The organism is Brevundimonas sp. MEB006b, from assembly GCF_030209705.1.
Classification (GTDB): Bacteria; Pseudomonadota; Alphaproteobacteria; order Caulobacterales; family Caulobacteraceae; genus Brevundimonas.
This window is the reverse complement of sequence record NZ_JARVRL010000002.1, coordinates 500,900-555,842: the sequence shown is the minus strand read 5'-3', so window position 1 is coordinate 555,842 and position 54,943 is coordinate 500,900. Positions and strand designations below refer to the sequence as shown.

Here is a 54,943-nt window from a genome sequence, read left to right as displayed (position 1 = left end):
TCAGCCTTTTCGGCCAGCGCCTCTCGCATCGGCCGGTCTGGCGACAGCCGCGAAAGCAGTTCGTCCTCCATCCGACGCAGGCGCGTGCGCTCGCGGTAAAGGTCGGCGTCGGTCCTGGACTTCAGCTGTCGCGCCAGATTACGCGCCAGGGCCGTGCAGCCCACGCGCAGCTCATAGGGCAGCAGTTTAGGCGAGGCGTTGTGGCAGGCCACCAGCCCCCACAGGGCGTCATCGACGATGATCGAAACGGACGCCGAGGCCCGAACGTCCATGTTGCGCAGATATTGCAGGTGGATGGGGGACACCGAGCGCAGGCCGCTGTCGCTCATGTCCAGCGGCGCCTCGCCAGGCGCGATAGGGCGCAGAGGCTGGGGCGTATAGCGGCTGTCGGGAATGACCCGCACGGGGTTGCGCAGATAAAGGGCGCGCGCCTGCTGCGGGATGTCTGTGGCGGGGAAATGATGGTTGAGGAAGGAGCCGGACCCATCGGCGCGGCTTTCGGCCACGACCTGACCCGCCTCGTCGTCCTGGAAGCGATAGATCATCACCCGGTCGAAACCGGTCAGGCGACGGAAGGCGTCCGCCGCCCGCTCGCACACCGTCTGGATCGTCACCGCCCGTTCCAGCGCGGCGCCGGCGGCGTCCAGGTTGGCGATCAGATCGACGCCGAGCCGGGCCTGCTGCGAGCTCTGCTCGACCTCGATGATCATCAGATCATTGATCGTGCCGGAAGTCGTCCCCGGCGCACGATGCACCACAACGTCGTATTCCAGACGATTGGTCGCGCGCCAGCGACAGGCGAAGCCAGCCTCCTGATGCGCGGCCATGGCGCGCACGGCCCGGTCGGCGACATCGCCCAACACGTCGGCGACGGTGCGGTCGATCCAAACCTTACGGCCCGTCAGCTCCTCGATCGCGCCCGCCCCCTGGCGGATGGTCAGGGATTGCAGATCCAGCACCAGCATGAAGCCGTGCGGTTGGATCGATTGAGGAATGTGGATCGGCTCGCGATCGCACTCGTTCAGCGCGGCGTCGGCCAGGTCGAGCGTCTCAGTCATGCCGCGGCCTCCTGCGGCTGGGGTTGCAAGGTGCGGTGGGCGAAGGCGAAGCCGTCGACGCCGCCCTTCACCACCTGATCGATCGTGACAAGGCCGCTAACGCAGGCCCGGTCCAGCAAATCCATGAAGGCTCGCCAGCGTGCGCCGGTTTCTTCACCATAGGGATCCAGAAAGCCGAGGCCGTCCAGATCGCGACCCTCGGCGGCCAGCCGGCGTCGAATGATCCGACCGCCCAGCATCGACCCTTCGGCCACATAGACCCAGCCCAGGGCTTCGCCGGCCGAGGCGGGCGCAGCCGGACGCGCGGGCGGAGAAATGCGCTGACCCAGTATCGTCAGGTCCTGGGCGATCCCGTTCGCACGTGATCGCGGTTCGAAGCTCGTGCCCAGTTCGGCGTTCAACGCCGCCGCCAGCGGATGGCTGAGCGGCTCCAGTCCGGCATGGAAGCGGTAAAAGGCCGCGACGGTCTCCGCCCGCGTGGCGGGGTCCGAAAGACGCGGCTCGATCCGGGCCTGGACTTCCAGGGTTTCGTGGGCTGAGGCGGTGGCTTCCCGAAGAGCGAGAAGGGCAGGGGAAGCAATCATGGGGCTCAGATTAACACACTGTCTTGTCTTGTCGATTTGCACAGGCCAGAAGGCGCGGACCACCACGGAACGGCCCAGACCGCGTGGCGTTCACCAGCAACCTTCTCATCTCCCTTTGATCGGCAGATTTTCATGAAACTGCGCGTCCGCGCCGAACTCGTCTATCGTTTCGATCCGCCGACGGACGCCATCTACAAGATCCAGGTCGCGCACTGGCCGGGCCAAGACATTCTGGACGAAACCCTGACCTTCGACCCGCCGGTCGATTTTCACGAAGACGAGGACGTCGACTTCGGCGCCCGCACCCTGCGTTGCCACGTCGGGGGCGAGGTCAAGCTAACCTATGAGGCGGTGGTCGAGAACGGCGTGTTGAAGGGCCTGCCGCCCAGCGTATCCCAGCATGACTGGGGCGAGCTGCCCGCCGAGGTCCTGCCCTATCTCCAGCCCAGCCGCTATTGCCCGTCGGATCAGTTCGGCCGCTTCGTGACGCGCGAGTTCGGCGACACGGCGGGCGGCGCGCGTGTGCTGGCGATCCTGAACTGGATCACCGAGAACGTCGATTACGAGCACGGCGTGTCGGACACCGAAACCACGGCGGCGCGCACCTTCATCGACCGGGCCGGCGTGTGCCGCGACTTCACCCACCTGGGCATGACGCTGTGTCGGGCGTCGGGCATTCCTGCGCGCGCGGTCAGCGCTTTCGCCCACCAACTCAGTCCGCCCGACTTCCACGCCCTCTTCGAGGTCTGGCTCGACAACGGCTGGTGGCTGGTCGATCCGACGGGCCTGGCGCCGGTCGAGGGTCTGGTGCGGATCGCCTGCGGGCGCGATGCGGCGGACATCGCCTTCCTGACGACGCAGGAGCGCTGTCAGATGGTGCGCCAGTCGGTGACGGTGGCCGAGGCCTGACCGGCCGCTACTTCGGCTTCTGCGCCGCCTTATAGGCCTGAAGCTCGTCGATCACGTCCATCTGGCGCAGCACCTTGTTCTGCGGATCGATCAGGACATGGGCGCCGGCCGGAACCGCGATCTGGCCCCGCCCGCCGGTCATGGCCACGGTTTGAACGCGCCCGTCGATCTCGATCTCCAGCGGCATGGGGAAGATACCGCCGTCGCCCGTCGTCCACTCCAGCTTCAGCACATTGCCGTCGCGGGTCTGGGTCAGCATCGGCAGGGCGGCGTTGTAGAGATAGCCGCGGAAGAACCAGCCGTAGTCCCGGCCCGTAAAGTCGTTGATGATCGCGAGGAAGTCTCCAGTCGAACGATAAAGCGGCGCGAAGTTGCCTGGTCTGGGGTCGGCTCGCCCATAGACCAGACGCGTGACCGCATCGTGGAAGGCGGCGTCGCCGATCAACATCCGCAGCGAATGACTGATCAGCGATCCCTTGGAATAGATGTCATTGCCCGGCCCAACGTCGCCTTTGTAGACCTCGTCTTCGGTCTTGGGCGTACCTGAAACGACGGGATATTTGTTGATCAAACCCTCGCGCTGATTGGCCAGTTCGCGCTGCATGTAGCGGTCGCCGAGCAGCCAGCGGGCGTAGAGCGGCTGCATATAGCTGCCCAACCCTTCGTGCAGCCACATGTCGTCGGCGTTCTGATTGGTCAGCTGGTTGCCGAACCATTCGTGGGCGAACTCGTGCTGCAACAGCCAGTCATAGCCTCGCCCGTCGATCTTGTAGCTGTTGCCGTAGGCGTTGATCGTCTGGTGCTCCATGCCCAGGTGCGGGGTCTCGACCACGCCCATCTTCTCGTCGCCGAAGGGGAAGGGGCCGACGGTGGCTTCGAAGAAGTCCAGCATCTTTGGAAACTGGGCGAACAGGGCCTGGACCTGTTCGGGGGTGTCCGATTTCAGATGCCAATATCGCATCGGGATCGTGTTGCCGAACCGGCTGGCGTAGTCGCCCGACACCTCTTCGTATGGCCCCACGTTCAAGGCGATGGCGTAGGTGTTGGGCGATTTCGCCGACCAGTTCCAGGTGGTCCAGCCGTCGCCGTGATCGACCTTGCCCAGGAAGCGGCCATTGGACGGCGCCGACAGGGCCGACGGGACGGTGATGTGCAGATCGACCCGGCCCGGTTCGCCGTGCGGGCTGTCGATGCAAGGCCAGAAGATGTCGCAGCCCTCGCCCTGAACCGCCGTGGCGATCCATGGCTCGCCCGACGGCGCGGTGGACCAGACGAAGCCGCCGTCCCAAGGCGCACGGGGCGCCACGCGCGGCTGGCCGACGTAGGCGACGCGCAGGGCTACCGACCGGCCCGTAGCCAGGGTCTCGGGCAGCTGCACCGTCAGCCGGCCTTCGGGGTTGGACCAGCGATCGACGGCGACCTCGACCCCGTCGATCTGGACCGAGGAGATGGTCAGCAGGGTGTCCAGTTCGACGACCAGAGCGGTCAGGGGCGCCTTGGCGGTGAAGTCCAGCACGGCGACCGCGTCGATGGCCTTGTCTTCGGGCAGGACCTTGATCGACAAATCGGCCTTGTCGAACTGCATCGCCTGCTGTTCCGGCGTCAGCGGCTGATCGGTGGCAAGAGTGAAGGCGGTCGATTCACGTGGCGTCGGCGTCGGCGCCGGCTGGGCGGCGGTGGCGCAGGCCGACAGCGTCAGGGCGCTGGCTGCCGCCAAAAGCAAAATCTTGATGCGCATGAAGCCGTCCCTCTCTGAGGTGACAGGCTAGCGCGAGCGGGCAATGGCGCAAAGAAAAAGGCCGGTGCTTCCACCGGCCTCTTCCAGAACTCTATGTCGCGGTCGCCGATCAGGCGGCGGCTTGTTCGGCCAGCTTGGCGCGAATCTGGCGCTTTATGCGCTGAGCGGCGATCGACAACTGCTCGTCGCGGGCCTTGACGATGAAGACGTCCAGGCCGCCCTTGTAGTCTAGGGTGCGCAGCGCGGCGTTCGAGATGCGCAGGCTGAACGTCTGGCCCAGAGCTTCCGACGTGACCTTGACCGTCTTCAGCGACGGCAGGAAGCGGCGCTTGGTCTTGATGTTCGAGTGGCTCACGTTGTGGCCGACCATGGGGCCGATACCGGTGAGTTCGCAACGACGCGACATCGTCAGATCCTTAAGGTGCGGCGTCCAGCCCGAGCGTGGGAGAGGACGCATGAAACAGTTGCGCGCGGGAACCAGCCCGCGCGAGAGGGGGCCGTATAAGGGAAGAGGCGGTTCGGCGTCAAGCCGAGTCTGGACGCATCGTCCCCACGCCTCGTTCAGCCGTCATTCAAATGCCGCCCTGTATGGCCCATATGATGAAGACCTCAAAAGAGACCCAAGCAGAACAGAAGGCTTTCATGTCCCGTCCGTCCTTGATCGACCGCCTGCCCAAGCGCGCGCTCGCCGTCCTGGCCCCGGTGATGGCCGGCGGCTTCATGCTGGCCTCGCCCGCCATCGCTCCGGCCCAGACCGCAGCTCAGTCCGAAGTCCTGCCCGGCTATTGGGAATACACCACCAGCGCGGTGGGCCAGCGCGACACCGAGCAGAAGTGTGTGCGGCCCAGCGAGATCAACCGATTCTTCGGCGGCCTGTCGACCAACAAGTGGCGCTGCACCTATCCGACCCGCGTGGTCGGCAACGGCAATGCCCGCTTCGAGGGAACCTGCCAGGACCGCAAGGGCCGTCGCATCGCCGTTCGCCTGAATGGGACCTACACGGAAACCAGCTTCAGCTTCCGTGGCGGCGCCCAGATCGTGCGCGGCACCCCCTATATCCCCGCCAGCATCACCGCGCGCCGCATCAGCGCCCAGTGCCCGGCCAACGCCGAATACTTCTGACCCCGGCTCTGCGACGCATCAAAAAAGGCCCCGGGTCGCTCCGGGGCCTTTTCTTTAGTCGGAGACTCGAAGCTTAGGCGGCTTCGGCGGTCGGGATCGGCTTTTTGGCGCTGAGCGACTTGGCGAGCAGCTCGACGGCGGCGTCCTTGTCGATCTTGTTGGCGGCGGCGACTTCGCGCGCCATGCGGTCCAGGGCCGATTCATAGAGCTGGCGCTCCGAATAGGACTGTTCCGGCTGGGTGTCGGCGCGGTGCAGATCGCGAACCACTTCGGCGATGGAGATCAGGTCGCCCGAGTTGATCTTGGCTTCGTATTCCTGGGCGCGACGTGACCACATGGTGCGCTTGATGCGCGCGCGGCCCTTCAGGGTGGTCAGGGCCTTGGTCACGACGTCGTCGGCGGCCAGCGAACGCAGGCCGGCCGTGACGGCCTTCTTGGTCGGGACGCGCAGGGTCATCTTCTCGTGGTCGAAGGTCACGACATAGACCTCCAGCGACATGCCCGCGACTTCTTGGGTCTCGATCGCCGCCACCTTGCCGACGCCGTGCGCCGGATAGACGACCGCGTCGCCAACCTTGAACTCCAGACCAGTCTTGCTCGTCATAATCGTCCTTTCCCGGTCAGGGCCGGGCGAAACGAAGGCGCAGGAAACGCAAACAGGATCTCATCCGCCGGATCGCTCCGTCGGAGGGGATGATGTTGGGCGTCAAAAGCGGAAACGGATCACCAAACCTCTGGCCGATCCCGTCTAGGGCGGGATTCTGTCGCAAACACGGGCGGCGCGAAGATTTCGCGGACCGCCCGATCCAATGAAACAGAACCTATCACAAATCTGCGGAATTTCAAAACGTCCACAGGGCGGACGTGCAAATGCGGCAAGGCTTGAGCGCCGCCAGTCCTTGAATCAGGAACCCTTGCCCGGCTTGGGGCTGAAGTATTTCTCGTATTTGCCGGTTTCGCGCTCGTACTGCTCGCGGTCGGCGGGGGGCGTGCCCTTGACGGTGATGTTCGGCCAGACCTTGGCGTATTCGGCGTTGACCTGAAGCCATTTGCCGTCGGGCTCGTCCTCGGTGTCCGGCACGATGGCGTCGACCGGGCATTCCGGTTCGCACACGCCGCAGTCGATGCATTCGTCCGGCGCGATCACCAGAAAGTTCTCGCCCTCGTAAAAGCAGTCCACCGGACACACCTCGACGCAGTCCATGAACTTACATTTCACACAGGCGTCGGTGACGATGTAGGTCATTGGGCGAAAAACGGGTGTCGGTCTGTGGGCGGGAGGCCTGCGACATGGCGGCCACGCAACCAACTGTCAACAGCGCGGCTTAAGGCGAGAGCCATTCGCAGCGCCTTGACAGAACCGCGCCCAATCGCAACTGTATTGATTGCATATCCGCCCCATCGACAGGAACTCCCCATGCGCACCTCCTTCACGAAATACGCCGTCGCCGGCGCCGCCGCCCTCAGCCTGATCGCCGGCGGCGCGGTCGTGGCTCAGGCCGCCCTGACCAAGAACCCCGCTGAAGTCACCGCCGGGAACTACGATCTGGATTCCGGCCACGGCAAGATCACCTGGTCGGTCAATCACTTCGGCCTGTCGACCTATACGGGCCAGTTCGTGAACGTGAAGGCGGAGCTGAAGCTGGACCCGGCCAACCCGTCGGCCTCGACCCTCACCGCGACCATCCCGCTGACCGACGTGGCGCCCAACGACGACCGTCTGAAGGCCCACTTGCAGACCGCCGACTTCTTCGACACCGCCCAATACCCGACCGCGACCTTCGTCTCGCGCTCGGTCACGGTCGACGCCGATGACGCCAGCGAAGCGACCGTGGTCGGCGATCTGACCCTGAAGGGCGTGACCAAGCCCGTCACCATCGAGGTCGAGTTCAACGGCGCCGGAACCGTCATGGGCGCCTATAAGGCGGGCTTCGACGGCGAAGCCACCATCAAACGCTCGGACTTCGGCATCAACTACGCCCTGCCGGCCGTCTCTGACGAGGTGAAGCTGCACATCGAAGGCGAGTTCGTCATTCAGAAGTAGGGCTTGCCGCGCTGCGCGCGACTTGAGGCCGTTCTTTTGGGCCTACCGCGCGTCGCGCTGCGTGAGCCCATTTAGACCGTAAGCGAATACAGGGCGCGGGCCTCTTCGGCAGGCCCGCGCCTTTCGCCCAGCCCCTCGACCTTCAGGCTGGTGACGCGTCCGTTCTGGGCGAAGGTCAGTAAGTCGCCGACGTGAACGCATCGGCTGGGCTTGTCGAGCCGCGTCTCGCGCCCCTGATGCGTCAGCCGCACCGCCCCCCGCTCCACCAGATCGGCCGCCAGGCCGCGCGTCTTCACGAACCGCGCGCGCCACAACCAGATATCGATGCGACAGGCGTTCTCGTTCAAGCCTTCGCCTTTCGACGCGGACGACGACGCTTGGGCCGCGCCGGCGGCGCCTCCGTCAGGGCGGCGAGGGCGGCGAGGGCGGCGAAGGGCGAGTCCTTGACGATTTTCGGCGCTGCGCCCGGCTTGTCGGGCAGGCGGGCGCGTTCGACCTTCAGGGCGGCGATGATCTGTTTCGCTTGATCGGCGCGCCAGCCCAGATCGGTCAGGGCCTCGTCGGACAGCCGGCCGTGATTGGCGGCCCGCAGCTCGGCCATCTTCTCCAGCGTCTCGACCGGCGTCAGCCACCGTCCCGCCAATCGCAATCCGTGCGCGGACAACAGCCGCGCCGACGGCGTCCCCACCGGGGCGGCGATCAGATCGGGCGTCGCCGGGATCAACGGCGCGGCGACGAAGGCCTGGGCGAAATTGCGCGCGCGCGGCTTCTGAAGACCGGGCAGCCACACCGAATGCACCCCGATGCGGATGGCGAAACTGCGCAGCGTGCGGCGCTCGACCTGACTGAGCGCGGCCAGATCGCGTTCGACCTCGCGCCGGTCGATCACGCCGCCGGCCTCAATCAGACGAAAGGCGATGCCCCTCGGCAGACCTTTCAGCGCGCCGCTCTCGACCGCCTGACGCAGCCGTCGCAGATCGCGCAGCGCACGGCCCGCTTCCGCCGCCAGCCACGCCTCGATCCGGCGCTGGGCGCGCTCGCGGGCGGGCGTCGGTCCCAGATCGCCCAACAGACGCACGGAGGGCGTAAACGGATCGACCCCCTGCGGCGTCGCATTGATCTGCGCCGTCAGCACGCCGCGCCACAGCACCGCCCCGTCCGGCGTGACCGAAAACCCGTCGTCGGTCTCGGCCGCCAGACGCCCCAGCCGTCGATTGATCTCGGGCGTCACCGCACGCACAGCCGCCTGGCGCAGGGTGCGGTCTTCCAGGGCCGAAGAGCCCTTCTCCATCTGAAAGCGCACGCCCTCCAGCTGGCCGACGACCTGGCCCTCGACCGTAACCTCGCCGTCTTCTGCGACGCCTGCAAACGTGTCTTCGCGCACGTTCAGCGCTCGCATCAGGGCGGTCGTTCGGCGATCCACAAACCGGGCGGTCAGCCGCTCGTGCAACACGTCGGACAGCCGATCTTCCAGCGCGCGGGTCTTGTCGCGCCAGCCTTGCGCGTCGTGGACCCAGTCCGGCCGGTTGGCGATGTAGGACAGGGTACGCACCGCCGACAGCCGCGCCGACAGCTGGTCGATCTGACCGTCGTCACGATCCACGAAGGCGAAGCGCGGCGCCATCCAGTCGTCGGTCAGCCGACCCCGCTTGCCGGTCAGGGCGTGGAAGACGTCCTTGGCCAGCCGGGCGTGTTCATCCAGCGTCGTCTTTTGGAAGTCGGGCAACTGGCATGCTTCCCACAGACGCATGACCGCCCCGCGCGAGCGCCCCACGCGCGCGATTTCCTCGTCCTTGATCAGGCGACGCAGCAGGGTCTCGTCCAGCGCCTCCGCCGTCAGGCTCAGCCCCGATCGTTGGGGCGTCACCGTCAGCGAGCGCAGCAGGTCGGGCAGGGTGTCGAAATCCAGCCGGGCGTTACGCCACTCCGCCGCCTCGATCGGATCGAATCGATGCTCGACCACCTGTTCGACCAAGTCGGGGTCCAGATCCTCAGCCTCGGCCGTGACGCCGAAGGTGCCGTCGCGCAGATGCCGGCCGGCCCGCCCGGCGATCTGGCCGATTTCATGGGCGTAAAGCCAGCGGGTGCGCCGCCCGTCGAACTTTCTCAGGCCCGCGAAGGCGACATGGTCCACATCCATGTTCAGCCCCATGCCGATGGCGTCGGTGGCGACCAGGAAATCGACCTCGCCCGACTGATACAGGGCCACCTGAGCGTTGCGGGTGCGGGGGGACAGGCTGCCCATCACCACGGCCGCGCCGCCGCGTTGACGCCGGATCAGTTCAGCGATGGCGTAGACCCGGTCGGTCGAGAAGGCGACGATGGCGCTGCGGCGGGGCAGGCGTGTCAGTTTCTTGGAGCCCGCATAGGACAGGGTGGACAGCCGGTCGCGCGTCACGATCTCCACGTCCGGGACCAGGCGGCGGATCAGCGGCTCCATGGCGCCGGCGCCCAGGAACATCGTCTCGAACCGGCCGCGCGCGTGCAGAAGCCGCTGGGTGAAGACGTGACCCCGCTCGGGGTCGGCGACCAACTGGATTTCGTCGATGGTCAGAAACTCGACCGATCGCTCCAGCGGCATGGCCTCGACGGTGCAGACGAAATAGTGCGGGCGCGGCGGGACGATCTTTTCCTCGCCGGTGATCAGGGCGACGGCCGCCGCGCCGCGCTGTTTGACGATCCGCTCGTAGATCTCGCGCGCCAGCAGGCGCAGCGGCAGGCCGATCATGCCCGAGGCGTGACCCAGCATCCGCTCGACCGCCAGATGGGTCTTGCCGGTGTTGGTGGGCCCCAGGACCGCAGTCACGCGGGACGGGGCGAGGCCTGCGGACCGGTCGCTCATGTCGCGACTAAGGTGGCGACGAATCTCGTCCGGCTCAAGCGTCGCCGGCGCGCATTCCGATCCGAACCAGGGTGGACAGGTTCGCGGCGTGCATTTTCGTCATCACCTTGGCGCGAAAGATTTCCACCGTGCGCGGGCTGATCTCCAGCCGTTGGGCGATCTCCTTGTTGGAACAGCCGTCGATCAGGGCGTCGAACACCTGCCGCTCGCGCGGGGTCAGGGTGTCCAGTCGGGCCTTGGCGTCCTCGCGCGCGATCCGCTCGGCCTCAAGACTGGTCAGGGAGGCCAGACAGCTGGAAACCGCGTCCAGCATTCGCTGCGGATCGAACGGCTTTTCGACGAAATCCACGACGCCCGCCTTCATCAACTGAACCGCCAGCGTCACCTCGCCATGACCCGTGATGACGATCACCGGCCAGGTGTCGCCGCGCAGGCTTTTCAAACGCCCGACCAGTTCGGAACCCTGAAGCCCCGGCATCCGCACATCGGTGATGACGCAGGCGCTGCGGTCTTCGGGCAGATTGCTCAGGAAGTCGTCGGCGCTGAGGAAACTGCGCGCCCGATACCCAGCCCCGCGCAGCATCAGCACCAGGGCGTCGCGCATGGCGGGGTCGTCGTCGATTATGAAAACGGAGTGCGGGCTCATCAGATTTCGGACTCCGTTGGACGCGGCAGACGAAACGAAAAGGTCGCTCCACCCTGAGAATTCCGGCTGACGACCAAGGTCGCGCCATGGCTCTCGACGATTGAACGCGTGACCGACAGCCCCAGGCCCATGCCGCCGGCCTTGGTCGTCGCCATCGGGTGAAAGATGCTGTCGATTCTGTCTTCGGCGATGCCGTCGCCATTGTCGCACACCGCGATCTCATAGCCGTCCGCGCCCAGCGTCCGGCCGGTCACCGTCACCCGCGCGCCCTCGCGTCCGATGACCGCGTCCACGGCGTTGCGCACCAGATTGGCCAGCGCCTGCTGAATTTGAATGCGGTCGGCCAGAACCTGATCGTCGTCTTCTTCCACATCCAGAGCGATCGTCGTGTCGGTGTCCTGTCCCGTCAGGGCGAAGACCGGCGCCAGGTCCAGGACAATCAGCGAGGCGCGCTCTTCGGTGAAGGACCGCGAACCTGTCGCGACCTGTTCGCGCATGCGCCGGATGATGTCGCCCGCGCGCAGCAACTGGGTCTTGGCCAGGTCGATGGTCTTGGCCGGCCCCTCCGCCACCGTCCCCAGCCGGGTCAGTTCGGCTTGGCCGGCGTGTAGATAAACGGTGGCGGCGGTCAGCGGCTGGTTCAGTTCGTGGGCCAGGGTTGCGGCCATTTCGCCCATCGAGTTCAAACGCCAGACGCTGCTGAGCTTGTCGTTCAGGTCGCGCTCGCCCTTGCGGATCGTCTCGGCCTGGCTTTGATCGCCCAGCGTCAGAACGATGTGTTCGGGAGCGATGTCATCGGGCAGGACGTTGGCGTGAAGCGTCAGCGGCGGCCCGGGCGTGTCTAAAGTCCCGCTCGTCCAGGGGCCGGAGGATGGGCTCAGCACCTCGCCGCCTTGGCGAGCCTTCGCCAGGGCCGCGTCGTCGAAGCCGGGCAGCAACGATCCGAAAGGCTGCGCCATCGCCGCCTCTCGATCCACACGCAGCAGATCGGCGGCGGCCGGGGTCACGCGGCGCGTGCGTCCTTCACGGTCCAGGGTCACGATCGGCGTCGTGGCCACGATGGTGTCGAGCAGCATCTCGCGCAGCGCCAGATCGCGCGTCAGGGCGCGGGCCTGTTCCAAGGCGTCGATCAGCCGACGACAGACCTCCGCGATGACCCAGGCGATGACCGCAAAAAGCGCGGCGTTGGTCGCCGCATCCAGCACGCTTTCGCGATGCACCAGCCACAGATTGGCCCCGATGGCCAACAGGATCGCCAGCGCAACCGCCCCTCTTTGCGCCAGCAGAGCCGTAACAATCACCGCCGGGACCAGCGGCAGATAATAGAAGTTTCCAAACGATTCGAGCGCGCTACGAACCAGCGTCGCCACAAGGACAGCCAGGCACGCGATCAAGACCCCGCTCCACCATGTCCTGGACCTGAAGATCATGCCTTCGTGCTGTTCCTGGGCCGCTGGATATATTTCACCGGAGTATGAATGGGAATGCGAAAACTCGCCAAACCTTGGGCTGACGGGCTTCGCCGCTTTTCTGACAACTTTCGTATAGGCCCGTTTCGATTACGTGAACATACGTATTCGCTCAAAATCGGTTTGGAGTGACCAGCACCCCTGCCGATGACGCAGCTCGGACGCTGGGCGACACACCTCATGGGTTACGCAATCCTACATACGGTCCGGTTCAGATTTAATATTAATCATCGCCTCATCCTTGGGCTTCAGAATGCAGAAGCTTCAGGGATCACCATGTTTCGTTCGTCAGCTTTCTTTGTAGTCGCGGCAGTAGGCCTCGCAGCACCGATCACGTCCCAGGCCCAATCGTTCGGCCTCGATGTCGGTGTCGCCAGCCAGTATGTCGGCAAAGGGCTGGGCAAGAGCAATCAGGACGTTGCGCCTTTCGCCAAGGCGGAAGCCAGCTTCGGAGAAGGCTACGCCAGCGTCTTCGTCTCTGACGCCGCCGGATCTCAAGGCTACGACCTGGAAATCGTCAGCATGGTCGGTTGGCGACCCAAGGCGGGCGGTTTCACCTTCGATCTGGGGGTCATGAACCGCGACCTGCCAGGGTCGCGCGCCGGCGTCGACAAAAACTACTGGGAATATCAGGCGGACGCTTCACGCAAGCTGGGCTCCGTGGCGACGCGCCTGCGCGTCAACTATTCGCCCGACGGCTTCGCGGCGACGAAAGAGGCCTGGTGGCTGGAGCTTCAAGGCACGGTCTCCGTCGCCGCCAAGACAAAGATTTCGGCCGCCGTCGCCAACCGCATGGCCGACGGCGGTGTCGACTACAACGCCTGGAACGTCGGCGCCAAACAGAAGCTGACCGACGCCTTGGCCGTCGATCTGCGCTGGTATGACACCGACCGCCACAGCGCAGGCGAGCCCTATGAGGGTCGCCTCGTCGCCGCCGCCACCTATTCGTTCTGAGTTACCGATCCACCGGGGGATGCTGAGTTGAACTTGATTGAAAATATGCCCGTCGGCCGCAAGCTGTTCGCGGCCTTTGGTCTCGTTTTGGCGGCGATCGCCGTCATGGGCGTCGTCGTCGTCACGAGCCTGCTCCAGCTGGAGAAGGCCGGCGAAGTGCGCACGGTGGAAAACCAGGTCAATCGCACCACGGCGACGGCCGAGTTCTACATGGCGCGCCAGGAGAACGCCTTCCGCGGCTACCTTCTGTCTCAGGATCCCTACTATATCGAACGCGTCGATGCGCACCGCGCCAAGTTCCTGGCGGCCATGGACGAGCTGCGCGGCGAACTGCCCGCCGACCGCGCCGCCTTGGTTGACAAGGCGGTGGAAAGCAATTCGACTTGGTACAAGAATGTCGTGGAAGCCGGTTCTGCGATGGTCCGCGACGGTCGCGCGGCCCAGGCCGTTCAGATGGTCGGCCGCAACGGAACGGCCGACAACTACGTCGCGCCGGTCGAAGACACGATCGACCAGATCAAGAGCGCCAATGATGTGGCGCGCAAGGCCTCGACCGAGGCTCAGGCCGCCGCCAGCAGCACCGCGCTGATCGCCACGATCGTGGGCCTGATCTCGGCCCTGGTGATCGCCCTCATCGCGGGCTTCGTCGCGACGCGCTCCATCGTGCGCCCGATCTTCACGATGATCGGCTATATGCAAAAGCTGATGGCCGGCGACACCGACATCAAGGTCGCCAGCGCCGAGCGCAAGGATGAGTTCGGCAAGATGGGTCAGGCCATCGTGGCCTTCCGCGACGCCGCGATCGAAAAGGTCCGCGTCGAACAGGACGCCTTGGCGCAGCGCTCGATGTCCGAGCAGGAACGCGCCGAACGCGAGGCCGACAAGGCGCGCGAAGCCGCCGAGGACGCTCAGGCCATCGGCGCTCTTGGCGAAGGTCTTTCGGCCATGGCGAACGGAGATTTGACCTACCGGATCGACATCGAGTTCAGCGCCAAGGCCGCGCAGCTGAAGACGGATTTCAACGCCGCGATCTCCCAGCTGCAGCAGGCCGTCTCGGTCGTGGTCAACAACGTCTCGGGCATTCGTTCGGGCGCCGGCGAAATCTCGCAGGCCGCCGACGACCTGTCGCGCCGCACTGAACAGCAGGCCGCCTCGCTGGAGGAAACCGCCGCCGCCCTGGATGAAATTACCGCCACGGTGAACAAGACCGCCTCGGGCGCCCGCCAGGCTTCGGATGTTGTTCAGGCCGCGCGCGGCGACGCCGAGAAGAGCGGCGTGATCGTGCGCGACGCCGTCCAAGCCATGACCGCCATAGAAAGCTCGTCCACCCAGATCAATCAGATCATCGGCGTCATCGATGAGATCGCATTCCAGACCAACCTTCTGGCCCTGAACGCCGGCGTCGAGGCCGCTCGTGCGGGCGAGGCCGGCCGCGGGTTTGCGGTGGTCGCGTCCGAAGTTCGCGCCCTGGCCCAGCGTTCGGCCGAAGCCGCCAAGGAGATCAAGACCCTGATCTCGGCCTCGACGGGTCAGGTCGGCTCGGGCGTCAAACTGGTCGGCGAGACCGGCGAGGCCCTGCAACGGATCGTGGACCGCGTCGCCGAGATCGACAGCCTGGTCACAGAAATCGCGGCCTCGGCCCAGGAACAGGCCGTCGGTCTGGCCCAGGTCAACACCGCCGTGAACCAGATGGACCAGGTCACCCAGCAGAACGCGGCCATGGTCGAGCAGTCCACCGCCGCCAGCCATTCGCTGGCCCAGGAGGCGGAAAGCCTGCAAGCCTCGGTCGCCCAGTTCCGCGTCGGGGCCTCGTCGCCGCGCGCCGCTGCGCCCGCGCCGGTTCGCACGCCTGCGCCCGTCGCCAAGCCCGCGGCTCGCTCCAGTCACATGGTCGCCGCCCTGAAGACCATCGGCCGTGGCGGCGCCGCGCCCAGGCCTCAAGTCACCGCCGCCGAAGACGGTTGGGAGGAATTCTGATGACCGAAAACCTGATCCTTTCCGACGTGCTGGACCTGAATGCGGCCGAGCCTCTGAAGGCCGAACTGCTGGCCCTGCGCGGTCATCCGGTGGTCCTGGACGCCTCTGCGGTTCAGCGCCTGGGCGGCCTGTGCCTTCAGATCCTGCTGTCGGCGCGAAAGACGTGGGCGGCCGATGGCGTCAACCTAAGTTTAGGGTCTGTGTCCCAATATTGGACGGAACAATGGGCGGCCTACGGCGCGCCGGACTTCAACACCGAGGGGGCGTTGGCATGACCAAGACCGTTCTGACGATCGACGATTCACGCACCATGCGCGACATGCTGCTGATGGCGCTGGAAGATGCGGGCTATACCGTGATCCAGGCAGTGGACGGCGTGGACGGTCTGGAGACCCTGGCGTCCAAGGGCGCCGATGTCATCATCACCGACATCAACATGCCGCGCATGGACGGCTTCGGCGTCATCGAGGGCGTCCGCGCCGATCCGAACCACCGCACGACCCCGGTGCTGGTGCTGACGACCGAGAGCGACGTCGAGAAAAAGGCCCGCGCCCGCGCCGCCGGCGCCACCGGCTGGATCGTCAAGCCGTTCGACCCCGCAAAGCTGGTGGACGCCGTCCGCCGCGTCGCCGCCTGATCGCCTGAAGCCCGCCGGACCCCGACCTAATGGACGCCTTCGAAGCCATCAAAGCCACCTTCTTCCAGGAATGCGACGAACTGCTCGCGGACCTGGAAGCCAAGCTGATGCTGCTTGAACAGGGTCAGACCGACCTGGAGACGATCAACGCCGTCTTCCGCGCCGTCCATTCGGTCAAGGGCGGGGCAGGGGCCTTCGGCCTGGAGGCTCTGGTCCGGTTCGCCCACGTCTTCGAGACCCTGATGGACGAACTGCGCGCGGGCCGTAAGCCGTGCGACGCCATCACCATCAAGACCCTGCTGCGCGCCTCCGACGTGCTGGCCGATCATATCCAGGCCGCCCAGGGTCTGATCCCGCCGGTGGACGAGGCGCGGTCCGCCGCCCTGGTCGCCGAAATGCAGGTCCTGACCCACGGCGGCGAGGCGCCGGTCGAGGTCGAGGAAGACGAAGATGACTTCGGCTTCACCCCCATGGCCTTCGACATGGCGCTGGACGAGCCTGCGCCCCTGCCCATCGCCGATCTGGGCGCGGACGCGCCGTCGGTCGGCTGGCGCATCGTGTTCAAGCCGATGGGCCGGATGTACGTGAACGCCAACGAGACCAGCCTGCTGCTGCGCGAACTGGGCCGCCTCGGCCCGGTCACGGTCGTCGTGGACGACAGCGAGACGCCGACGCTGGACGCGCTGTCGATCGAGGACGGCTGCCTGACCTGGACCGTCGATCTGGCCGCCGCCGTCGATGAGGCGGCCGTGCGCGAGGTCTTCGACTTCGTCGAAAGCGACTGCGACCTGACCGTCACGTCCCTGGGCGCCGGCGGCGCAACCGACATCGGCGCGTTCGACGACGAACCGGCCGCCGTCCTGCCCGCCAGCGACGATCTGGATATCGCCGCCCTGCTGGCCAAGGCTTCCGGCGCCGCCGAGCCGGCGGCCGAAGTGGTGCCCTCCGCCGCCTTGGAGCCCGAGCCGGCCCCGGCGCCGATCATCGCTACGCCCGTCGTTGAGCCCGTCGCCGCACCCGTGGCGGCGACCCCCGCGCCGGCTTCCGCTCCTGTCGCGCCCGCGCCGGTGACGATCCGTGTCGATCTTGATCGGGTGGATCGCCTGATCAATGTCGTCGGCGAACTGGTCATCCAGCAGGCCATGCTGTCGCAGCGCGTCCTGGAAAGCGGCCTGGCCCGCTCGTCGGGCATCGCGCTCGGCCTCGAAGACCTGGAACTGCTGACCCGCGAGATCCAGGACAGCGTCATGGCCATCCGCGCCCAGCCGGTGAAGTCGGTGTTCCAGCGTATGCCGCGCCTGGTCCGCGAAGTCGCCGACATGGTCTCCAAACAGGTCCGTCTGGTCACGGCCGGCGAGGACACCGAGGTCGACAAGACCGTGGTCGAACGCTTGGCCGAGCCCATAACCCATATGCTGCGCAACGCCATCGACCACGGGCTGGAAACGCCCGAGGAGCGCGTCGCCGCCGGCAAGCCCGCCGAGGGCACGGTGCGTCTCGCGGCTCTGCACCGCTCGGGTCGGATCGTCATCGAAATCTCCGACGACGGCCGCGGCATCAATCGCGAACGCGTCAAGAAGATCGCCGTCGACAAGGGTCTGATCGCCGCCGACGCCCCCCTGACCGACGAACAGATCGACAATCTGATCTTCGCGCCGGGCTTCTCCACCGCCGCCGTCGTGTCCGACATCTCGGGCCGGGGCGTGGGCATGGACGTGGTCAAACGGTCGATCCAGGCCTTGGGCGGTCGCATCTCCATCAGCTCGGTTCCGGGCAAGGGCTCGACCTTCACCCTCAGCCTGCCGCTGACGCTGGCGGTGCTGGACGGCATGGTCGTCGCCGCCGCTGAACAGACGCTGATCGCGCCGCTGCCGGCCATCGTCGAGAGCCTGACCCCGCAGGCCGTCGACCTGCACTTCGTCGGCGGCGTGGATCCCGTCATCCGCTTCCGCGATCGCTTCCTGCCGCTGATCGACGTGGCCCTGATCATGGGCTTCCGCGAACAGCCGATGAACCCGACCGAAGGCGTCGCCGTGGTCGTCGAAACCGAAGGCGGTCAGCAGGCGGCCCTGCTGTTCGACGCCATCCAGGGCCAGCGCCAAGTGGTCATCAAGAGCCTGGAAACCAACTACCAGCAGGTCGAGGGCGTCGCCGCCGCCACCATCCTGGGCGACGGGCGCGTGGCCCTGATCCTGGATATCGACGTGCTGGTCACCGACATGCGCCGCAAATCCGTCCGTCCCGACTTCAAGCTCGCGAGCTGAACCATGACCGAAGCCAAAGATCTCCAGCGTGAACTGATCGCCTTCCGCATCGGCAGTCAGGAATTCTGCGTCGACATCATGTCGGTGCGCGAAATCCGCGGCTGGACGCCGGCGACGCCTCTGCCCCGTTCGCCGGGATACATGAAGGGCGTCATCAACCTGCGCGGCACGGTCCTGCCGATCATCGATCTGGGCGCGCGCTTCGGCCTGACGACCTCGGAACCGACGGCGCGCCACGTCATCATGGTGGCCCACATTGGCGGCCGCATGGTCGGCCTGCTGGTCGACGCCGTGTCCGACATCCTGCAGATGAGCGAGGCCTCGGTCCAGCCGACGCCCGACGTCGCCAGCGATCAGGTCAAGACCTTCGTCAAGGGCATCTTCTCGATCGACGGCCGCATGATCAGCCTGATCGAACTGGATTACATCCTGCCGCAAGTCGAGGCCGAAGCCGCATGACCGCCGCCGCCGGCCGGGGATCCATCGTCGAGGGCGAGTTCGTCTTCACCGCCGAGGATTTCCGCCACATCGCCCAGATGCTGCACGCCCACGCGGGCATCGCCCTGAATGAGGGCAAGGCCGCGCTGGTCTATTCGCGCCTGGCCAAGCGGTTGCGCACCCTGGGTCTGACCAGCTTCCGCGACTACTGCGCCCTGGTCGAGGGCGTGGACGGCGTGGACGAGCGTCAGAAGATGACGGCGGCCCTGACCACCAACGTCACCCGCTTCTATCGCGAGCCGCATCATTTCGACGACCTGCGCGACCGGGTCATGCCCGAACTGGCGGCGCGCGCCCGCGCCGGCGGCCGGGTCCGCCTGTGGTCGGCCGCCTGTTCGAACGGGCAGGAGCCCTATTCGATGGCCCTGACCGTGCTTCAGGCCCTGCCCGAGGCGGCCGAGCTGGATGTGCGTATCCTGGCCACCGACATCGATCCCAACATGGTCGCCCAGGGCCATGATGGCGTCTATTCCGAAGAGGCTCTGGAGCCCGCGCCCGTCACCCTGTGGCGCAAATATTTCGACCGCGCCGATCGCGGCCAGTGGGTCGCCGGTCCGCAGCTGAAGCGTCTGGTCAGCTTCAAGGAGCTGAACCTGATCGGCGACTGGCCGATGAAGGGCAAGTTCGACGTCATCTTCTGTCGCAACGTCGTCATCTACTTCGACGACGCGACCCAGGAGCGGGTGTGGAAGCGGTTCACCCCGCTGATGAACCCCGGCGCGACCCTCTACATCGGTCACTCCGAACGCGTCTCCGGCCCGGCGACCAGCCAGCTTCAGACCGCCGGCCTGACCACCTATCGCTTGGGGTCTGCATGAGCCCCGTCCGCGTCCTCGTCGTCGACGATAGCCTGACCATGCGCGGGCTGATCTCGGCCGCCCTGAAGTCGGACCCTGAGATCGAGGTCGTCGGCACCGCCGCCGATCCCATCGAGGCGCGCGCCGCGATCAAGGCCCTGAATCCCGATGTCCTCACCCTGGACGTCGAGATGCCCAATATGAACGGGCTGGAGTTCCTGGAAAAGATCATGCGGCTGCGGCCGATGCCGGTGGTCATGGTCTCGACCCTGACGGCGGCGGGTACGGACGTGACCCTGGCCGCGCTGGAAATCGGGGCCGTGGATGCGGTGGCCAAACCGGCGGTCGCCAGCGTCGACGCCTTCCACGACCTGATCGGCAAGGTGAAGACCGCCGCCCGTTCGCGCGTCCGCGCCCGCGGCGACACGCCCGCCGCCGCCGAGGCGCCGCGCGCCTATCATGCCGATCCCAATCAGATTCTCGCCATCGGTTCGTCCACCGGGGGGGTCGAGGCTCTGCTGACCGTGCTCAGCGGCTTTCCGCTGGATTGCCCGGCGACCGTCATCACCCAGCATATGCCGGCGACCTTCACCTCCAGCTTCGCCGCCCGTCTGGACCGCGTCTGCGCCCCGACCGTGACCGAGGCCGTGGACGGCGCCCCGCTGAAGCCGGGCCACATCTATCTGGCCCCCGGCGGCGCAACCCATCTTGAGGTGTCCGGCGGCCTGACGCCCCGTTGCCGCCTGATCGCCAGCGATCCCGTCAACGGCCACCGTCCGTCGGTCGATGTGATGTTCGACTCCGTCGCCCGGCTGAAGCGTCCGATGACCGGCGTGATCCTGACCGGCATGGGCCGCGACGGCGCCAAGGGCCTGCTGGCCATGCGCCAGGCCGGCGGCCGCACCCTGGGCCAGGACGAGGCGACCTGCGTCGTCTACGGCATGCCCAAGGCCGCCCATGAAATCGGCGCCGTGGAGCGGCAGTTGCCGCTGCACCGCCTGTCCCCCGCCATTCTCGAACTGTGCGCCGATCCGGCCGCGCGGTCTGTCGCCTAATCGGGAGCGTAACCTATGCCCGCCGCCGCCTCACTTCACTGCCTGGTCGTCGATGATCAGATGACGATGCGTTCGCTGGTCCGCACCAGCTTGCAACAGCTCGGCGTGCGCGAGATCCGCGAGGCCGCCGACGGCGAGATCGCCCTGCGCGAGATCGTGTCCAAGCCCGCGCACCTGATCATCTCCGACTACAATATGCCGAACCTGGACGGTCTGGGCCTGCTGCGCGCCGTGCGCGCCCATCCCCCCACCTCCAAGACCGCCTTTATCATGCTGACGGGCCGCGCTGACCGCGAGCTGGTCCAGCGCGCGGTGCAGTTCGGGGTCAACAACTACTTGGTCAAGCCTTTCACCGTCGCCCAGCTGAAGGGCAAGCTGGAAGCCGTTTTCGGTCCTCTGACATGAGTTTCGCCGCCCTGAAGGACACGGTCGAAAAGCGCGTTCACGTCGGTCAGGGCGAGCATTTCATCACGTCCGATCCCAATGTCGTGCTCAGCACCATCCTGGGGTCCTGCGTCGCCATGTGCGTGCGCGATCCGCTGGCGGGCGTCGGCGGCATGAACCACTTCCTGCTGCCCGAAGGCTCGGGCGCGGGCACCGACGCGGGACGTCGCTACGGCGCCTATGCGATGGAGCTTCTGATCAACGACATGCTCAAGGCGGGCGCCCGTCGCGATCGGTTGGAGGCCAAGCTGTTCGGCGGCGGCCGCATGTTCGACAGCCTGCGCGACGTGGGGCGCAGCAACGCCGACTTCGCCGAGAAATTCCTGCGCGACGAAAGCATTCCCGTTGTGGGCGGCAGTCTGCGCGGCGACGGCGGTCGGCGCCTGCACTACTGGCCCGTCACCGGCCGCGCCCTTCAACGCGCCGTCACCGACGTCGTCGCCCCCAAACCCGTGCCCGTCATGGCCCCGGTCGATACCGGCGCCCTGGAACTGTTCTGAGCATGAGCGCCCCTCCCGAACACGCTGACCTGCTGGCCGCCGTCGCCGACGAGCTGATGCTGGTGCGCGAAGGCATCGACGGGATCGAGGCCCTGGTCAGCGATCTGGTCCGCCGCGCACCGCCCGAGGAACGCCCCAACGCCTTGACCCAGGCCCAGGCCCTGGACGCCCTGACCCAGCGTCTCGAGGCTCTGTCCGGCGTCCTGCGCATGCTGGGCGGCGGCGCCAGCCCGTCCGAGGCCGTCAGCCGCCTGTCGCTGGCCGACATGGCTGGCCGCCTTCGTCCCGCCGCCGGCGAGCATCGCCCGCAATCGAACGCCGACGCCGGCGACCTCATGCTGTTCTGACGCCATGGCCAAGAGCGATCGGGTCAATCTGGCGCACACGACGGTCCTTCTGATCGACGACCAGCCCACGTCGCTGGATATGCTGGGTTCCATCGTCCAGGGCTTCGGCTGCAAGGAGCAGATCAAGTGCGCCTCGGCCCAGGCGGCCGTCGAACTGCTGGCGCGCCGCTCGGTCGATCTGATCCTGATCGACTGCATCATGCCGGACATGGACGGCTATGACTTCGTGCGCTGGCTGCGGCGCGACGCCCCCACGCCGACCCGCTATGTGCCCGTTATCATGATCCTGGGTCACGCCTCCCAGGCCAAGGTCCACCAAGGCCGCGATTGCGGCGCCAGCTTCATCGTCGCCAAACCCCTGTCGCCGTCGCTGCTGTTGAAACGGATCATCTGGCTGGGCGGCGAGGACCGCGATTTCGTCGAGTCCGAATACTACATCGGCCCCGACCGCCGGGTGCACAACTACGGACCGCCTCCCGGCACCGATGGTCGTCGCGAAAGCGACCTGACCGGCGATCTGGGCGAGGCGGTCGAGGAAAACATGGATCAGGACGAGATCGACATGCTGATGAAGCCGATGAAGGTCAGCCTGTGACCGAGCCTGTCGCCGCGCCCAAACCCTCCACCGTCCGCCGCGTCCACACCTCGCTCCAGCGTCAGATGGCGCGGCCCGGCGGCCGTCTGATCATCGAGGCCGAATCCCGCGCCAACCAGGCGCTGGATGAACAGCGCGACCATGTCTTCACCCTCCTGACGGCCAATGTCGACGCCATCGAGGCCCTGTGCGCGACCCGCCCGCAGGATGCTCCGGCCCAAATCTACGCCTTCGCCTCCGCCATGGTCGACATGGCCGGCTATCTGGACGTCCCCACCTTCTTCGAGGCCGCCTTCAGCCTGTGCGAGATCGCCGACCGGATGAAGGGCGCCGGCAGCTGGTCCTGGCCGTCGGTCGAGGTTCACGTCCGCGCGCTTCGCCTGACCTTGGCCGCCCAGGGTCAGACCAGCGCCGATTCCAACCGTCTTCTGGAGGGCCTGCGCGCCCTGACCGCCCACGTTCCGCCGGTCGGTTAACCGCCGTTCCGTTCTCGCGGAACAAGGGCGAAACGAATCAGGACCGAATCGCTGACATCGCCCGTTTCGTCCTTTGTTCACCGCGATATCTTGTAGGTTAAGACCCCTTAACCACAAACGCCCGAGCCGCCACTTGCCGCCCCGCCGCCTCACTTTTTCGCCGCCCCGACTTCCCCCCGCCGCCCCGACCCGCTACGGCGTCGAACGTGGCCCCGTAGCTCAGCTGCATAGAGCAAGGCTTTCCTAAAGCCGAGGTCGCAGGTTGGAGTCCTGCCGGGGTCGCCATCGCACTGTCGGTGCAAGTTAAGGCTGGCACGAATCCAGCTTAAGGCGCGAAAAACAAGCTAAGGCAGGATCGAGCAGTAGCGGTGGAATGTCTGCCTAGGGTCAGAATCGGCCAAAGGCATCGGACCAAAAAGCGGACGTCCCCAGGCTCGGACTGCATCGATGAATGACGTGTTTCCGGCGCTCAGTGAATGACCGCTCCTGGCGCTTCGGGGGCGGCGCAAACGCCAGGGCCTTCACAAACGCCTGAGGCAGGTGATGCCGTGAAAGCGCCCCGTGTAAACGCGGCAACGAGGCCAACCGCTCGTTCGCCGTAAGCCATTCTTCGTAGCTTTCCGCCATGCGTCTGCGTCATGACCCAGTACAATATCGATGAGAACCGCCGACGTATCGTCATCACGGCGAAGACGGCGGATCGAACGCCAACGGTTGCGGAGACTGTCCTGCAGATTATCGGTCGTCGTCCGGACCTGGGCCGCTGGGAATGGATATTCGATATTCGCGAGCCGCACGAAAAGGCCACGACTGAACAACTCGACCAGATTACTGAAGTCTTCAACGTCGTGTGCGGCGAGCATAGCTGTACAATCTTCGTGAGCAGCGATCCGGAGACCTATGCGCGCTGTGCGCTAATGGACCTCAAGTTTATCGATCGACGACACATCGTCGCTCCGACAATGAAGGAGGGCGAAGCGCTGATCCCCAGGGTCGTTCCGTCCGTCTACCGACGCAAAGGCGCCATGGTTGGCCTGTCTCAGGATGGCGCCTCCGCGCTTTGGCTCGGCGCTGTTCGGCTTACCTGCGCGGCGCACCGATGAGCCTGAGCTCGAAGCCAAGACCACAAATCCTATCGTGCGGTTGTAGAAGAACTCGGATCGTCTGACCCGCATGCCTCGTTAAGTGAGGCTCGCTTTCTGTCGCAGGACGCCCGATGCCTTCAAAGCCCGATCTCGCCGTCGTCTATGAACACCCCGAATGGTTCGAACCCCTGTTCGCCGTGTTGAAACGACGGGGTGTCGAGTTCATCACGGTTCCTCTGGCGGATCATGTTTTCGACCCGTCAGCGACCGAAGCGCCGGCTTCCGTCGTCTTCAGCCGCGTCGCGATGTCGAGCTTCCTCCGCGACGCCGAACATCCGATCTTCTATGCCCAGAGTCTGTTCGAACACTGGGAAAGGCTCGGCGTCCGGGTGGTGAACGGAGCGGCATTGGCGATCGATTCGTCCAAGGCGCGTCAGTTGAGCCTGATTTCAAGCCAGGGCTACAAGGCCCCCGCGACCCGCGCCGTCCACCGGCAGATCGACCTGCTAAAGGCCGCAGAAGGCCTGAGATTTCCGATCCTGGTCAAGGCTGACATCGGAGGGGCGGGTGCTGGCATCGTTCGCTACGAGACCCTGGACGCGCTGCAAGCGGCGGCACAATCCGGCCAGGCGCCTGTCGGCGTGAACGGCGTTTCTCTGATCCAGGAATATGCGCCGCGCGTCGGCGGCAAGATCACGCGGGTCGAAACGCTTAACGGTCGCTATCTCTACGCCCTGGATGTCGAGAGCCCGGGCGACACCTTCGATCTTTGTCCAGCGGACGCCTGTCTGGCGCGACCGGGTGCGGCGGCCCTCACTATGACGCGCGCTCATCCCCCAGCCGAAGTGATCGCCGCAGTCGAGGCAATCGTGCGCGCCGGTCAGATCGAAGTCGGATCGGTCGAGTATCTGATCGACGAGCGGGACGGCTCGGTGCGCTTTTACGACATCAACGCCCTGTCGAACTTCGTAGCCGACCCGGTCGCTGTGCTGGGCTTCGATCCTCACGAGACGCTGGTCGACTGGCTCGTCGACGTCATCCAGGACCATAAGGCGGCTTCGAAATGAGATATGGCTATTGGGCGCCGGTGTTTGGCGGATGGCTTCGCAATGTTGATGACGAGCGCGAGGCGTCTTGGGAGAACCTCTCGCGGTTGGTGCGTCGATCCGAGGAGATCGGGTGGGATCTCACCCTGATCGCCGAACTCAATCTGAACGACATCAAGGGGATCGAAGCGCCAGCCTTAGACGCCTGGTCCAGCGCCGCCGCCCTGGCCGCCGTGACGCGCTCCATCGAACTGATGGTGGCGGTTCGCCCCAACTTTCACCAGCCCGCCCTGTTCGCCAAACAGGCGGCCAACATCGACCGTATCTCCGACGGGCGGCTCTCGCTCAACGTCGTGTCGTCCTGGTGGGCCAAGGAAGCGGAGAGCTACGGGCTCCAGTTCGACCAGCACGACGACCGCTACGCGCGAACGGATGAGTGGCTGGAGGTTCTGGAGCGATTATGGACGGAGCGACGCTCGGATTTCACCGGCCGACTGTATCAGCTTCGCGACGCCATCGTGGAACCCAAGCCGGTCGCGTCGGCGGCGCGACCTCGGCCGATCGTCTATGCCGGGGGCGAGAGCGAGAGCGCCAAGGCGCTGATTGCGCGTCGCTGCGACGCCTATGTCATGCACGGCGACGACCCGGTCCATGTGGCCGCAAAGATCGCGGACATGCGCGAGCGCCGTGAGGTGCTGGGTCTGCCGCCGATGACCTTCGGCATGGCGGGTTACGCCATCGTACGCGACACCCAGGCCGAGGCCGAACGTGAGCTCGAGCGGATCACCACCATACCCGGGCTTGCGGAAGGCCGACCTCCCGCCGGCTTCGCCAACTTCGACCAGTGGATTTCCGGCACCGAGTTGGAACGCGAGCTCAAAATTCGCGAATACAGCGTCTCCAATCGAGGCTTGAGGCCCGGCTTCGTCGGCACGCCCGAGCAGCTAGAGGCGCGCATTCAGGAATTCGAGGCCGCCGGGGTCGATCTGCTCTTGCTCCAGATGTCGCCGCAAGAAGAAGAGATGGAGCGCTTCGCCGCCCAGGTTATTCGACGCTCACAGTTTGCGTGAGCGCTGGTTTATCGACAGACATCTTCGTGGCTTGGATTCCTTTTGAACGGCACCCGCCGCGGAGCCTGCGACCCGAGGCTCAGGCCTTCGTCGCTTGGCTTCGCGCCGAAGCCAAGCGACGAAGGCCGTGGTCATAGATGAGCTGTGAGGGATGAACGCCCAGGCCGCGCGTGCATTCTCCTTGCCTCAATGTCCGACGCGCCGCACTAGACCGCCGCAGCATCAGGAAGGCCGATGATCCGATTAGAAGGCGTGAAGCGCCGGTTCCGCAGTCCGGGCGGCGAGCGCACGGCATTGGACAACGTCGATCTGACGGTGGCGTCAGGCGAAGTCTTCGGCGTGGTCGGGCGGTCCGGCGCCGGCAAATCGACCCTGGTGCGCACGATCAATTTGTTGGAGCGGCCTGATGCGGGTCGGGTCTGGGTCGGTGATCAGGACCTGACGGCCCTGCGTCCCGCGGACCTGCGCGCAGCGCGTCGTCGCATCGGCATGATCTTCCAGCACTTCAATCTGCTGCATAGCCGTACGATCCGCGACAACATCGCCTTGCCTCTGGTGCTGGAGGGGAGGTCACGCGCGGAGATCGCCGCACGCGTGGATGATCTGATGGCGCGTGTCGGGCTCACCGAACACGCAAAGAAGCATCCGGCTCAGCTGTCGGGCGGTCAGAAGCAGCGCGTCGGCATTGCGCGCGCCCTGGCTTGCGAGCCCGATATTCTCTTGTGCGATGAGGCGACAAGCGCTCTGGACCCCGAAACCACCGAGGACATCCTGGGCCTGCTGGATCAGTTGAACCGAGATCTCAAACTGACGCTCGTGATCATCACGCACGAAATGGAGGTCGTCCGGCGTGTATGCGACAAGGTCGCGGTCATGGAAGCGGGGCGCATCGTCGAAAGCGGCCCGACCGCAGACGTCTTCCTCAATCCGCAGACCTCGGCCACCCGAAGCCTTCTGGCCGAGGGCGAGGCCCGAACAGCGACGCCGCGGCCCGCCGGAGGCGTCGTGGCGCGGCTGGTCTTCCGGGGTGAACGCACGTTCGAGCCGGTGCTGAGCCGGATTTCGCGCGAGACCGGCGTTGATCACGCGATCCTAGCGGGCCGCATCGGACGGTTTCGCGATCAGGCCTACGGTCGGTTGGAGGTCTCCCTGATTGGCGGCGATCCGCAGGTCGCCATCGGGCGCCTTCGCGCCGAAGGCGTTGAAGTCGAGGTCGTATCCTGATGCTTGGATCGAATATCGACTGGACCACTGTGGCTGAGGCGGCTGGCGACACGCTATTGATGCTCGTGGCGTCATTGGCCATCACCGTCATTCTGGGTCTGCCGCTCGGCGTCGCCCTCTACGCCACCGGACGCGGCAGAATTCTCGAGAACGGTATTGTCCATGCGGTGCTGTCTTTCACCGTCAATGTGCTGCGTTCGGTGCCCTTCATCATTCTACTGATCGTCATGCTGCCTCTGACAGTGCTGCTGGTGGGCACATCGCTGGGCGTCGCCGGCGCCATTCCGCCGCTGGTCGTCGGCGCCGCGCCCTTCTATGCGCGTCTGGTCGAGACCGCCCTGCGCGAGGTCGAGCGCGGCATGATCGAGGCGACCCAGGCCATGGGCGGTACGACTTGGCAGATCGTCAGGCGCGTCCTGTTGCCGGAGGCGCTGCCGGGCCTCATCGCGGGCGCGACGGTCACCGCCATCGCACTGGTCGGCTACACCGCAATGGCCGGTGTTGTCGGCGCAGGCGGACTGGGCGACCTGGCGATCCGGTTCGGTTATCAGCGGTTCCAGACGGATGTCATGGTGGTGACCGTAGTTCTGCTGCTCGTGATCGTACAAATTCTGCAAGTGCTCGGCGACCGTTGGGTCGCTAAGGTCTCGCACCGCTAGGTCGAAAGTTTCCCCATGCTGCGTCGTTCACTTCTTCTCTCCGCTGCTCTTTTCGCCCTGACTGCCTGCGGCCGTCAGGCGGCGGACGGGGAGGGGCCGCTGAAGGTCGGCGCCACCGCTGTGCCTCACGCAGAGATTTTGGAGCAGGTGAAGCCGATCTTGGCGGCCGAAGGCATCGATCTTCAGGTCGTGGTGTTCAACGACTACGTCCAGCCTAATACCCAGCTGGCGGAAGGACGGCTAGACGCCAACTATTTCCAGACCAAGCCCTATCTGGACGAGTTCAACGCTGGACGCGGCGGCAATCTGGTGACGGTCGCCGGGGTCCACGTCGAGCCCCTGGGCGCCTATTCACGCAGGCACAAGGCGCTCGCGGAACTGCCGAATGGCGCGGAGATCGCCTTGCCGAACGACGCCTCCAACACCGGGCGTTCGCTGCTGTTGCTCCAGACCGCCGGCCTGATCACGCTGAAGAAGGGCGCTGATCCATTGCAAACGGTCGCGGACATCGCGGGCAATCCGAAGGGATTCCGTTTCCGCGAACTTGAGGCGGCGACCCTACCGCGTGTTTTGGACCAGGTGGATCTGGCGGTTATCAACACAAACTATGCGCTCGACGCCAAGCTCAGCCCGCGCAACGACGCCCTTACCCTGGAGGGTGGCGACAGCCCCTACGTGAACTACCTCGTCACCCGCGCCGATAACCGCGACGATCCGCGCATCAAGGCCTTGGCGGCCGCGCTGACCAGCCAGCCGATCAAGGATTACATCACCCGCACCTACGAAGGGGCGGTCATTCCCGCCAAATGACGCCAGGTCGGGCAAGTCCTGCTATTCTCCAAGCCCGGTCTGACGCGAACCCGTCGGCTTGATCATGTTAGCGCCGCTTCCATCACCGGATCGCGACCCGCTGCGATCGCCTCGACCGTGCGCGGGATGGTGATGTCCGGCCGAATGCCCGTATCGGGCTGGGGCTGTTGAGGGAAGGTGCCGATCAGCGGCAGGTCGACTTCAAGGCCGGTGGCAGGTAGCCGCAGGAAGTAGAAGGCGCCGCCGTTTATGCCGCGCCGATTGCCGCCTGTGGTCTCGCCCACCAGCGCGCCCAGCCGCTCGCGCTGGACCATTTGCGCGAAGCTGAAGGTGGCCGAGCTGTTTTGCGGCCCGATCAGAACGCGAACATTCCCCGTGAAACGTGGGCTCCTGGGCTCGATCACACTACTTTCGTCGGCGCTTCGGGTTAGGGACAGAAAGCGATCATCATAGGGCTGTGTGTCGTCGCCCCAGTCGTTGAAGCTGCGATCCCAGGTGTACAGCGCGGGACGCAGGTCGTCAGCCGAGTACCAGTCCTTCGATCATGGGCGCAGCTTGCAGCGAACGGCGGTATTTGTCGGCGGCCTCGATGCCGCTGAGCAGCATCAAGCGAAGGCTGAAAAAGTTGATGCACGGGATGGTTGAACGTCTGGTTTGCGGTGCAGACGCAAGGTCCGCTCATGGCGCGAGTCAGACGCCAAGCCATTGGAGTCCGCTCGGGAGATCACCCACGGCATAGTCCACTTGTAGAAGTCGGCGGTGCGTCACCGCGCTCGCCCTGTCGGACGCGTGCAAGATCGGCGTAGCGTAGGTCCAGACGTCGCCCGCTTCCGCCAGACACATGGCAACCCCGCACTTGCTCACCACCTCCTGAACATCAGCCTCCTGGATCCTGCCGAAGCGGTGGGAGCCCGGCGCGATAAGCAAGGGAGCATTCGTCTGAGGCACAAGGTCGAGATGGACGCGCAGCGTGAGCATATCGGCTAGTAGTTGGAACGGTGGCGCGACATGCAGTGCGCCATGCTTGTGAGTCCAAGGCCCAAAGCCTTCGACTTCCTTTCGCCCGCGCACCGCAACCACACGGTCTTGATGCCAGGCCAATGACCAATTCGCTGACTCTGTCTTGTCGAAGAGGATCGCCCGCACAGGCCGTGCAACTTTACCCAGTCTCCGCGCGGCGAGGGAGCCGATCGGGCCGTCGATGGCGAGAAAGCTTGTTAGCCCTTCAATAACGAAAAGCCTGACGCCGGCAACGTCGCGTGGCTGATCAGCGAGAACCTGTTCCAAGGCAGCGAGTATGGAGCCGTCCAGCGCGTTGGGTGTTAGCTCAGCACCGTCTCGACCGAGTTCAAGTTGGGCAATCGGCACAGTCATGCTTCTGCTTATCGCCCCGCGGTGGCGCGCTCAACCAAGGTCGGCTTCCCGACGAAATCCCGATGTCCAAATTTGGCGCATTGCCGTCAGCCTCCTCTCCCGAAATCGGTCAGCCCCTCGGGAAAGTGGGGCGCGCAACTCACCATGAGCAGGCGGCGAGTGTGACCATCCACGGCTAAACTCGGTCGAAGACGCACCAAGAGGCCGGCGGCATGACTATCTCCGCACCTTGGTCAGGACCATTTGTCTCTTGGGCGGTTAGGTCGTGCAGGCTGTGCTGGACGCATAGGCGCCGCCCCTCTGCAGCTACGGTCCCAGGAACAGTTGATGTCCAAAATTGCACTTGTCGTCGGAGCGAGCGGCATCGCCGGCAGCGCGCTTTCTTCCGAGCTTATGGCGCAGAGCTGGCAAGTCCTCGGACTCGCCCGTCGGCCTGTGGTTCAGCCTGGCGTCACGCCCGTGTCAGCCGACCTCCACGACACCGCCGCCACTGCGGCGGCCCTGGCTGCTCAGCGTCCCGACGCTGTCTTCTTCACGACTTGGTCGCGGCAAGCCACAGAGGCGGAAAATATCCGCGTCAATGCGTCCATGATGAGGACTGTGCTGGACGCCGTGCGGCCGGCAGCCTCCGTTCGGCACGTCGCTCTCGTGACGGGGCTCAAGCACTACCTCGGCCCCTTCGAAGCCTATGGCCAGGGCGTGCTGCCCCAGACCCCCTTCCGCGAGGAACACGGACGGCTGGACGTCGACAACTTCTACTACGCGCAGGAAGACGAGGTGTTCTCGGCGGCGGACCGCGACGGTTTCAGCTGGAGCATACATCGGCCTCACACGATCATCGGCAAGGCCGTGGGCAACGCCATGAACATGGGCACGACGCTGGCGGTCTATGCGACCTTGTGCAGGGAGACGGGGCGGCCGTTCCGGTTTCCGGGCTCAACGGCGCAGTGGGCAGGTCTGACCGACATGACCAGCGCCAGCCAACTGGCCAGCCACTTGGTCTGGGCGACGACCACTCCCGCCGCCGCCAATCAAGCCTTCAATGTCGTCAATGGAGACGTTTTCCGCTGGAAATGGATGTGGAGCCGGATCGCCGAGTGGTTCGAGATCGCCCCCGCCGTGTTCGATGGAACGGCCGAGCCGCTGCAGGTCCAGATGGCCGGAGACCGCGAAATCTGGCGCCGCATCGCGGAGCGGGAAGACCTTGTCGAGCCGGACCTCGATAGACTGGCCTCGCCATGGCACACCGACGCCGACCTTGGTCGCCCCGTCGAGGTGATTACGGACATGAGCAAGAGCCGGCGCATGGGCTTCATGGACTATCAGCCGACCGACGACGCGTTCGTCGATCTGTTTACCCAGTTGAGGACAGAGCGGCTTATTCCGTGATCGTCAAAGGCCGGGAAGGACAGGCCAAAGTCGTGTTAGCGGCGCGGCGGCAAAGTCCGCTTCTGGCGCTAAACTGCAATCACTTCCGAGCAAAATTCAAACCGACTGAAGCACTGTTAAGTGGTCAGCTACTTTGCGGGGGAGAAATTAAGCGCTTTTTCAAGCAGCGCTTGAGCCAGTCTTAAGTGGTCCTGACACTCTGTCTGTCGAAACCACTCAGAAGCGCCTCAAGACCGCTCAACTGCAGTGTCGCGCACATGCTCACCAGCGGAAGGCGAAACGACCCAGAGCAGCGCCCAGGGCCGCGACGAGGCCCATGCCCAAGGTGTACCAGACCGCCACAAAGGCGGCCGTGTGCTCAGGGCAATGCAGGCCATAGACGGTCGCGGCCAGCCCAGCAGTCAGAAGACCGGCGGCCGCGCCGGCGAAAGCGGGTTTCACAGGGGCGAATCGTCTCGCAGCGAAGAAGATGAACGGCGCCGCTAGAGCGCCGATCGACAGGATGTTGGTCGAACAGACCCTGGCGGAGCGACCCATGACCACGTCCATCCGCGCGTCAGGCGCAGCGCCCAGCAACTCCACGACAGCCCATCCGGCGGCGATGGCCAAAATGGCTGCTAGCAGGATTGTGGGACGGCGCGTCGAAGCCCCCGGCCGCCCCAGTCGATCCAGGAGCCAGAAGCCGGCGGCGCACAGGGCCGCCGTATAGGCCGCCTTGGCCCAGAAGGTCGGTCCGGCGACGGCCGACATCAAATCCGGCCTCAGTCCCAGCCACCACACAACACCGGAAAGGGCGACGCCCGCCGCCGGCAGCATGAACAGCAGGACACGACGGTCCACGTCGCCTTGAGACGTGGGCGGCAAGTCCAGCGCCAGGCTGGTGATCAGGTCGTCAGTCTTCATCGTTGGACCCTGCTGCTCCAGCCGCGAAGCGCGCGGTCAGAGCCTTGAAGCTGCGATGGATGCTGACCTTGGCGGCGGCGACGGAATAGCCGTGACGCTCGGCCGCCTCGGCCACGCTCAGCCCGGTGACTTTCACATCATGGATCAGGGCGCGCTGTCGCGCCGGGAGGATCGACAAGGCGCGGGTCAAATCGCGGCGCATGACCCCGTCCTCGACCGTGTGCTCGGCCAGCAGCACGCTTGCGTCGTCCAGCGGCTCGGTGAGGCGTCGGCCCTGGCGGCGCAGGTGGTCGATCAGCTTGTGGCGGGCGATCGTGAAGGCCCAGGCCGTGAACGACTGGTTGCGATCCCATGTGGCGCGCTTGGCGTGAATGGCGATCAGGGTCTCTTGCACGAGGTCCTCCGCGTCGCTTTCTCCGTTGAAAAGACGGCGTTTGAAAAAGGGCCGCAGGTGCGCGGCCAGGTCCGACAGCAGCACGCGCCAAGCCTGCGCGTCACCGTCCAGGCCTTTGAGCATCAAGGCTTTGAGTTGTGATTCCCGGTCAAGCACGTGCGACTGCGACCTACGCTGCGGAGACCGCGACGGTTACATGGCGTCTCGCAAAATGATGCACGAAAAATAGTTGGCTCGAAAATGTAACGCGCGGCGGGTCGTCGGCGAAAGGCGGATTCAGCGGCCACGAACGGCCGTGCCTTTTGAGAAGGACCTCTTGCATGACCCGCACCAAGATCGCCGCCGCCACCCTAGTCGCCTTGACCGCCGGCGCCGGCATGGCGCACGCCCAATCGACCAGGAACGCCGAGGCCAAACCGGCCGCCATGGAAAAATGCTACGGCATCGCTCTGGCCGGCAAGAACGACTGCGCCGCCGGCCCCGGCACGACCTGCGCCGGCACCTCGGTGCGCGACTATCAGGGCAACGCCTGGAAGCACACGCCCGCCGGCACCTGCACCAGCATCCGCACCCCGCGCGGCAACGGCTCGCTGACGCCAGTCTCGCGCTGATCGGAACTGGACTGATGAACCATGGATCGACCGCCACGACGCCTGTCCCCACTGTGGGACTGGGCCTCAAGGCCCGCCATTACGACGAGGCTCTGGCGTCTGCGGCGGCCGGTCTGTGGTTTGAGGTCCATCCTGAGAACTATATCGTCGATGGTGGCCCTCGCTTGAAATGGCTGGACGCCATCCGTCGAGAAAAGCCTCTGTCGCTGCACGGTGTCGGCTTGTCGCTCGGCGGAGACGAGGCGCCGGACCCGGAGCATCTGGCGCGGCTCAAGACGCTCGCTGACCGATTCGAGCCGTTTCTGATGTCCGAGCATCTGGCCTGGTCGCGGGGCGGCGGCGTCTATCATCCTGATCTGCTCCCGTTTCCGCGCACCCGACAGATGTTGAAGCGGGTCAGCGACAACGTCGGGCGCGCGCAGGACGCACTGGGCCGACGCCTGCTGATCGAGAATCCGTCCCTCTACCTTGACCTGAAAGGCCACGAGATGGGGGAGGTTGACTTCCTGGTCGAACTGGCCGCCGCGACAGGCTGTGGCCTGCTGCTCGATCTGAACAATGTGCACATCAGCGCCAACAATCTGGGCGCAGACCCGTCGGACTATCTGGCGGCCGTTCCGGCCGATCTTATCGGCGAGATCCATCTGGCCGGCTTTGCGCCCGATCCCGCCCACGCAGAGGCGCTGTTGATCGATACCCACGACGCGCCGGTCAGCGACGCCGTCTGGTCCCTCTATGCCGAGACACTCATGCGGATCGGGCCGCGTCCCACGCTGATCGAGCGCGACGACAACATCCCCGACTTCGCCGAGTTGATCGCCGAACGCGATCAAGCCGTCGCTATAATGGAGGCCTGCCATGTCCAGTGCGACGCCTGACGATCCGATGCTGTCATTTCATGCGAGCTTCTCCCTGGCCTTACAGGGGCAAGGCTCCATGCTCACACCGTGGCTGGCGGATCCAAATCCGCCCGGACTGGCGGTTTATCGAAACACGGTGGCCAAGGGGCGTGCCGACGCCCTGGCGGGTCTCTATCCGACTGTCGAACGGTTGGTCGGTCCGGACTGGTTTCGCGACGCCGCTCTGATCTACGCCGACAGCGCGCCTCCCTCATCCCCGGTTCTCGATGCCTATGGCGAGGGCTTCCCGGAGTGGCTGGCGACGTTTCCGCCCGCGTTTGAACTTCAGTTTCTGCCGCCTGTCGCCCGTCTTGATCGCGCATGGAGCCGCGCGCACCGCGCCGCTGACGCACCGACGCTGGCTCCAACGACGGTCGCCGCCCTGTCGCACGCTGCTCTCGACGCCGGCTACGCGGTCCTGCATCCGTCTGCGCAAGTCTTTTGGTTCGACTGGACCGCGCCATCGATCTGGCTGGCCAATCGTCTGGCTACGCCTCCGGACGACATGGTGTGGGACCAGTCCCCCGAGGGCCTGTTGATCGTGCGTCCGGAAATGGAGGTCCAGACCCATCGGTTGAACCGGCCCCAGTTCGCCTTCCTCGACGCCTGCCGGCACGGCCACACCGTCGGAGCGGCGGCGCTCGCCGCCCTCGCCGCCGATCCCGCAGCCAATCTGTCCGAGCTGTTCAGAGATCTGCTTCTGAGCGGCGCCTTCACTTGTATCGAAACCGGAGCGCCACAATGACCGAACTGACCGCCGTATCGTCGCCGCGCCCCTCCTTGGCGGTCCTCCCACGCCTGGCCCAGGCTGCGATCCCCCTGCCGGTGCTCAGCCTGATCGCGCGTGTATCGATCGCGGCGGTCTTTTTCCTCTCCGGCCGGACAAAGGTGGAGGGCCTGCTGACCATCACAGACAGCACCTATGCTCTGTTCGCCCAGGAATACCGACTGCCTCTGATCCCTAGCGATATCGCCGCCCACCTGGCGACCTATTCGGAACATCTGTTCCCGATCCTGCTGGTGCTCGGCCTCGGCGCCCGCTTCGCCGCGCTCGCGCTTCTGGGCATGACTGTAGTGATCGAGGTTTTCGTCTATCCCCTCGGTTGGCCGACCCACCTGCTCTGGGCGACGGTGCTGCTCTACATCATCAGGTTCGGCGCCGGGCCGATTGGTTTCGATCACTGGCTGAGCCGGCGAAGCTGATCCGAAGAATTGCTCAGGTCTGCATTTTTCACCCTGATCTACTGCTTGACCTCAAACTTCATCGTCCATCCTGGGGCGGCTGGGTCGTCATGCCCTGCCGCCAGGATGAGGTCAGCACTGACAGCGGATGTCCTTCTGTCGTTGGATACTCCAGAGGGTTGGCTGTCTATCAACATTGAGCCTACGCTGCGTGCTGATCAGGCAAGGGCGCTAGGCGAGTGACGTTTCAACAGGGACTGGCCTTTGGCCTTGTCGGGCTGACAATCGGCGCCTTCATCTGGGGTCGGTTTCGTTACGACCTGGTCGCGGTCGTCGCGTTGGTTGCAGGATTGGCGATCGGCATCATCCCCGCCGAGGCTGCATTTGACGGTTTCAAAAACGACGTCACCGTCATCATCGCCTGCGCGCTGATCGTTTCGGCCGCCTTTGCCCGATCGGGGGTAATTGAGCTCGCGATGCGGCGGGTGATGCCGCTGCTAAAGACTGAGCGTTCTCAAGTCCCGGTTCTGACCGGCGCTGTGACGTTGCTTTCCATGGCGACGAAGAATGTCGGAGCCCTGGCGATCATGATGCCGGTGGCGCTTCAGGTGGCGCGCCAGACGAAGTCGTCTCCCTCACGGCTCCTGATGCCAATGGCTTTCGGCGCCATGGCGGGCGGCATGGTCACCCTGGTCGGGACCGCCCCGAACATCATCGTCGCCGAAGTGCGTCAGAGCATCGTCGGCGAACCCTTCGCCATGTTCGACTACGCACCCGTGGGCCTGGCGCTCACCCTGATCGCCCTGGCGTTTTTGGCGTTCGGCTATCGCCTGTTGCCCCGCGATCGACAGGGCGCCACATCCATGAGCGCGGCCCTGGCCGCCAACGCCTATGCCACGGAAGTCAGGGCGCCTGAAGGCTGGGCTCCGGGGTCTATGACCGTGTCCGCTCTTGCCGCCCTCGGCGACGACGAGGTCAAGATCATGGCGCTGATCCGTTCAGGGAAACGGCGGCTGAGTCCCAGAGGCAATGTCGTCGTCAAAGCGGGTGACGCGCTGCTGATCGAGGGCGAGCAGCAGGCGCTGGAGGGCTTCGTCAGTCGGGCTCAGATGAATCTCATCCGTGATGATCGCCCGGTTCCCATAGCGACCGCATCCGAGGAGATTGCGATCGTAGAGGCGGTCATCGGCCGAAACTCCCCGCTTCAAGGGCAGTCTGTTCGAAGCTCGGATCTGTACGGCCAGCACGGGATCAATCTGTTGGGCGTGTCGCGAAGCGGCTTTCAACTCACCCAGCATCTGCGGACGGCAAAACTGGCGCCCGGCGATATCATCCTGCTTCAAGGCGCCGAACAGGCGCTGCCGGTCGCGCTGAGAGCGCTGGATTTACTCCCCCTGGCGGAGCGTCAGGTTCAACTCGGGAGCGTGCGCAGGCGCTTCATGCCGGCTGTTGTTCTTGCGTGCGCCATGACGCTCGTCGGCCTTGGCCTAGTTCCAGTCGCCGTCGCGTTCTTCGGCGCCGCCGTCGTGATCGTCGCATTAGGCGGCTTGAAGATGCGTGAGGCCTATGCCGCGCTCGATGGACCCCTCCTCGTTCTGATCGCGGCCCTCATTCCCGTCTCAGACGCGATCCAATCCACGGGAGGGTCCGACCTGATCGCAGGACTGCTTCGCCACGTGTTCACAGGCTTGCCGGGCGTTGTCGCGATTACCGGCGTCATGCTCGCCTCAATGGCGGTTACGCCCTTCCTGAACAATGCGGCGACCGTTCTGATCGTCGCCCCGATCGGAGCGACGCTCGCCAAGCAGCTTGGCTACGATCCAGACCCGTTCCTGATGGCGGTCGCGGTCGGCGCCGCGTGCGACTTCCTGACGCCCATCGGTCACCAGTGCAACACGCTGGTTATGGGACCTGGCGGCTATAAGTTTTCTGATTATCCCAGACTGGGCGCGCCTTTGAGCGCGCTCGTTCTGGTCACGGGGCCCTCGCTCATCTTGCTGTTTTGGCCTCTTTGATTGGCTCGAGGTCAGAAGATAGCGTTGGAACAGACAGGTCAGGATCACCGTTTCGGCTGTTCGCCGGCTCGACATCCCGAGCCGCTTATGAGGGCCTGACAGCCTGATAATGCGGCTTCAAAGAGGCCTGAGAGTCGCGAGGCTGCATCAAAACTGCGAGGCGTTCGACAGCTTCAGCCATCGCCAGTCGTTCGCTGTGTGGAAGTTCAGCCAAGGCGGCGAGAAAGCCGTCGCCGAGCAGGCCCGGGGACGTCTGCAATGCCTGCCGCCCCGCGTCGGTCAAACGCATATGGACGACGCGGCGATCCACGGTGGAGCGATAGCGGGCGGCCATGCCCTTGGCTTCGAGCTTGTCCAGCACGGCGACGACGGTCGGCGCCGACATGGAAACGTCCCGCGATATCGCGCTGGTGCTGACTTCACCCAATGCGCGGATGGATTGCAGCACGAGGAGCTGCGGCAGCGTCAGCCCGGTCAGACGTGAAATTTCTCGAGACCGAACATCGATCGCCTGGGCGATGCGTCGGACTGACCGGACAAGGGATGCGGTGGCGTCAACCGCCGCGTCAGGGCTTGGCTCATGGGAAATATCGGCCATTCGGGTTGAACTCTTTCGTGCCCTAACCATTTGTACCCGCTGCTTCCACAATTCAAGGAGGACCCATGTGCGGTCTTAGCGGCGAGATCAATTTCGACGGACGACCGGCCGATGCCGGCGCCGTTCAACGCATGACCGATGCGCTCTCGCCCCGTGGACCGGATGGCTCCGGCATTGTTATGCGCGGCTCGGTGGGGCTGGGTCACCGCCGTTTGAAGATCATCGACCTGAGTGAGAAAGCTCAGCAGCCGATGGTGGACCCTGACCTGGGCGTGACCCTGGCGTTCAACGGCTGCATCTACAACTATCCCGAACTGCGCGAAGAGCTGCAGGGGATGGGGTTCCGCTTCTTCTCGCACGGCGACACCGAGGTCATCATCAAGGCCTGGAAGGCGTGGGGTGAAGCCTGCGTCGAGCGATTCAAGGGCATGTTCGCCTTCGTGCTGCATGAGCGCGACACCGGCCGCACCGTGATCGCCCGGGATCGTTTCGGCATCAAGCCGCTGTATCTGGCCGAACAGGGCAAGCGTCTGCGATTCGCCTCGACCTTGCCGGCCTTGCTGGCGGCGGGCGACGTGGACAAGACCATCGATCCCGTCGGCCTGCACCACTACATGACCTTCCATGCGGTCGTGCCGCCGCCGCACACGATCCTGAAGGGCGTCAAGAAGTTCCCGCCCGCCACCATCCGCGTGATCGAGGCGGATGGGAGGGCCAAGGACCGCCTCTACTGGCAGCCCGACATGACCCGCCATGCTGAGGACGCAGCCCTGACGGCCGAAGATTGGCGCGATCGGGTCTTGGACAGTCTGCGCGAAGCCGTGAAGCGCCGCATGGTCGCCGACGTGCCGGTAGGCGTGCTGCTGTCGGGTGGAGTGGACTCCAGCCTGATCGTCGGTCTGCTGGCCGAACTGGGTCAGAAGGACCTGATGACCTTCTCCGTCGGTTTCGAAGAGGCCAATGGCGAGAAGGGCGACGAGTTCCTCTATTCCGACCTGATCGCCAAACATTACGGCACCAAGCATCACCAGATCTTCGTGCCTCACCAGCGGCTGATGGAGGCTCTGCCGGGCACCATCGGCGCCATGTCGGAACCGATGGTCTCCTACGACAACGTCGGCTTCTACCTGCTGAGCCAGGAAGTCTCGAAACATATCAAGGTGGTGCAGTCCGGCCAGGGCGCCGACGAGGTGTTCGCCGGTTATCACTGGTATCCGCCGATGCTGGGCGCGACCGATCCGGTCGAAACCTATGCCAAGGCCTTCTTCGACCGCAGCCACAACACGCTGAAGACCCAGCTGAACGGCGCCTATATGGCCGACACCGACGTCAGCCGCGCCTTGGTCGAGGCCCATTTCGCGCAAGGCCGCGCAGCGACGCCGGTCGACCAAGCCCTCCGTCTGGACAGCCAGGTGATGCTGGTCGACGACCCAGTGAAGCGGGTCGACAACATGACCATGGCCTGGGGTCTGGAGGCGCGCGTGCCCTTCCTAGATCACGAACTGGTCGAACTGGCGGGCCGCATCCCGCCCGAGCACAAGCTGGCGCAAGGCGGCAAGGGCGTGCTGAAAGAAGCGGCGCGTCTGGTGATCCCCTCCGAGGTCATTGATCGCAAGAAGGGCTATTTCCCCGTGCCCGCGCTGAAATACATCCAGGGTCCGTATCTGGAGATGGTGCGCGAGGCCCTCACCAATGAGGCGGCGCGCGATCGCGGCCTGTTCGACCGGGGCTATCTGGACACCCTGTTCGCCAATCCCACCGAGCACATCACACCCCTTCGCGGCTCCGAACTCTGGCAGGTCGCAGTGCTGGAAATGTGGATGCAGCAGCATGGCGTCTGATATCCGCCCCGAGCGATCAAAGGCGCATCGGCTGAAACGTCTGCGGCACGAGGGCCTGAAGCCACCGGTTCAGTCCGGGGACGGACCGACCCCCGATGCCGTGCTGGATTGCGGCTGGGGCCGACTGCTGTTCGCCCAGACCTTCGAGACGGCCGAGCCGCTGGTCGAGGCCCTGCGCGCCGAAGGGCCGGACCGGCGCGACATCGCCTTCTATGTCCGCAATCCGCACGTCCTGCTGGCCTCGGCGCCGCAGGAGTTGTTCCTGGATCCGTCGCACACCTATCGGCTGGAACTGGCGACCTATCGCACCAGCCGACGTCAGCCCCGAGGCTTCACCGTGCGCCGTCTGACGTCGGAAACGGATGCGCAGGCGGTCAACGACATCTACGCCAAGCGCAAGATGGTGCCGGTTCCGCCTGACTTCTTCTGGTCGCATCGGGACGACCGGACCCTGACCTATTTCGTCGCCGAGGATACGGTGACGGGGGCTGTGATCGGCACCGTGACGGGCGTCAACCACGCCCGCGCCTTTCAGGATCCGGAATGCGGCTCTTCGCTATGGTGCTTGGCGGTCGATCCCCAGGCGACCCAGCCGGGCGTTGGCGAGGCCCTGGTTCGGCGTCTGGCGGAACATTTCAAGACCCAAGGCCTGGCGCACATGGATCTGTCGGTCATGCACGACAATGATCAAGCCATCGCCCTGTACGAAAAGCTGGGTTTCCGTCGCGTCTCCTTCTTTGGGGTCAAACGCAAGAACCCGATCAACGAGGCCCTGTTCGTCGGCCCGACCGACGATCATGACCTGAATCCCTATGCCCGCATCATCGTGGACGAGGCGCGTCGGCGCGGCATCCATACCGAGATCATCGACGGTGAGGGCGGGCTGTTTCGCCTGAACTGGGGCGGCCGGTCGGTCCGATGTCGCGAAAGTCTGTCGGAATTGACCTCGGCCGTCGCGCTCAGCATCTGTGACGACAAGCGGATGACGCGACGCATCGTCGAGGCGGCCGGCGTGCGCGTTCCCGAGAGAATCGATCCCGAAAACCCGTCGGCCATCGATGCGGCGCTGACCAAGTTCGGCGCCCTGGTCGTCAAACCAGCGCGTGGCGAGCAGGGGCAAGGCGTCGCGGTGGGCCTGATGACGATGAGCGAGGTCCAGACGGCTCTGGTCCGGGCGCGCCGCATCTGTTCCGAGGTTCTGGTCGAGGAACAGGTCCAGGGCGAGGACCTCCGCCTGGTAGTGATCGACTACAAGGTCGTCGCCTGCGCCCTGCGTCGTCCGCCGCGCGTCGTTGGTGACGGGCGCTCGACCTTGCGCGCCCTTGTCGAACACCAAAGTCGTCGTCGCGCCGCCGCCACCGGCGGGGAATCCACCATCCCGATCGACGCCGAGACGGAACGCACCCTAGCCGAGGCCGACTATCGCCTCGACGACGTGGCGGCGGAAGGGGCCGAGATCTTGGTGCGCAAGGCGGCTAACCTGCACCTGGGCGGCACCATCCATGATGTGACGGATGAGGTGCATCCCGCCCTGATCCGCGCCGCCGTCGCCGCCGCCCGCGCCATCGATATCCCGGTCACCGGCATCGACCTGATGGTGAAGTCGCCGCGCGAACCCGACTACGCCTTCATCGAAGCCAATGAGCGCCCCGGCCTGGCCAACCACGAACCCCAACCGACTGCCGAGCGTTTCGTGGATCTGCTCTTTCCACTGTCCGCACCGGCCGCTGCGCGGACATTTTCGCGACCCGAAGCCTGAAGGAGGCCCCTTGGCCCGCCCCGCGATAGACCTCGACTACCTGAAGGCCCGTTTGGCCGACCTGCTGAACACGCCCAGCCCGACCGGCTATACGGACGAGGCGGTCTGGCTCTTGTGCCGCGAACTGGAGCGGCTGGGCCTCGACTATGAGATGACCCGCCGCGGCGCCCTTCGCGCACGCTTGCCGGGCCGGACGCCAAAACCGGCGCGCGCCATCGTCGCCCACGTCGACACCCTGGGCGCGCAGGTCAAACAGGTGAAGGCGAACGGCCGGCTGGAGTTGGTCGCGATCGGTCACTGGTCGTCGCGTTTTGCCGAGGGCGCGCGGGCGACGATCTTCTCCGAGGGCGGTGCCTATCGCGGCACCATCCTGCCGTTGAAGGCGTCGGGCCATACTTTCAACGAAGAGGTCGACACCCAGCCGGTGAACTGGGCCCAGGTCGAACTGCGCATCGACGCCGTGACCCACGGCCGCGAAGACACCCTGGCCCTGGGCGTGGATGTCGGCGACATCGTCGCCATCGATCCGCAGCCCGAGTTCATCGACACCGGCTTCGTCGTCTCGCGCCATCTGGACGACAAGGCGGGCGTCGCCACCCTTTTGGCCGCGCTGGAATGCATGATCCGCGAAGATCGCACGCCGACGGTCGATACCTGGTGGCTGTTCACGATCGCCGAGGAGGTCGGGCTGGGAGCCTCGTCGGTGCTGATTCCGGAAGTCGCCGCCATGGTGACGGTCGACAATGGCACGACCGCACCGGGTCAGAACTCTTCAGAGTTCGGCGTCACCATCGCCATGGCCGACCAGACAGGACCCTTCGACTGGCACCTGTCACGCAAACTGGTTCAACTGGCCCGCGACCACGACATCCCGCACCAGAAGGACGTCTTCCGATACTATCGCTCGGACTCGGCCTCGGCCCTGGAAGCCGGCGCCGACATCCGGACGGCCTTGGTCACCTTCGGCATCGACGCCAGCCACGGCTATGAACGCATCCACGAAAGCGCGCTGGAAGACCTGTCGCGCCTGCTGATCGCCTATGCCGAAAGCGATGTCGAAATCAGCCGTGACGCCAAGTCTTTGAGCGGAGCAAAAGGCTTCACCCACCAACCCGTGGGTGACGAGGGGGATTAGCGCTTAGGGGATCGCATTCGCTAGCCCGCCTAAACTTATGTAAGGAATGTCGGCTTGTGGCAACGTTAGACATGTCCGCTGATGGCGCTAGGCGACAATCCTAACAAATGACAGCCTAGGTTGGTTCCAGGTTGGTGGCAGGACCTAGGGAGGTTCTAAATCAACCACTTGCAAGGATACTCCTAAGGTTGTTCCCACACGCATGGTTGAGTGCATTTCAGTCGTCGAGGGTCAGATTGCCCTCGAAAGGAATCCGATCAATCGCCTCCCACGGGCCGCCCAGGTAGCGCCAGACGAGCAGGCCTCCAGCGAGAATGTCGAACGGTTCGAACTCCAGCTGAAGCTGCTCAAGCAGTTGTTTGGCGTCTGCGGGCTCGACCTTGTTCTGGATCGTGATGTGAGGCCGGAACGGGGCCTGATCCTGGCGGGTTAGCCAGGGCGAAAAGGCCTCCGCAAGCTGTCCACGCAGTCGGTCCAGATCGGCGGACGCCAGGCGGTAGGCCACGCCACGCCCCAGGGGCCACGGGCCGCGCACATCGAGGCGGATGGGCGCCTGGCGTCGGCACGCCGACTTCAGCGTCTCCAACACGAAGTCTTCCTGCGCGCCGGGGAGGGCGTGGAACAGGGTCAGATGGGCCGGGACGACGTTGCGGTGGCGGGGAAAGTGCGCCTGACGCAAGCCGTCGAACCAGTCGAAGGCACCGTCGTCCAAGGCTGCGGTGATGATGAGCGGTGCCGGGTCTGCCACGATCAAGCCTCCCGCCGGCCCAGACCGCGCCGCCAGGCCTGGGCGGCCGCGCGGTGGAGTGTCGCGTGGCGGCGCGCCAGACGATCAATATCGTGGTCGTATCCACCGCCGATGACGCCGACGACCGGCGCGACCGCCAGACAGGCTTCAAGCACATAGGCGTCGCGTTCAGCCAATCCCTCGTCGCTCAGCGACAGCCGCCCGAGCCGGTCGCTTTCGTGCGGATCGACGCCGGCGATGTAGAAGACAAGATCCGGCGCAACGCGTTGAAGCAGGTCGGGCAGAACGTCTTTGAGCCGTGCGACATAGGCCGCGTCGCCTGTTCCGTCGGGCAGGTCGATATCCAGATCACTGGGCCCCCTGCGCACTGGAAAGTTCTTTTCGCCATGCATCGAGAAGGTGAAGACGCGGGGCTCGTGCTCGAAGATGAAGGCGGTCCCATCGCCCTGGTGGACGTCCAGATCGACCACCAAGACTTGTCCGACCTCGCCATTATCGATCAGAGCCCGCGCGGCGACGCCGATGTCGTTGAACACGCAGAAGCCTGCACCGCCCATGGGGCCGGCGTGATGGCTGCCGCCGGCCGTGTTGCAGGCGAGGCCATGGCGAAGGGCGAGACGGGCTGCGGTCAGCGTGCCGCCGACGGCGGCCTGCGTGCGTTTGACGACGCTTTGGGTGATGGGCAGGCCGATGACCCGTTCCACCTTCGGCGGAACAAGGGCGTCCAGGACCTGGCGCACATAGTCGGGGTCATGCACGGCGGCGAGTAGTGAATAGTCCGCAGGTTCGGGCTCCCATAGCCCCTCCGGTCCGATCAGCCCTTCCGCTCTCAGCACCTCCACCAGGCGCGCATACTTCTGCATCGGAAAGCGATGACCCGAAGGCAGTTCGGCGTTGTACGCCGGGTGATAAACGATCGGGGGGAGGGGGCCTGATTCAGACATGAGTTCCGCAGACAACGCGCCGGCCTTTATGAGGCTGCATTGGGAAAGGTAGTCGAACCCTCTCGCCGAAGGCCTCAGTCCGCCAGTCGGTACCCCACGCCCGGTTCGGTCACGAGCAGGACGGGCTGAGCCGGATCGGCCTCGAGCTTGTGCCGAAGCTGGCCGACAACGACGCGCAAATATTGAACGTCATCGGCGTGGCCGGCGCCCCAGATGGTCTTGAGGAGGTCGGCATGACCCAGGACCTTGCCGGCGTTGCGGGCGAGGTAGGCCAGGACGTCGTATTCCTTGGGGCGCAGCTTCACCCGCTCGCCGGCGCGGGTGACGATGCGGCGGTCCAGGTCGATGACGACATCGCCGGCCGTGACCACCCCGCCCGCGACCGGCGTCAGCGCGCCCTGACGCAGACCCGCGCGGATGCGCGCCAGCAGTTCGCCGACGCCAAACGGCTTTTCGACATAGTCGTTGGCGCCCAGGTCCAGGGCCGTGATCTTCTCGGCCTCGCGGTCGCGGGCGGACAGGACGATGATCGGCCCCTGATAGAAGTCGCGCGCTCGCGTCAGAACGTCCTTGCCGTCCATGTCGGGCAGGCCGAGGTCCAGAACCACGGCGTCGGGGTTCCACAGGGCGATGGCGCGCAGGCCCTCCTGACCGCTGTCGGCGCGGCGGGGTTCATAGCCGGCGGCGTCCAGAGCGGGCGCGAGGAAGCGGTGGATCTGCGGCTCGTCGTCGATGACCAAAACCTGGGGGCGAACGGCGGACATCACAGCAGATCCGGATGGGTGGCGATGGACTTGGGCAGGCTGATCAGGATGCGGGTGCCGCGTTTGCCGTCGACGTCCTCCTGGATCGGGCTGGCGGCGGCGATACGGCCGCGCATGGCTTCGACGAACCCCCTGGCGATGGCCAGACCCAGGCCGGCGCCCTTGGCCCGATCGGTGGATTCTTCCATGCGGCGGAACTTATCGAATACCCGTTCCAGCTCGGCGGTCGGGATGCCGCGTCCCTCGTCCTCGATGGAGATGACGACCGAGCCTCGATCCTCATAAGCCGCCAGTTCGATGGTCGAGCCGTCGGGACTGTAGGCGATGGCGTTTTCCAGGATGTTGACCACGGCCTGTTCCAGCAGGCCCGGATCGGCCTCGACCATGCTGAGCTGGGCCGGGAAGTCGCGCGTGATGCGGCGCTGGCCCAGGCGGCGCGACACCCGGTCGGCGGCGGCGTTTAGGATGTCGCGCACATCGGTCCAGTCGGTGCGCACGTTCAGGCCGCCGCCCTCCAGCCGGGTCATGTCCAAGAGATCGCCGACATAGCGCGACAGGCGTTCGGCCTCTTCGCGGATGCTGAGCAGCAGGTCGTCGCAGACCTCGGGCTTCAGGGTCGCGCCATAGTCGATCAGGGTCGTCGCCGAGCCCAGGACGGTGGAGAGGGGCGTGCGCAGGTCGTGGCTGACCGAGTTCATCAAGGCCGCGCGGAAACGATCGGCGCGGCGCAGGGTCTCGGTCTCCAGCGCCTGACCGGCCAGATCGGCACGCTCCAGCGCCACGGCGCCCTGGTCCAGCAGGGCCATGGCCAGACGTTCCTCGTCCGAGCCCGCCGCCACGGCCGAGGCGTCGATGCCCGCCACGCCGGCCCGGCCGCGCACGCCCTGCAGGGGCTGAAACCGCCAGTGGGTCTGCGGCAGGGTGCCGGTGCCGTGGCCCGTGACCTCGCCGTGGGTCCAGGCCCAGCGAGCGGCGGCCATGGCGTCGGGGGCCAGGGTCACGCCCTCGGGACTGGCCGCCGCCAGCACGATGTCCTCGCCCTCGGGCAGCAGGACGACGGCGCCCGCGCCGGCGGCGGCCGAGGCCTGTTCGGCCAGGCTGCGGGCCGTGGTCGCGCGATCCTGGCCCGCTGACAGGGTCTGGCTGGCGGCCAGCAGGGCCGAGACGGCGGCGGCGCGACGCTGGGCCGCTCTGGCCTGTTCGCGCACCCGCCCCGCCAGGGCACCTGTGCCCAGGGCCACGCCCCAGAAGAGCAGCAGCGTCAGGAAGTCGGTCGGTGAACCGATCAGGAAGCTGTAGCGCGGCTGAAGGAACAGGAAGTTGTAGGTCAGAAAGGCCAGGGTCGCCGCCGCCAGCGCGGGTCTGAGGCCATTCAGCACCCCGGCCGCCACCACCGCCGCCAGATAGATGACGCCCAGATCGACCCGCTCGAACCGGGTGTCCAGCAATAGGGCCGCGCCCGTCGCCGCCAGGACGAACCCCGCCCCGGCCGGATAACCGCGCCAGTCCAGCGCCGCCCGGACGCCCGACTTGGCCGCCGATTCGGGCGCGGCCAGATCGCCCTCGGTTACGACGTGGACGGCGACGCCCTGGGCCTTGCGCAGCAGTTCGGTCGCCAAGGCCCGGCCGGTCCATTCGGCGAACCGCCCGCCGCGCGTCTTGCCGATGACGATCTGGGTGACGTTGTTGCGGTGGGCGTGGTCCAGAACGGCGCGCACGACGTCGTCGCCGCTGATCGTCACGGGCCGTCCGCCCAACTGCTCGGCCAGCTTGAAGGCTTCGGACAGTCTTCCCGCCGACCGGGCGTCGGCGCGCGATCCGCTGGGCCGTTCGACATGGGCCACCGACCAGGGGGCGTCCATCATCATGTCCGACATCCGCCGACCGGTCCGCACCAGGGAGGCGGTCATGGCGTCGCCACCGACCAGCACCAGGATCCGCTCGTTCGCCGCCCACGGCCCCGACACGCCCCGTTCGCGCAGGTGGGTCAGAAGCTGGTCGTCCACCGTCTGGGCCGCGCGCCGCAGGGCCAGTTCGCGCAGCGCCGTCAGGTTTTCGATTTTGAAGAAGTTCTCGGACGCCACCCGCGCCGTTTCGGGCACATAGACCTTGCCCTCGGCCAGACGCGCCCGCAGGTCTTCGGGCGTGATGTCGATGACCTCGATGTCATCGGCGCCGGTCAGGGCGCTGTCGGGCACCGCCTCGCGCTGGCGCACGCCGGTGATGCGCAAGATGACGTCGGACAGGCTTTCCAGATGCTGGATGTTCAGCGTGGTCCAGACGTCGATGCCGGCGTCGCGCAGTTCCTCCACGTCCTGCCAGCGCTTGGGATGGCGCGAACCGGGCGCGTTGGAGTGGGCGTATTCGTCGACCAGCAGCAGTTCGGGCCGTCGCGCCAGGGCGCCGTCGAGGTCGAACTCCATCAGGGCGCGGTCGCGGTGTTCGATGGGCGCGCGCGGCATGACGTCCAGCCCGCGCAGCAGGCTCATCGTCTCCTTGCGGCCGTGGGTCTCGACCACGCCGACGACGACGTCCAGCCCCTCGGCCTTTCGACGGCGCGCGGCGCGCAGCATCTCATAGGTCTTGCCCACGCCGGGCGACATGCCCAGAAACACCTTCAGCCGCCCGCGCTTGCGGCGCGGAACGGCTGAAGTCGCGGGCGTTGCGGGCGCCGTTTCGGGCAATCAGCCCTCCGCCCCGAAGCGGGCGTCCAGCGCGCGGTTGGTCAGCAGGACATTGACGTGCGGCTGGCCGATGAAGCCCAGGAAGGACCCCTCGATGTGCGCGTCGATGATGCTCTGGACCTGTTGCACGGGAACGCCTCTGGCGCGGGCGATCCGCGCGGCCTGAAGCCGAGCGTAGGCCGGGGACACGTCCGGGTCGAGGCCCGAACCCGAGGTCGTCACCGCATCGGCGGGGATGACGCCGGGGCCATCCTCGGCGCGGATCGTTCGGGCGCTTTCGGCGACGCGCGAGATCAGGTCCGGGTTCAGCGGCCCCATGTTGGAGCCGGACGAGGCGGCGGCGTCATAGCCGTCGCCCGCCGCCGACGGGCGCGGATGCAGATAGGTCGCGCCGACGAAAGGCTGGCCGATCAGGGACGAGCCGACGACCCGCCCGCCGGCGTCGCGCACCAGACTGCCGTTGGCCTGGTCCGGGAAGGCGACCTGGGCGATGCCGGTGACGGCCAGCGGATAGGCCAGCCCCAGCAGCAGGGTGAACAGGGCTGTCATGACAAGGGCCGGGCGAAGTTGGTTGACCATGGTCGTCGCCTCAGAAGGTCGCCTTCAGCGTGGCTACGGCGCGCGCGCCGTAGATGTCGCCGAAGTCGTGTTGGTCGGTGTCGTGATAGCGCAGGTCCAGCGCCAAAGTGTCGGTCAGCTGATAGGCCGCGCCGAGGTTCCAGGTGGTGTAGTCCAGGTCCGACGACACCCACTGACGCCCGACGGCGCCCGAGACGGTCCATTTGTCGGCAGGGCTGACCGCGCCGTTGACCTCGGCATAGGTCGCCTCGTCCTCGGCCGCGCCGAAGAAGTCGGGTGAATAATAGACGGCGGCGCCCAGGGTGGCCGGACCCACGGCGCGTGAGGCGGCGGCTTTCAACTCGACATAGTCATAGTCGGCGCCGTCCGGCTGACCGGCGTAGAGATAGCCGATCACGCCGAAGTCCAGCGCATAGCCGGCGACCTCGGGCCGATAGCCGGCATACAGATCGACCTCGGCGTCCGTGTCGTCGCCGAAATCGACGTTGGAGGCCCAGCCGCCGGCGTAGAAGCCGTTCCTGGTCAGATCGACGCCAGCCGAGAGGGCGGGGTTTTCCTGGGTCTGGCTGACCCCGCGGAAGACGTAGTCGGAGGTGACGGCGACGTTGGCCGACACGTCCTGGGCCTTGGCTTCGCTGCACAGGCCCAGACCGGCGAGACCGACGATACAGGCGGCGGCGAACCAGGCGTCGTTGCGGCCCGAGGCCTTGGAGAAGGATTTACGCATTGGATTTCTCTATTCGAACAGGATGAATGGCCATGGGGTTGGAGCGCGTGCGCGGATCGGTCTGCTGCAGCGTCGCCACGCCCCACATCACGGCGATGACAAGCACCGCCACGACGAGTTGCAGGATGCGAGAGACCTCCGGACGCATCACGCCAGACCCAGGCCGGAGATGAGCAGGTCGATCAGCTTGATGCCGACGAACGGGGCGATCAGACCGCCCAGGCCGTAGATCAGCAGGTTGCGACCCAGAAGCGCGCCGGCGCCGATGGCCCGGTATTTGACGCCCTTCAGCGCCAGCGGGATCAGGGCGACGATGACCAGGGCGTTGAAGATCACCGCCGACAGGATGGCGCTCTCAGGGCTGTGCAGACGCATGACGTTCAGCGCGCCGAGCGATGGCAGGGCCACCACGAACATCGCCGGGATGATGGCGAAATATTTGGCCACGTCGTTGGCGACCGAGAAGGTCGTCAGGGCGCCGCGCGTAATCAGCAGTTGCTTGCCGACCTCGACGATCTCGATGACCTTGGTCGGGTCGCTGTCCAGATCGACCATGTTGCCGGCCTCGCGCGCGGCCTGGGCGCCGGTCTGCATGGCCACGCCGACATCGGCCTGGGCCAGGGCCGGGGCGTCGTTGGCCCCGTCGCCGCACATGGCGACCAGACGCCCCTTGGCCTGTTCGGCCTTGATCAGGCGCATCTTGTCCTCGGGCGTGGCCTCGGCGAGGTAGTCGTCCACCCCGGCTTCCGAAGCGATGGCTGCGGCCGTCACCGGATTGTCGCCGGTGATCATCACGGTGCGCAGGCCCATGCGGCGCAGGTCGGCGAAGCGCGCCTTCACGCCCGGCTTGACCACGTCCTTCAGGTGGATGACGCCGACGAGGACGCCGTTCTGGGTGACGGCCAGGGGCGTGCCGCCCGAACGGGCGATCCGGTCCACGGCCTGGCGGAACTCGGCTGGGGCCGAACCGTCGTTGAGGTTCAGATCCTTCAGCACGGCATCGACCGCGCCCTTCCTCCAGCTGTCCTTGCCGACGTCCAGGCCCGACTGGCGGGTGACGGCGGTGAAGGGAATGGCGACGGCGCCGGCGGGCTGATCGACCGAGACGCCGGCGTTGCGGCCCAACTCGACGATGGAGCGGCCCTCGGGCGTCTCGTCGGCGAGCGACGCCATGACGGCGGCGGCCAAAGCGGCCTCGGGGCGCACGCCCGGAACCGGGATGACTTCGGTCGCCATGCGGTTGCCGAAGGTGATGGTGCCGGTCTTGTCGAGCAGCAGGGTGTCGACGTCGCCTGCCGCCTCCACCGCACGGCCCGAGGTGGCCAGCACGTTTACCTTCAGCAACCGGTCCATGCCGGCGATGCCGACGGCGGACAGCAGGCCCCCGATCGTGGTCGGGATCAGGGTGATGAACAGGGCGCCCAGCACCATCGGATCCAGATCGACGCCGGAATAGGCGCCCAGACCCACCAGGGTCACGACCGCGATCAGGAAGATTAGGGTCAGGCCGGCCAGCAGCACGGCCAGGGCCAACTCATTGGGCGTCTTCCGGCGGTCCGCGCCCTCGACCATGGCGATCATACGATCGAGGAAGGTCGAGCCGGGCTTGGCGGTTATGCGCACCTTGATCCAGTCCGAGACGACGGTGGTGCCGCCGGTCACGGCCGAACGGTCGCCGCCGCTTTCGCGGATAACCGGGGCGCTCTCGCCGGTGATAGCGGCCTCGTTGACCGAGGCGACGCCCTCGATGATTTCGCCGTCCGAGGCGATCACGTCGCCGGCTTCGACCAGGATGATCGACCCGACTTCAAGCTCCGAGGCGTTGGTTGGGACTACGCTGCCGGTCTTTGGATCGACGATCAGCTTGGCCTTGGTCGTGACGCGGGTGGCGCGCAGCGAATCGGCCGCCGCCTTGCCCCGCCCTTCGGCGATGCTTTCTGCGACATTGGCGAACAGAACCGTGGCCCAGAGCCACAGCGCCAGCTGCACCGCAAAGCCCGCTGACTGACCACTCGCGATGGCCGCGGCCGCCGAAAGCGTGGACAGAAGCGCCACGATCCAGGTGGTGAAGATGACAGGATTGTTGATCAGCTTGACGGGGTTCAACTTGACGAAGGCGTCGCCCACGGCGCGTCCGATCATCTGTCCCGAGAGGCCGCCCGCAAGAGGCGACGCACGGCCGCCCTCACGGGGATCCAGAGTTACTTGTGTCATGTCAGGATGTCCGAAGGATCAGGCGCCGGCGACCGCCGCGAGCACCTGGAAGTGCTCGACGATCGGTCCCAGGGCGAGGGCGGGCAGGAACTGCAGGCCGCCGAGGATGAGGTTCACGCCGATCAGCAGGCCGATGAACAGGCCGTTGTCGGTCGGCAGGGTGCCGGGGCTGGGCGCCAGCTTGGGCTTGACCACCAGACTGCCGGCGATGGCCAGGACGGCGACGGCCGGAATGAACCGCCCGAACAGCATGCTCAGACCCAGGGTCGTGTTCCACCAGGGGGCGTTGGCGGTCAGACCCGCAAAGGCCGAGCCGTTGTTCGCCGCCGCCGATGTGTAGGCGTACAGGATCTCCGACAGGCCGTGCGGCCCCTTGTTCAGCAGGCCCGCCAGCGCCGTCGGGAAGACGGCCGACACGGCGGTGAAGCCCAGGATCGCCAGCGGCAGGATCAGCACCGCGATCATGGCGAACTGGATCTCGCGCGCCTCGATCTTCTTGCCCAGATATTCCGGGGTGCGCCCGACCATCAGGCCGGCGACGAAGACCGACAGCAGGGCCATGACGACCATGATGGCGATGCCCGAACCGACGCCGCCGGGCAGGATCTCGCCCAACTGCATCAGGAACATCTGCAACCCGCCGCCCAAGGGCATGAAGCTGGCGTGCATCGAGTTGACCGAGCCGTTCGAGGCGCCGGTCGTGACCACCGACCAGACGGTCGAGGCGGGCGCGCCGAAGCGGACCTCCTTGCCCTCCATATTGACCGAAGCGTCGACATGGGCCGCGACCAGGGTTGGGGCCGGCTGGGTCTCAATCACATACATGGCCGCGCTGGCGCCGCTCAGCAGGATCAGGGCCGCCGCCGCCAGGGCGCGGATGTCGCGTCCCGCCATGGCGGTGCGACCGAAGGCGAAGAAGGCCGCCCAGCCCATGACGTTGATCGCCACGGCGGTCAGCAGATTGGTGATGGCGTTCGGGTTCTCGAACGGATGGGCGCCGTTGACGTTGAAGACGCCGCCGCCGTTGATACCCAGCTGTTTGATCGCCACCTGGCTGGCGGCCGGAAACAGCGGCAAGGTCTGGGACCCGCCCTCGACGCCGGTCGCCGTCACATGGGCCGCCAGGCTCTGAACGATGCCGAGACCCGACAGGGCCACAGCCAGCATCAAAGCAGCGGGCAGCAGGACATACAGGGTCGTGCGTGTCAGATCGGCCCAGAAGTTGCCGACGCCCTCGCCGCGATTGGCCACGAAGGCGCGCGCCAGGGCCGCCGCGATCGTCGCGCCCGTCGCCGCCGAGACGAAGTTCTGCACCGTCAGGCCGACCATCTGGGTGAAGGTCGACAGGGTCGCCTCGCCGCCATAGCTCTGCCAGTTGGTATTGGTCACGAAGCTGACGGCGGTGTTGAAGGCCAGATGCGGCGACACGCCTGCGAACCCTTGCGGGTTCAGCGGCAGCACGCCCTGCAGACGCAGGATCGCATACAGCAGGACAAAGCCCGCCAGATTGAAGGCCAACAGGGCGCCGGCGTATCCCAGCCAGCCCTGGCTGCGTTTCGGATCGACGCCCGCCGCGCCGTAGAAGACCGCCTCGACCGGCTTCATCACCGGGTCCAGCCAGGTCCGCTCGCCGTTCCAGACGCGCGACATATAAACGCCGATGGGCCAGCCGAGCATTACGGCCAGCCCAAGGGTCAGGGCGATCTCGCCCCATCCTTGCATGTTCATGAAATCCGTCCCGGTTCCTCAGAACCGCTCGGGCCGCAGCAGCGCCGCGACCATGTAAACGGCGACGACCAGCGCCCCCGCCCCCCAGAGCATGGCGATCATCGTCATACCCGTTTCAACGCTGTGGCCAGCAAGGCGAAGACGGCGAACGCCCCCGCACCCACCGCCAGAAAAATCACATCGGCCAATCCGGCCTCCTCGCTCAAGTTCGAGCGGGAACAGACCACCGGGCGGCATAATGGCGCGATGCGAGTCCGCGCCGCCGACCTAAAGGATTCATAAAACTAAGGAAGCTGGGTCGGTCGCAGCGCTGGCGACATTTGAAGCGCCCGCAACCCGACCTCCTGAAGCAAGGGTGTGCTTAAGGATGCGCCGCGCAGCGCCCGGCCGTGCGGCTTCAGATCAAATAAGAAAAGCGCGGCCTTGAGGCCGCGCTTCCAAGGTGTCTTAGTCGAGATGATCAGCCCCGACGGTTGTCGTAATCGCGGCGTTCATAGCGGATCTGGGCCGAAAGGCGGTCGAAGCGACGGTCCAGGTCCTGGCGTTCCCAGGCGGTCAGGCCGCCGCGGCGGTAGTTGGCCTCCAGACGCAGCAGGCCGTTGAATTCTCCGCGCAAACGGGTGGCTTCGCGGCGGCTCAGTTGGCCGTTGCGGACGCCCTGATCGATGCGGCGATCCAGGTTGGCCTGGCGGGCGTTGATCGACTGCCACGAGCCATAGCTGGCGTGATGGGGCGGGGCCGGGCGGTGGTAGGATTGGGCGAAGGACGGCGCGGCGACCGAGGCGGCGGCCAGGGCGATGGCGGGGACGATGAGCTTGCGCATGGCGATCTCCTCAAATGTTCTGCCGGTCGGGGTGACCAGCGATGAGGCGATTTGAGCACCCGGTGACTGAGCCGGTTCTGAACAGGATCGATCAGGTTCGGTTCATCTGGATGAAAAAGACGTCACACCGCCGTCTTCTGATTTGGTCTCCGGTTTGGAGCAGCGTTCGCTTTAAACTATACGACGTATTCAGCGCCCGTTCAGATGATCGGGACTAGATCGGTCGCCATGTTTCGTAAACCCGCCCCTCTCCTAATCGCCCCTCCGGCTCTGGCCTTGGCTCTCGGTCTGGCCTTCGCGCCCGTCATGACGACGTCGGCGCAGGCCCAGTCGCGCGATCAGGACCAGCGCTCGCAGGACCGTGGTCCGCGCGTCAGTCCCGACGAGGCCCGTCGTCGTGGCGGCGAGGCCGGCGGCGGTCGCCCCATCGACACCCAACCGCGCCGCGACGGCAACTATTCCGTCCTGGTCGAACGCGACGGACGCGTGCGCGAGGTCGTGGTCGACGGCCAGACCGGACAGGCGCGTCCCGACAACAACAATCAACGTCGCAGGCCGAACTGATGCGCGTGCTTCTGGTCGAGGACGACGCGGATCTGTCGCGTCAGTTGAAGGCGGCGCTGGGCGACGCTGGCTATGCCGTGGATCACGCCCCGGACGGCGAGGAAGCCCATTATCTGGGCGAGAACGAGCCTTATGACGTCATAGTCCTTGATCTGGGCCTGCCCAAGATTGACGGCGTGTCGGTGCTGGAGCGCTGGCGGCGCGAGGGCAAAACGACG

General features: G+C 65.8%; 59 protein-coding genes and 1 tRNA gene (2 of these 60 cut by a window edge). 34 read left to right on the top strand and 26 right to left on the bottom strand.

The annotated features are described in order from the left end of the window. Together QRN13_RS04495 and QRN13_RS04490 are read right to left on the bottom strand one after the other, a co-directional pair. On the bottom strand, positions 1–1,058 hold the beginning of the coding sequence (locus tag QRN13_RS04495) for a histidine kinase dimerization/phosphoacceptor domain -containing protein (protein WP_284876992.1). 1,117 nt of this gene lie to the left of the window's left edge; only the first 1,058 of its 2,175 coding nucleotides appear in the window; its start codon is at positions 1,056–1,058; its stop codon lies beyond the left edge, outside the window. Then, entirely contained in the window at positions 1,055–1,642 is a 588-nt protein-coding gene (locus QRN13_RS04490; RefSeq protein ID WP_284876991.1) for a biliverdin-producing heme oxygenase, read from the bottom strand. Before QRN13_RS04490 ends, QRN13_RS04495 begins: the two co-directional genes overlap by 4 nt. A 132-nt stretch (positions 1,643–1,774) precedes the next feature. On the opposite strand from QRN13_RS04490, the gene QRN13_RS04485 reads away from it, so the two are divergent. Continuing rightward, complete coding sequence (locus QRN13_RS04485) at positions 1,775–2,551, top strand: transglutaminase-like domain-containing protein (protein ID WP_284876990.1); 777 nt, start codon at positions 1,775–1,777, stop codon at positions 2,549–2,551. 7 nt (positions 2,552–2,558) lie between these two features. Here the strand turns inward: QRN13_RS04485 and QRN13_RS04480 are convergent, their stop codons facing one another. Further along, positions 2,559–4,289 carry a M1 family metallopeptidase gene (locus QRN13_RS04480; RefSeq protein ID WP_284876989.1) on the bottom strand — a complete coding sequence of 577 codons (1,731 nt, stop codon included), beginning with the start codon at positions 4,287–4,289 and terminating at the stop codon, positions 2,559–2,561. Between the two features lie 109 nt (positions 4,290–4,398). After that, positions 4,399–4,695, bottom strand: coding sequence for a 50S ribosomal protein L28 (gene rpmB / locus QRN13_RS04475; protein ID WP_026108540.1), 297 nt, complete (start codon positions 4,693–4,695; stop codon positions 4,399–4,401). A 236-nt stretch (positions 4,696–4,931) separates the two neighbouring features. On the opposite strand from rpmB, the gene QRN13_RS04470 reads away from it, so the two are divergent. Further along, entirely contained in the window at positions 4,932–5,411 is a 480-nt protein-coding gene (locus tag QRN13_RS04470) for a DUF3617 domain-containing protein (protein ID WP_038294089.1), read from the top strand. Between the two features lie 73 nt (positions 5,412–5,484). On the opposite strand, the gene QRN13_RS04465 is transcribed toward QRN13_RS04470, so the two are convergent. Next, entirely contained in the window at positions 5,485–6,015 is a 531-nt protein-coding gene (locus tag QRN13_RS04465; protein WP_055753908.1) for a CarD family transcriptional regulator, read from the bottom strand. A gap of 300 nt (positions 6,016–6,315) precedes the next feature. Continuing rightward, entirely contained in the window at positions 6,316–6,657 is a 342-nt protein-coding gene (gene fdxA, locus QRN13_RS04460; RefSeq protein WP_017505910.1) for a ferredoxin FdxA, read from the bottom strand. A 171-nt stretch (positions 6,658–6,828) separates the two neighbouring features. On the opposite strand from fdxA, the gene QRN13_RS04455 reads away from it, so the two are divergent. Further along, positions 6,829–7,455 carry a YceI family protein gene (locus QRN13_RS04455; protein WP_284876988.1) on the top strand — a complete coding sequence of 209 codons (627 nt, stop codon included), beginning with the start codon at positions 6,829–6,831 and terminating at the stop codon, positions 7,453–7,455. 71 nt (positions 7,456–7,526) lie between these two features. Here QRN13_RS04455 and QRN13_RS04450 read toward each other — a convergent pair whose 3' ends face one another. From QRN13_RS04450 to QRN13_RS04435, 4 genes are read right to left on the bottom strand one after another with little or no spacing between them, the layout of a single operon-like run. Further along, positions 7,527–7,802: an RNA-binding S4 domain-containing protein gene (locus QRN13_RS04450; RefSeq protein ID WP_055806646.1), complete on the bottom strand. Its 276-nt coding sequence runs from the start codon at positions 7,800–7,802 to the stop codon at positions 7,527–7,529. Next, complete coding sequence (locus tag QRN13_RS04445; RefSeq protein ID WP_284876987.1) at positions 7,799–10,297, bottom strand: helicase-related protein; 2,499 nt, start codon at positions 10,295–10,297, stop codon at positions 7,799–7,801. Before QRN13_RS04445 ends, QRN13_RS04450 begins: the two co-directional genes overlap by 4 nt. A gap of 34 nt (positions 10,298–10,331) precedes the next feature. Continuing rightward, positions 10,332–10,943 (bottom strand): response regulator transcription factor, encoded by a 612-nt coding sequence (locus QRN13_RS04440; protein ID WP_284876986.1) that lies wholly within the window; start codon positions 10,941–10,943, stop codon positions 10,332–10,334. After that, positions 10,943–12,337, bottom strand: coding sequence for a sensor histidine kinase (locus tag QRN13_RS04435; RefSeq protein WP_284876985.1), 1,395 nt, complete (start codon positions 12,335–12,337; stop codon positions 10,943–10,945). Before QRN13_RS04435 ends, QRN13_RS04440 begins: the two co-directional genes overlap by 1 nt. A gap of 351 nt (positions 12,338–12,688) precedes the next feature. Here QRN13_RS04435 and QRN13_RS04430 point away from each other — a divergent pair, with 351 nt between their 5' ends. The 20 genes from QRN13_RS04430 to QRN13_RS04335 all read left to right on the top strand — a co-directional run bounded on the left by QRN13_RS04430 (position 12,689) and on the right by QRN13_RS04335 (position 28,850). Next, positions 12,689–13,366 (top strand): TorF family putative porin, encoded by a 678-nt coding sequence (locus QRN13_RS04430; RefSeq protein ID WP_284876984.1) that lies wholly within the window; start codon positions 12,689–12,691, stop codon positions 13,364–13,366. Positions 13,367–13,411: 45 nt separating this feature from the next. Continuing rightward, a complete protein-coding gene (locus QRN13_RS04425; protein WP_284877041.1) occupies positions 13,412–15,343 on the top strand; it encodes a methyl-accepting chemotaxis protein in 1,932 nt (643 codons plus the stop codon). Further along, on the top strand, positions 15,343–15,618 hold the full coding sequence (locus tag QRN13_RS04420; RefSeq protein WP_284876983.1) for an STAS domain-containing protein: 276 nt from the start codon (positions 15,343–15,345) through the stop codon (positions 15,616–15,618). Before QRN13_RS04425 ends, QRN13_RS04420 begins: the two co-directional genes overlap by 1 nt. Continuing rightward, complete coding sequence (locus QRN13_RS04415) at positions 15,615–15,980, top strand: response regulator (protein ID WP_039246220.1); 366 nt, start codon at positions 15,615–15,617, stop codon at positions 15,978–15,980. Before QRN13_RS04420 ends, QRN13_RS04415 begins: the two co-directional genes overlap by 4 nt. Positions 15,981–16,009: 29 nt before the next feature. Then, positions 16,010–18,244 carry a chemotaxis protein CheA gene (locus QRN13_RS04410; RefSeq protein ID WP_284876982.1) on the top strand — a complete coding sequence of 745 codons (2,235 nt, stop codon included), beginning with the start codon at positions 16,010–16,012 and terminating at the stop codon, positions 18,242–18,244. A 3-nt stretch (positions 18,245–18,247) separates the two neighbouring features. Then, positions 18,248–18,703, top strand: coding sequence for a chemotaxis protein CheW (locus QRN13_RS04405; RefSeq protein ID WP_039246217.1), 456 nt, complete (start codon positions 18,248–18,250; stop codon positions 18,701–18,703). Further along, on the top strand, positions 18,700–19,560 hold the full coding sequence (locus QRN13_RS04400) for a CheR family methyltransferase (RefSeq protein ID WP_284876981.1): 861 nt from the start codon (positions 18,700–18,702) through the stop codon (positions 19,558–19,560). The genes QRN13_RS04405 and QRN13_RS04400 overlap by 4 nt, the downstream gene beginning before the upstream one ends. After that, the gene (locus QRN13_RS04395; RefSeq protein WP_284876980.1) at positions 19,557–20,594 is read left to right on the top strand and encodes a protein-glutamate methylesterase/protein-glutamine glutaminase; all 1,038 of its coding nucleotides are present in this window, start codon (positions 19,557–19,559) and stop codon (positions 20,592–20,594) included. Before QRN13_RS04400 ends, QRN13_RS04395 begins: the two co-directional genes overlap by 4 nt. A 15-nt stretch (positions 20,595–20,609) precedes the next feature. Continuing rightward, complete coding sequence (locus tag QRN13_RS04390; RefSeq protein WP_039246211.1) at positions 20,610–20,999, top strand: response regulator; 390 nt, start codon at positions 20,610–20,612, stop codon at positions 20,997–20,999. Continuing rightward, complete coding sequence (locus QRN13_RS04385; RefSeq protein WP_284876979.1) at positions 20,996–21,538, top strand: chemotaxis protein CheD; 543 nt, start codon at positions 20,996–20,998, stop codon at positions 21,536–21,538. The genes QRN13_RS04390 and QRN13_RS04385 overlap by 4 nt, the downstream gene beginning before the upstream one ends. A 2-nt stretch (positions 21,539–21,540) precedes the next feature. Further along, positions 21,541–21,885 (top strand): DUF8776 family protein, encoded by a 345-nt coding sequence (locus tag QRN13_RS04380; RefSeq protein WP_045811565.1) that lies wholly within the window; start codon positions 21,541–21,543, stop codon positions 21,883–21,885. A gap of 4 nt (positions 21,886–21,889) precedes the next feature. Then, positions 21,890–22,480 (top strand): response regulator, encoded by a 591-nt coding sequence (locus tag QRN13_RS04375; protein ID WP_137722477.1) that lies wholly within the window; start codon positions 21,890–21,892, stop codon positions 22,478–22,480. After that, positions 22,477–22,956: a hypothetical protein gene (locus QRN13_RS04370; protein ID WP_284876978.1), complete on the top strand. Its 480-nt coding sequence runs from the start codon at positions 22,477–22,479 to the stop codon at positions 22,954–22,956. The genes QRN13_RS04375 and QRN13_RS04370 overlap by 4 nt, the downstream gene beginning before the upstream one ends. Before the next feature lie 208 nt (positions 22,957–23,164). Further along, a tRNA-Arg gene (locus QRN13_RS04365) sits at positions 23,165–23,241 on the top strand. A 353-nt stretch (positions 23,242–23,594) separates the two neighbouring features. Further along, entirely contained in the window at positions 23,595–24,059 is a 465-nt protein-coding gene (locus QRN13_RS04360) for a hypothetical protein (protein WP_284876977.1), read from the top strand. 113 nt (positions 24,060–24,172) lie between these two features. Further along, entirely contained in the window at positions 24,173–25,108 is a 936-nt protein-coding gene (locus tag QRN13_RS04355) for an ATP-grasp domain-containing protein (RefSeq protein WP_284876976.1), read from the top strand. Continuing rightward, the gene (locus tag QRN13_RS04350; RefSeq protein ID WP_284876975.1) at positions 25,105–26,157 is read left to right on the top strand and encodes an LLM class flavin-dependent oxidoreductase; all 1,053 of its coding nucleotides are present in this window, start codon (positions 25,105–25,107) and stop codon (positions 26,155–26,157) included. The genes QRN13_RS04355 and QRN13_RS04350 overlap by 4 nt, the downstream gene beginning before the upstream one ends. Before the next feature lie 234 nt (positions 26,158–26,391). Beyond that, positions 26,392–27,381: a methionine ABC transporter ATP-binding protein gene (locus QRN13_RS04345; protein ID WP_284876974.1), complete on the top strand. Its 990-nt coding sequence runs from the start codon at positions 26,392–26,394 to the stop codon at positions 27,379–27,381. After that, entirely contained in the window at positions 27,381–28,040 is a 660-nt protein-coding gene (locus QRN13_RS04340) for a methionine ABC transporter permease (protein WP_284876973.1), read from the top strand. The genes QRN13_RS04345 and QRN13_RS04340 overlap by 1 nt, the downstream gene beginning before the upstream one ends. 15 nt (positions 28,041–28,055) lie before the next feature. After that, positions 28,056–28,850 (top strand): MetQ/NlpA family ABC transporter substrate-binding protein, encoded by a 795-nt coding sequence (locus QRN13_RS04335; protein ID WP_284876972.1) that lies wholly within the window; start codon positions 28,056–28,058, stop codon positions 28,848–28,850. Positions 28,851–28,912: 62 nt separating this feature from the next. Here the strand turns inward: QRN13_RS04335 and QRN13_RS04330 are convergent, their stop codons facing one another. Together QRN13_RS04330 and QRN13_RS04325 are read right to left on the bottom strand one after the other, a co-directional pair. After that, positions 28,913–29,254: a S41 family peptidase gene (locus QRN13_RS04330; RefSeq protein ID WP_284876971.1), complete on the bottom strand. Its 342-nt coding sequence runs from the start codon at positions 29,252–29,254 to the stop codon at positions 28,913–28,915. A gap of 286 nt (positions 29,255–29,540) precedes the next feature. Beyond that, positions 29,541–30,224: a phytanoyl-CoA dioxygenase family protein gene (locus tag QRN13_RS04325; RefSeq protein ID WP_284876970.1), complete on the bottom strand. Its 684-nt coding sequence runs from the start codon at positions 30,222–30,224 to the stop codon at positions 29,541–29,543. A 327-nt stretch (positions 30,225–30,551) separates the two neighbouring features. Between QRN13_RS04325 and QRN13_RS04320 the strand changes: the two genes are divergently transcribed. After that, complete coding sequence (locus QRN13_RS04320) at positions 30,552–31,613, top strand: SDR family oxidoreductase (protein ID WP_284876969.1); 1,062 nt, start codon at positions 30,552–30,554, stop codon at positions 31,611–31,613. 261 nt (positions 31,614–31,874) lie between these two features. On the opposite strand, the gene QRN13_RS04315 is transcribed toward QRN13_RS04320, so the two are convergent. Together QRN13_RS04315 and QRN13_RS04310 are read right to left on the bottom strand one after the other, a co-directional pair. Continuing rightward, positions 31,875–32,516 (bottom strand): NrsF family protein, encoded by a 642-nt coding sequence (locus QRN13_RS04315; RefSeq protein WP_284876968.1) that lies wholly within the window; start codon positions 32,514–32,516, stop codon positions 31,875–31,877. Beyond that, positions 32,506–33,033: a sigma-70 family RNA polymerase sigma factor gene (locus QRN13_RS04310; RefSeq protein ID WP_373427513.1), complete on the bottom strand. Its 528-nt coding sequence runs from the start codon at positions 33,031–33,033 to the stop codon at positions 32,506–32,508. The genes QRN13_RS04315 and QRN13_RS04310 overlap by 11 nt, the downstream gene beginning before the upstream one ends. Positions 33,034–33,230: 197 nt before the next feature. On the opposite strand from QRN13_RS04310, the gene QRN13_RS04305 reads away from it, so the two are divergent. From QRN13_RS04305 to QRN13_RS04285, 5 genes are all read left to right on the top strand, one after another. Further along, on the top strand, positions 33,231–33,521 hold the full coding sequence (locus QRN13_RS04305) for a BufA1 family periplasmic bufferin-type metallophore (RefSeq protein WP_066623386.1): 291 nt from the start codon (positions 33,231–33,233) through the stop codon (positions 33,519–33,521). Between the two features lie 14 nt (positions 33,522–33,535). Next, positions 33,536–34,399, top strand: coding sequence for an MNIO family bufferin maturase (gene bufB / locus QRN13_RS04300; RefSeq protein WP_284876967.1), 864 nt, complete (start codon positions 33,536–33,538; stop codon positions 34,397–34,399). Then, entirely contained in the window at positions 34,380–35,165 is a 786-nt protein-coding gene (locus QRN13_RS04295; RefSeq protein ID WP_284876966.1) for an HvfC/BufC N-terminal domain-containing protein, read from the top strand. The genes bufB and QRN13_RS04295 overlap by 20 nt, the downstream gene beginning before the upstream one ends. Then, a complete protein-coding gene (locus QRN13_RS04290; RefSeq protein WP_284876965.1) occupies positions 35,162–35,623 on the top strand; it encodes a DoxX family protein in 462 nt (153 codons plus the stop codon). Before QRN13_RS04295 ends, QRN13_RS04290 begins: the two co-directional genes overlap by 4 nt. Before the next feature lie 218 nt (positions 35,624–35,841). Beyond that, positions 35,842–37,617 (top strand): SLC13 family permease, encoded by a 1,776-nt coding sequence (locus QRN13_RS04285; RefSeq protein WP_284876964.1) that lies wholly within the window; start codon positions 35,842–35,844, stop codon positions 37,615–37,617. An 85-nt stretch (positions 37,618–37,702) separates the two neighbouring features. Here QRN13_RS04285 and QRN13_RS04280 read toward each other — a convergent pair whose 3' ends face one another. Then, positions 37,703–38,215: a MarR family winged helix-turn-helix transcriptional regulator gene (locus tag QRN13_RS04280; protein WP_284876963.1), complete on the bottom strand. Its 513-nt coding sequence runs from the start codon at positions 38,213–38,215 to the stop codon at positions 37,703–37,705. Between the two features lie 65 nt (positions 38,216–38,280). Between QRN13_RS04280 and QRN13_RS04275 the strand changes: the two genes are divergently transcribed. Genes QRN13_RS04275 through QRN13_RS04265 form a run of 3 tightly spaced genes read left to right on the top strand, consistent with a single transcriptional unit; the run spans position 38,281 to position 42,950 of the window. Then, on the top strand, positions 38,281–40,056 hold the full coding sequence (locus QRN13_RS04275; RefSeq protein WP_284876962.1) for an N-acetylglutaminylglutamine amidotransferase: 1,776 nt from the start codon (positions 38,281–38,283) through the stop codon (positions 40,054–40,056). Beyond that, positions 40,046–41,815: an N-acetylglutaminylglutamine synthetase gene (ngg, locus tag QRN13_RS04270; protein ID WP_284876961.1), complete on the top strand. Its 1,770-nt coding sequence runs from the start codon at positions 40,046–40,048 to the stop codon at positions 41,813–41,815. Before QRN13_RS04275 ends, ngg begins: the two co-directional genes overlap by 11 nt. Before the next feature lie 10 nt (positions 41,816–41,825). After that, entirely contained in the window at positions 41,826–42,950 is a 1,125-nt protein-coding gene (locus QRN13_RS04265) for an osmoprotectant NAGGN system M42 family peptidase (protein ID WP_284876960.1), read from the top strand. 217 nt (positions 42,951–43,167) lie between these two features. Here QRN13_RS04265 and QRN13_RS04260 read toward each other — a convergent pair whose 3' ends face one another. The 11 genes from QRN13_RS04260 to QRN13_RS04210 form a co-directional block, all read right to left on the bottom strand. Further along, positions 43,168–43,698: a 2'-5' RNA ligase family protein gene (locus QRN13_RS04260; protein ID WP_284876959.1), complete on the bottom strand. Its 531-nt coding sequence runs from the start codon at positions 43,696–43,698 to the stop codon at positions 43,168–43,170. Positions 43,699–43,700: 2 nt separating this feature from the next. Then, positions 43,701–44,642, bottom strand: coding sequence for a histone deacetylase family protein (locus QRN13_RS04255; RefSeq protein WP_284876958.1), 942 nt, complete (start codon positions 44,640–44,642; stop codon positions 43,701–43,703). A gap of 74 nt (positions 44,643–44,716) precedes the next feature. Beyond that, positions 44,717–45,406, bottom strand: coding sequence for a response regulator (locus QRN13_RS04250; protein WP_284876957.1), 690 nt, complete (start codon positions 45,404–45,406; stop codon positions 44,717–44,719). Further along, on the bottom strand, positions 45,406–48,090 hold the full coding sequence (locus QRN13_RS04245) for a DUF4118 domain-containing protein (RefSeq protein ID WP_284876956.1): 2,685 nt from the start codon (positions 48,088–48,090) through the stop codon (positions 45,406–45,408). The genes QRN13_RS04250 and QRN13_RS04245 overlap by 1 nt, the downstream gene beginning before the upstream one ends. Continuing rightward, positions 48,091–48,669 (bottom strand): K(+)-transporting ATPase subunit C, encoded by a 579-nt coding sequence (gene kdpC, locus QRN13_RS04240; RefSeq protein ID WP_284876955.1) that lies wholly within the window; start codon positions 48,667–48,669, stop codon positions 48,091–48,093. It abuts the gene before it with no gap. A gap of 10 nt (positions 48,670–48,679) precedes the next feature. Continuing rightward, positions 48,680–49,396 carry a TorF family putative porin gene (locus tag QRN13_RS04235; protein ID WP_284876954.1) on the bottom strand — a complete coding sequence of 239 codons (717 nt, stop codon included), beginning with the start codon at positions 49,394–49,396 and terminating at the stop codon, positions 48,680–48,682. Next, on the bottom strand, positions 49,389–49,547 hold the full coding sequence (locus tag QRN13_RS04230; RefSeq protein ID WP_284876953.1) for a hypothetical protein: 159 nt from the start codon (positions 49,545–49,547) through the stop codon (positions 49,389–49,391). Before QRN13_RS04230 ends, QRN13_RS04235 begins: the two co-directional genes overlap by 8 nt. After that, positions 49,544–51,610 carry a potassium-transporting ATPase subunit KdpB gene (gene kdpB / locus QRN13_RS04225; RefSeq protein WP_284876952.1) on the bottom strand — a complete coding sequence of 689 codons (2,067 nt, stop codon included), beginning with the start codon at positions 51,608–51,610 and terminating at the stop codon, positions 49,544–49,546. Before kdpB ends, QRN13_RS04230 begins: the two co-directional genes overlap by 4 nt. An 18-nt stretch (positions 51,611–51,628) precedes the next feature. Then, complete coding sequence (gene kdpA / locus QRN13_RS04220; protein ID WP_284876951.1) at positions 51,629–53,338, bottom strand: potassium-transporting ATPase subunit KdpA; 1,710 nt, start codon at positions 53,336–53,338, stop codon at positions 51,629–51,631. An 18-nt stretch (positions 53,339–53,356) separates the two neighbouring features. After that, complete coding sequence (locus QRN13_RS04215; RefSeq protein ID WP_105625212.1) at positions 53,357–53,446, bottom strand: potassium-transporting ATPase subunit F; 90 nt, start codon at positions 53,444–53,446, stop codon at positions 53,357–53,359. A gap of 352 nt (positions 53,447–53,798) precedes the next feature. Beyond that, on the bottom strand, positions 53,799–54,161 hold the full coding sequence (locus tag QRN13_RS04210; RefSeq protein WP_055752768.1) for a hypothetical protein: 363 nt from the start codon (positions 54,159–54,161) through the stop codon (positions 53,799–53,801). Positions 54,162–54,389: 228 nt separating this feature from the next. Between QRN13_RS04210 and QRN13_RS04205 the strand changes: the two genes are divergently transcribed. After that, positions 54,390–54,725: a hypothetical protein gene (locus QRN13_RS04205; protein WP_055806585.1), complete on the top strand. Its 336-nt coding sequence runs from the start codon at positions 54,390–54,392 to the stop codon at positions 54,723–54,725. After that, on the top strand, positions 54,725–54,943 hold the 5' portion of the coding sequence (locus tag QRN13_RS04200; protein ID WP_017505887.1) for a response regulator transcription factor. 462 nt of this gene lie beyond the right edge of the window; only the first 219 of its 681 coding nucleotides appear in the window; it begins with the start codon at positions 54,725–54,727; its stop codon lies beyond the right edge, outside the window. Before QRN13_RS04205 ends, QRN13_RS04200 begins: the two co-directional genes overlap by 1 nt.

Bases quoted from the DNA above. Each gene is read 5' to 3' on its own strand.
- QRN13_RS04490 (WP_284876991.1), bottom strand. From the start codon at position 1,642: ATGATTGCTTCCCCTGCCCTTCTCGCTCTTCGGGAAGCCACCGCCTCA.
- QRN13_RS04485 (WP_284876990.1), top strand. From the start codon at position 1,775: ATGAAACTGCGCGTCCGCGCCGAACTCGTCTATCGTTTCGATCCGCCG.
- QRN13_RS04480 (WP_284876989.1), bottom strand. From the start codon at position 4,289: ATGCGCATCAAGATTTTGCTTTTGGCGGCAGCCAGCGCCCTGACGCTG.
- rpmB (WP_026108540.1), bottom strand. From the start codon at position 4,695: ATGTCGCGTCGTTGCGAACTCACCGGTATCGGCCCCATGGTCGGCCAC.
- QRN13_RS04470 (WP_038294089.1), top strand. From the start codon at position 4,932: ATGTCCCGTCCGTCCTTGATCGACCGCCTGCCCAAGCGCGCGCTCGCC.
- QRN13_RS04465 (WP_055753908.1), bottom strand. From the start codon at position 6,015: ATGACGAGCAAGACTGGTCTGGAGTTCAAGGTTGGCGACGCGGTCGTC.
- fdxA (WP_017505910.1), bottom strand. From the start codon at position 6,657: ATGACCTACATCGTCACCGACGCCTGTGTGAAATGTAAGTTCATGGAC.
- QRN13_RS04455 (WP_284876988.1), top strand. From the start codon at position 6,829: ATGCGCACCTCCTTCACGAAATACGCCGTCGCCGGCGCCGCCGCCCTC.
- QRN13_RS04445 (WP_284876987.1), bottom strand. From the start codon at position 10,297: ATGAGCGACCGGTCCGCAGGCCTCGCCCCGTCCCGCGTGACTGCGGTC.
- QRN13_RS04440 (WP_284876986.1), bottom strand. From the start codon at position 10,943: ATGAGCCCGCACTCCGTTTTCATAATCGACGACGACCCCGCCATGCGC.
- QRN13_RS04430 (WP_284876984.1), top strand. From the start codon at position 12,689: ATGTTTCGTTCGTCAGCTTTCTTTGTAGTCGCGGCAGTAGGCCTCGCA.
- QRN13_RS04425 (WP_284877041.1), top strand. From the start codon at position 13,412: ATGCCCGTCGGCCGCAAGCTGTTCGCGGCCTTTGGTCTCGTTTTGGCG.
- QRN13_RS04420 (WP_284876983.1), top strand. From the start codon at position 15,343: ATGACCGAAAACCTGATCCTTTCCGACGTGCTGGACCTGAATGCGGCC.
- QRN13_RS04415 (WP_039246220.1), top strand. From the start codon at position 15,615: ATGACCAAGACCGTTCTGACGATCGACGATTCACGCACCATGCGCGAC.
- QRN13_RS04410 (WP_284876982.1), top strand. From the start codon at position 16,010: ATGGACGCCTTCGAAGCCATCAAAGCCACCTTCTTCCAGGAATGCGAC.
- QRN13_RS04405 (WP_039246217.1), top strand. From the start codon at position 18,248: ATGACCGAAGCCAAAGATCTCCAGCGTGAACTGATCGCCTTCCGCATC.
- QRN13_RS04400 (WP_284876981.1), top strand. From the start codon at position 18,700: ATGACCGCCGCCGCCGGCCGGGGATCCATCGTCGAGGGCGAGTTCGTC.
- QRN13_RS04395 (WP_284876980.1), top strand. From the start codon at position 19,557: ATGAGCCCCGTCCGCGTCCTCGTCGTCGACGATAGCCTGACCATGCGC.
- QRN13_RS04390 (WP_039246211.1), top strand. From the start codon at position 20,610: ATGCCCGCCGCCGCCTCACTTCACTGCCTGGTCGTCGATGATCAGATG.
- QRN13_RS04385 (WP_284876979.1), top strand. From the start codon at position 20,996: ATGAGTTTCGCCGCCCTGAAGGACACGGTCGAAAAGCGCGTTCACGTC.
- QRN13_RS04380 (WP_045811565.1), top strand. From the start codon at position 21,541: ATGAGCGCCCCTCCCGAACACGCTGACCTGCTGGCCGCCGTCGCCGAC.
- QRN13_RS04375 (WP_137722477.1), top strand. From the start codon at position 21,890: ATGGCCAAGAGCGATCGGGTCAATCTGGCGCACACGACGGTCCTTCTG.
- QRN13_RS04360 (WP_284876977.1), top strand. From the start codon at position 23,595: ATGACCCAGTACAATATCGATGAGAACCGCCGACGTATCGTCATCACG.
- QRN13_RS04355 (WP_284876976.1), top strand. From the start codon at position 24,173: ATGCCTTCAAAGCCCGATCTCGCCGTCGTCTATGAACACCCCGAATGG.
- QRN13_RS04350 (WP_284876975.1), top strand. From the start codon at position 25,105: ATGAGATATGGCTATTGGGCGCCGGTGTTTGGCGGATGGCTTCGCAAT.
- QRN13_RS04345 (WP_284876974.1), top strand. From the start codon at position 26,392: ATGATCCGATTAGAAGGCGTGAAGCGCCGGTTCCGCAGTCCGGGCGGC.
- QRN13_RS04340 (WP_284876973.1), top strand. From the start codon at position 27,381: ATGCTTGGATCGAATATCGACTGGACCACTGTGGCTGAGGCGGCTGGC.
- QRN13_RS04335 (WP_284876972.1), top strand. From the start codon at position 28,056: ATGCTGCGTCGTTCACTTCTTCTCTCCGCTGCTCTTTTCGCCCTGACT.
- QRN13_RS04325 (WP_284876970.1), bottom strand. From the start codon at position 30,224: ATGACTGTGCCGATTGCCCAACTTGAACTCGGTCGAGACGGTGCTGAG.
- QRN13_RS04320 (WP_284876969.1), top strand. From the start codon at position 30,552: ATGTCCAAAATTGCACTTGTCGTCGGAGCGAGCGGCATCGCCGGCAGC.
- QRN13_RS04315 (WP_284876968.1), bottom strand. From the start codon at position 32,516: ATGAAGACTGACGACCTGATCACCAGCCTGGCGCTGGACTTGCCGCCC.
- QRN13_RS04310 (WP_373427513.1), bottom strand. From the start codon at position 33,033: ATGCTCAAAGGCCTGGACGGTGACGCGCAGGCTTGGCGCGTGCTGCTG.
- QRN13_RS04305 (WP_066623386.1), top strand. From the start codon at position 33,231: ATGACCCGCACCAAGATCGCCGCCGCCACCCTAGTCGCCTTGACCGCC.
- bufB (WP_284876967.1), top strand. From the start codon at position 33,536: ATGAACCATGGATCGACCGCCACGACGCCTGTCCCCACTGTGGGACTG.
- QRN13_RS04295 (WP_284876966.1), top strand. From the start codon at position 34,380: ATGTCCAGTGCGACGCCTGACGATCCGATGCTGTCATTTCATGCGAGC.
- QRN13_RS04290 (WP_284876965.1), top strand. From the start codon at position 35,162: ATGACCGAACTGACCGCCGTATCGTCGCCGCGCCCCTCCTTGGCGGTC.
- QRN13_RS04280 (WP_284876963.1), bottom strand. From the start codon at position 38,215: ATGGCCGATATTTCCCATGAGCCAAGCCCTGACGCGGCGGTTGACGCC.
- QRN13_RS04275 (WP_284876962.1), top strand. From the start codon at position 38,281: ATGTGCGGTCTTAGCGGCGAGATCAATTTCGACGGACGACCGGCCGAT.
- ngg (WP_284876961.1), top strand. From the start codon at position 40,046: ATGGCGTCTGATATCCGCCCCGAGCGATCAAAGGCGCATCGGCTGAAA.
- QRN13_RS04255 (WP_284876958.1), bottom strand. From the start codon at position 44,642: ATGTCTGAATCAGGCCCCCTCCCCCCGATCGTTTATCACCCGGCGTAC.
- QRN13_RS04250 (WP_284876957.1), bottom strand. From the start codon at position 45,406: ATGTCCGCCGTTCGCCCCCAGGTTTTGGTCATCGACGACGAGCCGCAG.
- kdpC (WP_284876955.1), bottom strand. From the start codon at position 48,669: ATGGTCAACCAACTTCGCCCGGCCCTTGTCATGACAGCCCTGTTCACC.
- QRN13_RS04235 (WP_284876954.1), bottom strand. From the start codon at position 49,396: ATGCGTAAATCCTTCTCCAAGGCCTCGGGCCGCAACGACGCCTGGTTC.
- kdpB (WP_284876952.1), bottom strand. From the start codon at position 51,610: ATGACACAAGTAACTCTGGATCCCCGTGAGGGCGGCCGTGCGTCGCCT.
- kdpA (WP_284876951.1), bottom strand. From the start codon at position 53,338: ATGAACATGCAAGGATGGGGCGAGATCGCCCTGACCCTTGGGCTGGCC.
- QRN13_RS04215 (WP_105625212.1), bottom strand. From the start codon at position 53,446: ATGACGATGATCGCCATGCTCTGGGGGGCGGGGGCGCTGGTCGTCGCC.
- QRN13_RS04210 (WP_055752768.1), bottom strand. From the start codon at position 54,161: ATGCGCAAGCTCATCGTCCCCGCCATCGCCCTGGCCGCCGCCTCGGTC.
- QRN13_RS04205 (WP_055806585.1), top strand. From the start codon at position 54,390: ATGTTTCGTAAACCCGCCCCTCTCCTAATCGCCCCTCCGGCTCTGGCC.